Origin of the sequence: Streptococcus ovis DSM 16829, from assembly GCF_000380125.1 — a bacterium.
GTDB lineage: Bacteria > Bacillota > Bacilli > Lactobacillales > Streptococcaceae > Streptococcus > Streptococcus ovis.
On record NZ_KB904563.1, the window covers coordinates 232739 to 279592 of the forward strand.

The 46854-nt window shown below is 39.4% G+C and carries 37 protein-coding genes and 1 pseudogene (1 of these 38 running past the window's edge); 12 read left to right on the forward strand and 26 right to left on the reverse strand.

Going from position 1 to position 46854, the window contains the following annotated elements:
- Positions 1-411, reverse strand: partial view of an arginine repressor gene (gene argR / locus A3I9_RS0102750; protein WP_026217301.1) — the 5' portion only. It extends 33 nt beyond the left edge of the window; 411 of the gene's 444 nt are visible here — the first part of the coding sequence; the start codon lies at positions 409-411; its stop codon lies beyond the left edge, outside the window.
- Between the two features lie 113 nt (positions 412-524).
- On the opposite strand from argR, the gene argS reads away from it, so the two are divergent.
- Positions 525-2213 (forward strand): arginine--tRNA ligase, encoded by a 1689-nt coding sequence (argS, locus tag A3I9_RS0102755; protein WP_018377562.1) that lies wholly within the window; start codon positions 525-527, stop codon positions 2211-2213.
- A 73-nt stretch (positions 2214-2286) separates the two neighbouring features.
- On the opposite strand, the gene A3I9_RS0102760 is transcribed toward argS, so the two are convergent.
- The 4 genes from A3I9_RS0102760 to malQ all read right to left on the reverse strand — a co-directional run bounded on the left by A3I9_RS0102760 (position 2287) and on the right by malQ (position 7608).
- Positions 2287-2820 carry a hypothetical protein gene (locus A3I9_RS0102760; protein ID WP_018377563.1) on the reverse strand — a complete coding sequence of 178 codons (534 nt, stop codon included), beginning with the start codon at positions 2818-2820 and terminating at the stop codon, positions 2287-2289.
- 73 nt (positions 2821-2893) lie between these two features.
- The gene (locus tag A3I9_RS0102765; RefSeq protein ID WP_018377564.1) at positions 2894-3424 is read right to left on the reverse strand and encodes an ABC transporter permease; all 531 of its coding nucleotides are present in this window, start codon (positions 3422-3424) and stop codon (positions 2894-2896) included.
- A gap of 346 nt (positions 3425-3770) precedes the next feature.
- Entirely contained in the window at positions 3771-6026 is a 2256-nt protein-coding gene (locus A3I9_RS0102770; RefSeq protein ID WP_018377565.1) for a glycogen/starch/alpha-glucan phosphorylase, read from the reverse strand.
- A gap of 22 nt (positions 6027-6048) precedes the next feature.
- Positions 6049-7608, reverse strand: a complete 1560-nt coding sequence (gene malQ, locus A3I9_RS0102775; RefSeq protein WP_281158480.1) for a 4-alpha-glucanotransferase — start codon at positions 7606-7608, stop codon at positions 6049-6051.
- Between the two features lie 286 nt (positions 7609-7894).
- Here malQ and A3I9_RS0102780 point away from each other — a divergent pair, with 286 nt between their 5' ends.
- The 8 genes from A3I9_RS0102780 (at position 7895) to pulA (ending at position 19509) form a co-directional block, all read left to right on the forward strand.
- Complete coding sequence (locus A3I9_RS0102780) at positions 7895-9661, forward strand: glycoside hydrolase family 13 protein (RefSeq protein ID WP_018377567.1); 1767 nt, start codon at positions 7895-7897, stop codon at positions 9659-9661.
- A 5-nt stretch (positions 9662-9666) separates the two neighbouring features.
- A complete protein-coding gene (locus A3I9_RS0102785; RefSeq protein WP_018377568.1) occupies positions 9667-11937 on the forward strand; it encodes an alpha-amylase family glycosyl hydrolase in 2271 nt (756 codons plus the stop codon).
- 44 nt (positions 11938-11981) lie between these two features.
- Positions 11982-13241, forward strand: coding sequence for an extracellular solute-binding protein (locus A3I9_RS0102790; RefSeq protein ID WP_018377569.1), 1260 nt, complete (start codon positions 11982-11984; stop codon positions 13239-13241).
- Between the two features lie 79 nt (positions 13242-13320).
- A complete protein-coding gene (locus tag A3I9_RS0102795) occupies positions 13321-14625 on the forward strand; it encodes a carbohydrate ABC transporter permease (protein WP_018377570.1) in 1305 nt (434 codons plus the stop codon).
- Positions 14626-14652: 27 nt separating this feature from the next.
- On the forward strand, positions 14653-15483 hold the full coding sequence (locus A3I9_RS0102800) for a sugar ABC transporter permease (protein WP_425423176.1): 831 nt from the start codon (positions 14653-14655) through the stop codon (positions 15481-15483).
- Between the two features lie 169 nt (positions 15484-15652).
- Complete coding sequence (locus A3I9_RS0102805) at positions 15653-16429, forward strand: hypothetical protein (protein ID WP_018377572.1); 777 nt, start codon at positions 15653-15655, stop codon at positions 16427-16429.
- Between the two features lie 10 nt (positions 16430-16439).
- Entirely contained in the window at positions 16440-17423 is a 984-nt protein-coding gene (locus A3I9_RS0102810; protein ID WP_018377573.1) for a LacI family DNA-binding transcriptional regulator, read from the forward strand.
- A gap of 19 nt (positions 17424-17442) precedes the next feature.
- On the forward strand, positions 17443-19509 hold the full coding sequence (gene pulA / locus A3I9_RS0102815; RefSeq protein WP_018377574.1) for a type I pullulanase: 2067 nt from the start codon (positions 17443-17445) through the stop codon (positions 19507-19509).
- 16 nt (positions 19510-19525) lie between these two features.
- On the opposite strand, the gene nrdI is transcribed toward pulA, so the two are convergent.
- The 15 genes from nrdI to A3I9_RS0102890 all read right to left on the reverse strand — a co-directional run bounded on the left by nrdI (position 19526) and on the right by A3I9_RS0102890 (position 36209).
- Complete coding sequence (nrdI, locus tag A3I9_RS0102820) at positions 19526-19990, reverse strand: class Ib ribonucleoside-diphosphate reductase assembly flavoprotein NrdI (RefSeq protein WP_018377575.1); 465 nt, start codon at positions 19988-19990, stop codon at positions 19526-19528.
- Between the two features lie 9 nt (positions 19991-19999).
- On the reverse strand, positions 20000-20839 hold the full coding sequence (locus tag A3I9_RS0102825; RefSeq protein ID WP_042361596.1) for a YitT family protein: 840 nt from the start codon (positions 20837-20839) through the stop codon (positions 20000-20002).
- A 48-nt stretch (positions 20840-20887) separates the two neighbouring features.
- Positions 20888-21829 carry a YitT family protein gene (locus A3I9_RS0102830; RefSeq protein WP_018377577.1) on the reverse strand — a complete coding sequence of 314 codons (942 nt, stop codon included), beginning with the start codon at positions 21827-21829 and terminating at the stop codon, positions 20888-20890.
- Complete coding sequence (gene aspS / locus A3I9_RS0102835) at positions 21822-23573, reverse strand: aspartate--tRNA ligase (RefSeq protein ID WP_018377578.1); 1752 nt, start codon at positions 23571-23573, stop codon at positions 21822-21824. Before aspS ends, A3I9_RS0102830 begins: the two co-directional genes overlap by 8 nt.
- A gap of 122 nt (positions 23574-23695) precedes the next feature.
- Positions 23696-25276: a hypothetical protein gene (locus tag A3I9_RS13475; protein ID WP_018377579.1), complete on the reverse strand. Its 1581-nt coding sequence runs from the start codon at positions 25274-25276 to the stop codon at positions 23696-23698.
- Positions 25266-26951, reverse strand: a complete 1686-nt coding sequence (locus A3I9_RS0102845; protein WP_018377580.1) for a molecular chaperone HscC — start codon at positions 26949-26951, stop codon at positions 25266-25268. The genes A3I9_RS13475 and A3I9_RS0102845 overlap by 11 nt, the downstream gene beginning before the upstream one ends.
- Entirely contained in the window at positions 26948-27742 is a 795-nt protein-coding gene (locus A3I9_RS0102850; RefSeq protein ID WP_018377581.1) for a J domain-containing protein, read from the reverse strand. Before A3I9_RS0102850 ends, A3I9_RS0102845 begins: the two co-directional genes overlap by 4 nt.
- Before the next feature lie 155 nt (positions 27743-27897).
- Positions 27898-28260 (reverse strand): hypothetical protein, encoded by a 363-nt coding sequence (locus A3I9_RS12395; protein ID WP_018377582.1) that lies wholly within the window; start codon positions 28258-28260, stop codon positions 27898-27900.
- A complete protein-coding gene (locus A3I9_RS0102860) occupies positions 28257-29171 on the reverse strand; it encodes an aldo/keto reductase (protein WP_018377583.1) in 915 nt (304 codons plus the stop codon). Before A3I9_RS0102860 ends, A3I9_RS12395 begins: the two co-directional genes overlap by 4 nt.
- A gap of 67 nt (positions 29172-29238) precedes the next feature.
- A complete protein-coding gene (locus A3I9_RS0102865) occupies positions 29239-30252 on the reverse strand; it encodes a glycosyltransferase family 2 protein (RefSeq protein ID WP_018377584.1) in 1014 nt (337 codons plus the stop codon).
- Positions 30253-30327: 75 nt separating this feature from the next.
- On the reverse strand, positions 30328-32727 hold the full coding sequence (locus A3I9_RS0102870) for a glycoside hydrolase family 3 C-terminal domain-containing protein (RefSeq protein ID WP_018377585.1): 2400 nt from the start codon (positions 32725-32727) through the stop codon (positions 30328-30330).
- A 138-nt stretch (positions 32728-32865) separates the two neighbouring features.
- Positions 32866-33429 (reverse strand): MptD family putative ECF transporter S component, encoded by a 564-nt coding sequence (locus A3I9_RS0102875; RefSeq protein WP_018377586.1) that lies wholly within the window; start codon positions 33427-33429, stop codon positions 32866-32868.
- Positions 33430-33532: 103 nt separating this feature from the next.
- Entirely contained in the window at positions 33533-34324 is a 792-nt protein-coding gene (locus A3I9_RS0102880) for a formate/nitrite transporter family protein (RefSeq protein WP_018377587.1), read from the reverse strand.
- Between the two features lie 84 nt (positions 34325-34408).
- Complete coding sequence (locus tag A3I9_RS12400; RefSeq protein ID WP_018377588.1) at positions 34409-35590, reverse strand: NAD(P)H-dependent oxidoreductase; 1182 nt, start codon at positions 35588-35590, stop codon at positions 34409-34411.
- 13 nt (positions 35591-35603) lie between these two features.
- Positions 35604-36209 carry an NADPH-dependent FMN reductase gene (locus A3I9_RS0102890; RefSeq protein WP_018377589.1) on the reverse strand — a complete coding sequence of 202 codons (606 nt, stop codon included), beginning with the start codon at positions 36207-36209 and terminating at the stop codon, positions 35604-35606.
- A gap of 144 nt (positions 36210-36353) precedes the next feature.
- Here A3I9_RS0102890 and A3I9_RS0102895 point away from each other — a divergent pair, with 144 nt between their 5' ends.
- The gene (locus tag A3I9_RS0102895; protein ID WP_018377590.1) at positions 36354-36713 is read left to right on the forward strand and encodes a YbaN family protein; all 360 of its coding nucleotides are present in this window, start codon (positions 36354-36356) and stop codon (positions 36711-36713) included.
- A 306-nt stretch (positions 36714-37019) separates the two neighbouring features.
- On the opposite strand, the gene A3I9_RS0102905 is transcribed toward A3I9_RS0102895, so the two are convergent.
- On the reverse strand, positions 37020-37499 hold the full coding sequence (locus tag A3I9_RS0102905; protein ID WP_018377592.1) for a GtrA family protein: 480 nt from the start codon (positions 37497-37499) through the stop codon (positions 37020-37022).
- Positions 37500-37655: 156 nt separating this feature from the next.
- On the reverse strand, positions 37656-40562 hold the full coding sequence (locus A3I9_RS0102910; RefSeq protein WP_018377593.1) for a glycoside hydrolase family 3 protein: 2907 nt from the start codon (positions 40560-40562) through the stop codon (positions 37656-37658).
- Between the two features lie 185 nt (positions 40563-40747).
- Between A3I9_RS0102910 and A3I9_RS0102915 the strand changes: the two genes are divergently transcribed.
- Positions 40748-41461: a LytR/AlgR family response regulator transcription factor gene (locus A3I9_RS0102915; protein ID WP_018377595.1), complete on the forward strand. Its 714-nt coding sequence runs from the start codon at positions 40748-40750 to the stop codon at positions 41459-41461.
- Positions 41458-42771 carry a sensor histidine kinase gene (locus A3I9_RS0102920; RefSeq protein ID WP_018377596.1) on the forward strand — a complete coding sequence of 438 codons (1314 nt, stop codon included), beginning with the start codon at positions 41458-41460 and terminating at the stop codon, positions 42769-42771. Before A3I9_RS0102915 ends, A3I9_RS0102920 begins: the two co-directional genes overlap by 4 nt.
- A 59-nt stretch (positions 42772-42830) precedes the next feature.
- On the opposite strand, the gene A3I9_RS0102925 is transcribed toward A3I9_RS0102920, so the two are convergent.
- The 4 genes and pseudogenes from A3I9_RS0102925 to A3I9_RS13480 form a co-directional block, all read right to left on the reverse strand.
- Positions 42831-43127, reverse strand: coding sequence for a DUF4298 domain-containing protein (locus A3I9_RS0102925; protein ID WP_026217303.1), 297 nt, complete (start codon positions 43125-43127; stop codon positions 42831-42833).
- A gap of 189 nt (positions 43128-43316) precedes the next feature.
- Positions 43317-43928 (reverse strand): 30S ribosomal protein S4, encoded by a 612-nt coding sequence (rpsD, locus tag A3I9_RS0102930; protein ID WP_018377598.1) that lies wholly within the window; start codon positions 43926-43928, stop codon positions 43317-43319.
- A 472-nt stretch (positions 43929-44400) separates the two neighbouring features.
- Entirely contained in the window at positions 44401-45711 is a 1311-nt protein-coding gene (locus A3I9_RS0102935; RefSeq protein ID WP_018377599.1) for an ISLre2 family transposase, read from the reverse strand.
- Positions 45712-46158: 447 nt separating this feature from the next.
- Positions 46159-46854 (reverse strand): annotated as a pseudogene (locus A3I9_RS13480) (pLS20_p028 family conjugation system transmembrane protein); the annotation flags it as partial.

The following is a 46854-nucleotide window of genomic DNA, read 5'->3' on the forward strand; positions in this document are numbered from 1 at the left end:
TACCTGCTGAGCAGCCTCCTCATTACGACAAATGACCAAGAGCGTATCTGCACCAGCAATGGTTCCCAAAACAGTCGATGGTTTTTCTGCATCAATAATATTGGCCATCAAGGCTGCTTCTCCTAAATCCGAATGCAAGACTAAGATAAAACTAGCACGCTCCACCTTATAAGCATATTCTGCTAATAATTGGCTAAAAGCTTCCTCTCTTTCCTCAACAGTTAAAGAATAGTAAGAACGACCATTTTCATAAATCTTGACGAGCCCTAACTCACGTAAGTCCCTTGAAAGAGTTGTCTGGGTTACAAAAACACCATTCTTTTCTAGGCCTGCTTGAATATCCGCTTGTCTTCCAATCTTCTCTTGACGGATCATTGACTTAATCAATTCATGTCTGTCTCTTTTATTCACATTTGTACCTCAGAATATCATAATTATTAATAGTATAACAAATTTTAGGTTTTTTATCATTTTTTATAGCAAAAATGTGTTAAAATAGAATCAAGAAATCTGGAGGTCATTCTATGAATCATAAAACACTCGTTGCCGAAAAATTGGCTACCGTACTTCCTAATCTAGATGCGGACCAAATTTTCAACTTATTAGAGAAACCAAAATCATCTGAAATGGGCGATATCGCCTTCCCTGCATTTTCATTAGCTAAAGTAGAGCGCAAAGCGCCTCAAGCTATCGCAAGCGACATTGTTGAAAAATTAGACACAACTGGCTTTGAAAAAGTCGTGGCTACTGGCCCTTATGTAAACTTTTTCTTAGATAAAGCTGCTATTTCTCAAGATATTTTAAAAGCCGTTATCACAGAAAAAGAAAACTATGGTCAGCAAACATTGGGGCAAGGCCGCAATGTTACAGTCGATATGTCTAGTCCAAATATCGCTAAACCATTCTCAGTAGGACACTTACGTTCGACAGTCATCGGTGACGCCATCGCAAACCTTTATGCAAAAATTGGCTACACACCTATCCGTATCAACCACTTAGGTGACTGGGGTAAACAATTCGGTATGTTGATTGTTGCCTACAAACTCTGGGGAGATAAAGCTGCTGTCGAAGCAAACCCAATCGATGAACTCCTCAAACTTTATGTCCGCATCAATGCAGAAGCTGAAGAAAAACCTGAATTAGACGAAGAAGCACGTAAATGGTTCAAAAAATTGGAAGACGGAGATCCAGAAGCTCATGAATTGTGGCAATGGTTCCGTGACGAAAGTTTGGTCGAATTCAATCGTATCTACGATAAATTAAATGTATCATTCGATCACTACCACGGTGAAGCCTTCTACAATGACAAGATGGATGAAGGTATCGAAATTCTACAAGAAAAAAACTTGCTCAAAGAATCTAAGGGAGCTGAGATTGTTGATTTAGAAGCCTACAATCTCCCACCTGCCCTCATCATGAAATCAGATGGTGCAACACTCTATATCACACGTGACATGGCTACTGCTATGTTCCGTAAACGTACCTTTGACTTTGTGAAGAGCATCTACGTTGTTGGTCAAGAGCAATCTCACCACTTTAAGCAATTGAAAGCCGTTTTGAAGGAAATGGGATTTGCCTGGTCTGATGACATGACACACGTTTCATTTGGTCTTGTCACCAAGAACAAGAAGAAATTGTCTACTCGTAAAGGAAACATCATCCTTTTGGAACCAACCCTTGATGAAGCTGTCACTCGTGCTCTTACTCAGATTGAGGCGAAAAATCCAGACCTCGAAAACAAGGAAGCTGTTGCAAAAGCTGTAGGGATTGGTGCTGTTAAATTCTATGATTTGAAGACAGACCGCGATAATGGATATGACTTCGACCTTGAAGCAATGGTATCCTTTGAAGGAGAGACAGGTCCCTACGTTCAATACGCTTACGCTCGTATCCAATCTATCCTTCGTAAAGCGAACTTTGTAGCAGATGCTGACGCTGCATACTCTCTCAATGACCCAGAAAGTTGGGAGATTATTAAACTTCTCCAAGACTTTACGTCTATCGTTGAGAAAGCAGCTGATAAGTATGACCCATCCGTGGTTGCAAAATATGCTATCAGCCTTGCACAAGCCTTCAACAAGTTCTATGCCCACACTCGCATCTTGGATGAAAGTCCAGAACGCGATAGCCGCCTCGCTCTTGCTTACGCAACAGGAGTTGTCTTAAAAGAAGCGCTTCGCCTTCTTGGTGTTGATGCTCCTGAAAAAATGTAATCATCAAACCGTTACAAAACAAGCAATCCATTAAAAAAACCGGAAAATTCCGGTTTTTTTGCATTTCATAAGCTTACTTACTCTCTGATGTTGGTACTTCAATCATTTCTAAATAGGTTCCGTATGGCTTTCCTGACAAGACCGTTACTTTTTCCCCACTCGGTAGCTGATAATCCGTTTTGCTAATCGTTGTTCGAAGAATTAAAGCATATCTCTTCCCAACTTCCAACTCATAACTAATAGCACTGCCTTTTGTCATCGGATATTTCAAACCATCTACTTCAACGATTTCTCCCTTAAATGTGTACTCAAATCGACCAGCCTCTTCCGATTCAACTGTATAGGTAATTGGATCACTTTTCCCTGTATAGACAGAGGTAGCCAGTTTCTGAGCTCCGTCTAATTGACTACCTAAAAACGTAGCAGATAATTGATAGCGTAGTCGATCTTGAGAATTCTGAAAAATAAGGACTCGGTTTGTTCTCATTTCATAAAGCCTTGTTTGATCTATCGTCTCATAATCACGAACATGCCAAGCAGCTAATCCAGCTAAAACGAAAACAAAACTAATAAGCACCATGATAAGACCTATTTGCGATTTTTTCATAATGAATCTCCTATAAAAAAATACCTGTCAACTGACAGGTAAACAATCAGTCTAATCAAAGCGGACTGATACATTAAATATCCGTAGATGTTGTCTCCATACTTGGTGTTTCTTTCGGTTTACGAAGCATAAAGAAGACCGTCAAACCAAAATAAATGGCAAAGAGAACAATACTGAAAATGTAGCCTCCAAGCGCTCCTGCTTCAGTTGCTTGACGCATCGTTTCATCGGAATACAATTGAGCAACACCTTTTGTTCCAATGAAACTGTAGGTTGCAAGGATTAAGGTCCCAAAAAGATAGCCAATATAGGTATAGGAAGACAATTCATATTTTTTCTGAATCAGGAAGACAATCATCGCCACCATTGCAATCAATAAAAGTACAATCAGAGCCTTATTGATCAGGTTATTTTGAAATTCCATCGTCGCTTGAGATACTTTTGCCAACTCTTCAGAATTTGGAACGCCCAATTTTTCTAACTCTTTTGTTACATCTTGAGCAGAAGATTGATTCAAAGAATTTGTTACCATTCCCCATGTACGAATCAAGGTAGAAATCCCTGATAAGATTGCAAAAACAATTAAATGTGTCCACTTTTTCATCTTATATCCTCCAATTTTTTATCTTATTGTACCTTTTTCTCTTAGGTTTTGTCAATAGATAGAAAAACTATACTTTCCTAATAAAATCAGCCTGAAAAAATGGCAGACTATGAAAAATTAGGGGTGTTTGCAAAATGTAATCCAGACTTTCCGCCGTGATAAAAGTGCCTGAAACTATAACGTTTTAGGCACCCGGAAGTTTTGAGACATTAGGCTCAAAACTTAGGTATGGAATTCCATCGAAAGTCGCTACCGTCCGTTATCACTTAAGGAAAGTCTAAAAAAGACTTTGTCTACACTCTGAAAAAACTGGCTTGCGCCAGTTTTTTCTATTCGTTTTTCATGATTACAATTTCCAAATATCTTCGTTGTACTGAGCAATTGTACGGTCAGAAGAGAAGAATCCAGCCTTGGCAATATTGACAATCACCTTGTCAAGCCAAGCATTACGGTCTTCATAATCTGCCAACATTTGTTCTTTCACACGAATGTAATCTTCCAAATCAAGAAGAGTCATAAACCAATCTTTCACAATCAATTCATTGTGCAGACGTTCAAGGCGTTCTTTATTTCCAAGAGCAAGAACTTGGTCACTGACAATAAAGTCAACCAATGGTTGGATAGTCTCTTTCTCGTAGTAAGAACGAGCTTCATACCCATTTGTCGCATACAAGTCAATGACTGTCTGGCTATCTTCACCAAATACATAGATGTTGTCATCGCCAACCAATTCATGGATTTCCACATTGGCTCCATCTTCTGTTCCCAACGTAAGAGCACCATTAAGCATGAATTTCATGTTACCTGTACCTGACGCTTCTTTTGATGCAAGGGAAATTTGTTCAGAAATATCTGCTGCTGGGATGAGGAAGCTTGCTGCTGTGACATTGTAATTTTCTACCATCACCACTTGCAAGTGTGGAGAGACTTCTGGATCACCAGCGATCAACTCTGACAAGCAAAGAATCAAGTGAATAATATCTTGTGCGATCGTGTAGGCAGGTGCCGCTTTACCGCCAAAGAAAACTGTCAATGGACGAGCAGGGATATTACCTGCCTTGATATCCAAATACTTATGAATGACATAGAGTGCATTCATCTGTTGACGTTTGTATTCGTGCAATCGTTTGATTTGGATGTCAAAAATAGAGTCTGAATTGATTGAAACCCCTTGATGCTCCTTGAGGAAGCGTTGCAATTTACGTTTATTATGTGCCTTAATGGTTTCCAATTCAACTTTAACAGACAGATTCCGTTTGAAATCCAATAATTTTTCCAATTCGGCCGCATCATGGTGGTAGCCATGTCCAAGCAATTCATCTAAATAATGAGACAAGCTTGGGTTACAATGCATGAGCCATCGACGGAAGGTAATTCCGTTTGTTTTGTTATTAAATTTCTCTGGATAAAGGTCGTAGAATGGTTTCAATTCAGATGATTTCAAGATATCTGTATGAAGTGCTGCCACCCCGTTCACTGAATAACCGTAGTGGATATCCATGTGCGCCATGTGTACACGACCAGATTCGTCAATGATATAGGTAGCAGCATCTGCTACTTCTGCTTTCACACGACGATCCAATTCTTCAATAATTGGTACTAAGTGAGGCACCACTTCTTGTAAGAATTCCAAAGGCCATTTTTCTAAGGCTTCTGCTAAGATTGTATGGTTGGTATAAGCAGTCATTGATTTGACAATTGTCACTGCTTCATCAAATTCGATTCCACGTTCTGTCAAGAGACGAATGAGTTCTGGAATCACCATTGATGGGTGGGTGTCATTGATTTGAACAACTGCATAGTCTGCCAAATCATGCAAATTGCTGCCTTTTTCAATAGCTTCATCCATCAATAGCTGAGCAGCGTTCGATACCATGAAATATTGTTGGAAAATACGGAGCAATTCCCCTTGACGGTCTGAATCATCCGGATAGAGGAAAAGCGTCAAGTTTTTCAAGATATCTGTCTTATCAAATGAAATACCATCCCCAATCAAACTACTATCAACAGAATCTAAATCAAAGAGACGAAGGCGATTCTTAGTAGCTGTCTTATACCCTGGCACATCAATATCATACAATGTCGATGTCAAACTAAAGTTCGCAAATGGTACTGTGTAAGAAAGCGGTGATTTTGTTAACCAACTTTCCTCTGTGATCCACTCGTTTGGAACAGTTGATTGTTGGTTGTCTTTTAGGACTTGCTTGAAAAGCCCAAAGTGGTAGTTAAGACCGACACCGTCTCCATTGAGACCAAGCGTTGCAATTGAATCCAAGAAACAAGCTGCTAAACGACCCAAACCACCGTTTCCAAGAGAAGGCTCCATTTCGATACTTTCAATCGCAATCAAATCCTTCCCTGCTGCCGCTAACTGTGTCTTCACTTCATCATATAAACCAAGATTAATCAGGTTATTAGACAATAGTTTCCCAATCAAAAACTCAGCAGAAATATAGTAAACTTTTTTCTTGCCACTGTTTGTTGGTTTCGCCGCACTTGTTTCTTTACTAAGATTCAAGAGTGCATAATACAGTTCTTCATTGCTACATTCAGCAATTGATTTTTGATATTTTTTGGTTACAAATTCTTGTAAATTGATCATTGTTCCTCTTTTCCTTTACTGTCTAAGGATTTACCACCTTTGCACGATGATTGACCCTACGATAAGTTTCCGTCAAATCCAATAAATTGGCTTCAATTTCTGGAGTCAATTGACCCTCTGTCATCCGCCATACCCAGTTTCCACCAACCGTATTTGGCAGATTCATCCGAGCAGAGCCATCTAATTCGAGTAAGTCCTGCATAGTTACAATTGCCATAAAGGCTACAGACGAGAAGAGCATACGAAACATCGCTTGATTGATACTTTCACCCTCTCGACGATTACTGTATTTATCAAGGAAGTCGCGTCCTTCTGGCCCCATTTCTGCTTCATACCAACCTTTAATCGTATGGTTGTCATGAGTACCTGTATAGGCTACAACATTGTTTCGGTGATTGTGTGGAAGCTCAATGCTATCTCCATTTGGATCAAAAGCAAATTGCAAGACCTTCATCCCAGGGAAACCTGTCCGTTCACGTAGTTCAATGACTTTATCCGTGACTGAACCCAAGTCTTCTGCAATGATATTGAGATCCCCTAACTCGGCTTTAATAGCATCAAATAGTTCGAAGCCTGGTGCTTCCACCCGATAGCCATTCACCGCGGTTTCTTCACCAGCTGGAATTTCCCAGAAAGAAGCAAATCCGATAAAGTGGTCAATCCGAACCATATCATAGAGCTTAAAGCTCTCACGTAAACGAGCAATCCACCAAGTAAAACCGTCAGCTTTCATGGCTTCCCAATCATAAATCGGATTCCCCCAAAGCTGTCCAATTTCCGAAAAAGCATCTGGTGGACAACCAGCAACAACACGCGGTTTGCCCTCTTCGTCTGTTTTGAAGAAATGAGGGTTGGCCCACATATCCGCTGAATCTGCAGCGATATAAATTGGCATATCACCGACAAATTCAATTCCGTGCTCATTTGCATAAGCCTTCAGTTGATGCCATTGCATGAAGAAGAAATACTGGGTCACGCGATGATAATCCATCTCTCTAGTAAGACGTGAACGATACGCCTCTAGAACCTCAGGATCACGACGACGAATCCCTTCATCTTCCCATTCTGTCCACGATTGCAAACCAAAAGACTCTTTAATAGCCATATATTCTGCAAACGTATGAATCCAGAAACCATTTTCATTTAGAAAAGCAGCATACTCTTCTGAACATCCACTTTCCTGAAAACGTGCTACTGCCTTTTCTAAAATAGGACGACGTGCTAGAAAAATCTTTTCGTAGTCGACTTCCGCAGGATTAGCTCCAAAGTCAACTCCTTCAAGATCTTCAGACGTAAGCCAACCTTTCTCTATCAATAAATCAAGATCAATAAAATGAGTGTTCCCAGCAAAAGCTGAAAATGATTGATAAGGAGAGTCACCATAACTCGTTGTCCCGAGTGGTAAAATTTGCCAATAGCGTTGCTTGGTGCGGGCTAAGAAATCTACAAAAGCGTATGCTTCTCGACCAAGTGAACCAATCCCAAATCTTCCCGGAAGAGATGAGATGTGCATGAGAACTCCACTTTGACGTTCTTTCATGTTCCTGTACCTCTGTTGAATTATAGTTGTCCAAGAAAACAACTGCGAAAACGTTTGCTTGCAATTATTATATCTTGTTTGTAAAAACAAATCAAGAAAAATTTGTTTTTTTTAGTTTTTTTAAGAAAAATCCGAAAATTATTACTATTCAAGCGATATTTTACAAAATCTTTGTAAAAGTTTTTTAAAATTTTTTAAGATTTTCACTTGCAAACGCATTCATTTTGTGATAAAATGTCTTTGTACAAGAAAACGTTTGCGTCACATTCTTTCGGAAGATTAAATTTACTTAAGAAAGGAGACTCTAGCATAAGCCAGAAAATTTATTATGGAAATTACCGCTATTTATCACCGACCTGAATCCGAATATGCTTATCTCTATACAAAAGATTTAATGCATATTAGAATTCGTACGAAAAAATATGACATGCGACACGTTTCCCTACATTATGGAGATTCTGTTGTTTTTCACGAAGATTCTTATCAAAATCATATTTTGATGAAAAAAGTCGCAAGCGATGAATGGTTTGACTATTGGCAATCCGAAGTCAGTGTTCCCTACGCCCGTATTCAATATCTATTTGAATTAGAATCTACAACTGGAGAAAAAATCTTATACGGTGATAGGGGAGCGATTCCTTTCACCGACGAAAACTACAATTTTTTCATGAACGGTTTTAAATTACCTTACTTTCATGAGGTGGATCGTTGCAAAGTCCCTGAATGGGTTGCTAAAACGGTATGGTATCAAATTTTTCCAGAACGTTTTGCAAACGGGGATGCATCCTTATCTCCCGCAGGAAGTTTACCATGGGATTCTTCCATTGCACCACAGAATTATGATTTCTTTGGTGGAGACTTGAAAGGAGTTCTAGATCATCTTGATTATCTTCAGGATTTAGGAATCACAGGCCTTTACTTTTGTCCAATCTTCGAAGCACCAAGTAATCATAAATACGATACATTGGATTACTTCGAAATAGATAAGCATTTCGGAAGCAAAGAAACCTTCAAACAATTAGTGGATGAAGCCCATAAACGGGGTATGAAAGTCATGCTAGATGCTGTATTCAACCATATTGGTAGCCAATCTACTCAATGGCAAGATGTTATCCAACATGGTGACCAGTCTATCTATAAAGACTGGTTCCATATCCAAAGGTTTCCTGTTAATCTTGAACATTTAGAAAATAATAGAGAATTACCATATCATGCATTTGCCTTTCAAGGACATATGCCTAAATTAAATACAGCGAATCCCGAAGTCAAAGAATATCTCTTAAAGATTGCAACCTATTGGATTGAAAATTTTGACATTGATGCCTGGCGATTAGACGTCGCTAATGAAATTGATCATCAGTTTTGGAGGGACTTTCATAAAGCAGTTACAGCTGCAAAACCTGATTTATATATATTGGGTGAAATTTGGCATTCATCACAACCATGGCTCAACGGCGATGAGTTTCATGCCGTGATGAATTATCCTCTATCAGAAAGTATCAAGGATTATTTTTTACGAAAACGACAATCGTCTCAAAAATTTATCTCAGATATCCAAACTCAGTCTATGTATTATAGACGCCAGGTAGCTGAAGCGATGTTTAACTTACTCGACTCTCACGATACAGAACGTATCTTAACAACAGCAAACGGAAATACTAGCGCTGTCCAATCTGCTTTAACTTTTCTATTCTTACAGGTAGGTACTCCATGTATCTACTACGGAACTGAAGTAGGTCTATTCGGAGGTCATGATCCAGATTGTCGACGCGTCATGCCTTGGAATCATTCTGAATACGACCAAGAGTTATTCCACTTCACTAAGCAAATCATTGCATTGCATCAAGAAAAACAAGAACTTATTCAGTATGGTGATTATTGTATCGAAGTAATAGAAAATGGCATAATCCATCTTTCTTATACTCACGGAGAAGAATGTTTACATGCTTTCTTTAATCAAACTCCGAAACCGCTCTCTCTTCCTCTTGAGGAAAGTATTCTTTTAGGACATCGCTATACGGTTGAATCGCAGCAGGTAACAGTGAATGCTGATGGATTTATTGTAACTAACTCTTCCCTAAATGAAAAGGAGTAATAAATATGTCAAAAAGACTCTCAAAAATAGCTATTAATATTTCTGCCAGTGCAATATTGCTTTCTTCCTTTTTAACACCCTTATCTAATTCGCCCTCTATCATCCATGCTGCAGAAAATTCTTATTCATTAGGACCTGTGACTTCTAAAGATACCATCTACCAAATCATCACAGATCGTTTTTCAGATGGAGACCCTTCCAATAATGTTCCTAGCGGTTTTGATCCGGCTCTATTTGATGGTACAGGTTCTGATCTAAAATTGTACCAAGGCGGAGACTGGCAAGGAATTATTAAGAAAATCCCATATTTAAAAAACATGGGTATTACTGCTGTTTGGATTTCTGCTCCATATGAAAATCGTGATACAGAAATACTAGACCATCAATCAGATGGTAGCATAGACAAGTGGACTAGCTTTCATGGTTACCATGTAAGAAATTACTTTGCTACAAATAAACATTTTGGAACACTCAATGAATTTAAAGAATTAAGGGATGCTCTTCACAAAAATGATATAAAACTTGTTATCGATTTTGTCACAAATCATACAAGTCGGTACCAAAACCCAACAACTGGATTTTCCGCCGAAGACGGTAAACTATACGCTCCTGATAAAATGGAAAATGGTCAATATGCAATTGATGAGAATGGAAACCCTTATGATTTCAATAAAGATGGAATAGTGGAAAATCTTATAGCTGATCCGAATAATGATAAAAACGGTTGGTTCCATCACTATGGTGATCGAGCAGGAGATGATAGTCGCTGGGCTTTTCGGAATAAAGAATTAGGATCACTAGCAGATTTCTCTCAGGAAAATGAATCTGTTGTCAACTTTCTGGAAACAGCAACTAACTATTGGGTAGATTTAGGTATTGATGGCCTTCGACATGATGCTACTTTACATATGAACCCTGCTTTTGTAAAAGGTCTTAAAGATAGTGTAGCTGATAGAACAACTATTTCTCATTTCGGTGAATACTTCATAGGACGACCTGATTCTAAATACAACGACTATGTATATTTCCCTAAACAAACTGGAGTCAATAATTTAGACTTTGAAATGTATCGTTCACTCACCTCTACTTTTGGTGATTTCTCTAAATCAATGCGTGATTTTGGAGAAATGTTACAATATACACAAAATGACTATGAATACGAAAACCAAGCTGTTACATTCATCGATAATCACGATGTAACAAGGTTTGGACATATACAACATAACGAAAAAGTTTACAATGCAGGACTTGCTGCTCTTTTGACAAGCCGAGGTATACCTAATATTTATTACGGTACCGAACAATATGTACGACCTGGAGACTCAAGTGATGTAGCTGGTCGAGTCTTCATGGACAAAAATAGCTCATTTAATACCGATACAACTGCTTATAAACTTATTAAAGCAATGTCTGATATTCGTAAAGAGAGCGATGCGATTGCTTATGGTGAAACAAACATTATGTATAGCGATGATGATGTTATTGTTTTTGAAAGAAAATTTTATGACGATGTCGCTTTAATTGCTATCAATCGGCAGCCAGATAAAACCTCTACTATCCCTACTGTACATACAAACTTACCAAACGGACAGCATTTAGACTCATTAAAAGGACTTCTAAATGGCTCTGATGTTTCCGTAAATAATGGAACCATTTCCAATTTACAATTATCCGGTGGGGAGGTGAATGTATGGATTTCTAAGGATTCTGAAGTTTCTACACCTGAAATTGGGGATATTATTTCAACTATGGGTAGAGCAGGAAATACAGTTTATATACATGGTAAAGGATTTGAAAATGCCACAAGTGTCAAATTTGGAGATATTGAAACTCAAATATTGGCTAATGATGGAGGAAAAATCACTGTAAAAGTTCCCGAGGGTGCAAAACCAGGATATAATAAAGTTACTGTCTCGACCCCAACAGGTATTAGTAATGAAATTGATTACAACGTTCTATCAGGTGATCAAACTCAAATAATTTTCCACGTAAAAGCCGAAACTCGGCCTGGTGAAAATATTTATGTTGTTGGAAATATTCCTGAATTAGGTGACTGGGATGTTAACAAATCTTCTGAAGCTTTCCTAAATCCACAACATCCAGAATGGTATCTTCCTGTTAGTGTCCCTGCTAATAAGGAAATTAAGTTTAAATTCATCAAAAAAGATTCTACAGGGCAGGTTCTCTGGGAAGAAAACATATCTGAACGTACTATAAAATCATCCACTAAAACTTCTGGTGTTGTAGATACCCCGATTTATCAATGGAATCAATAACTCGTTATTTCATAATTAACAAAAAAATTAGGAGGATTATTATTATGAAATTTAATATTAAGAAAGCTGCTTTCTCAACTTTAATTGCAGCATCTGTACTTTCTTTAGCTGCATGTAGCGGTGGTAAAGACTCAAAATCTTCAGAATCATCTGGCTCTGACAAGTTAACAGTCGGAGTAGATAAACTGTATGTTGACTATATCGAAGGTATCAAAGCCGATTTTGAAAAAGAAAATGGTGTCAAAGTAGAAGTTAAGGAAGTTGACCAAAGTGATGTGTTGACGAACTTACCAATTGATGGTCCAACAGGAGCTTCTCCAGACGTAATGATGGCTCCTTACGACCGTGTAGGTGGTCTCGGATCAGAAGGACACATCGCAGAAGTTAAACTTGGAAACAAAGAACAATTTGACGATACTGTAAAAAAACTCGTTCAATTGGATGGGGTTACATATGGCGAGCCATCTGTTATCGAAACACTTGTTCTCTATTACAATAAGGACTTTGTTCCAGAAACACCAAAAAACTTTGCAGATCTTGAAAAATTACAATCCAACGAAGCATTCAAATTTGCATCAGAAGAAGGAAAAGCTACTGGTTTCTTAGCTAACTGGACTAACTTCTACTATTCATACGGTTTAACAGCTGGTTATGGTGGTTATGCATTTGGTAAAAATGGTACTGACGCAAGTGATGTTGGTATTGCATCTGGTGACGCTTTGAAAGCATTAGATTACGCTAAATCTTGGTATGCTCAGTGGCCTCAAGGTATGCAAGATATGACAAAAGCTGGTAGTTTCGCATCAGATCAATTTATTGAAGGAAAAGTTGGTGCCTTGATTGATGGCCCTTGGGTTGCTGCATCATTTAAAGATGCGGGAGTAAATTATGGAGCCGCTAAAATTCCTACACTTCCAAATGGTAAAGAATATAGCCCATTTGCTGGTGGTAAAGCATGGGTAATCTCAAATTACTCTAAAAACCAAAAAGTCGCTCAAAAATTCCTTGACTATGTTACAAACGAAGAAAATCAAAAAGCTTTCTACGATCAAACTCAAGAAATTCCTGCTAATACTGTAGCACGTGAGCATGCAGCTGAAAAAGGTAATGAACTCACTAAAGCCGTTATTGAACAATTTGAAAACTCTCAACCAATGCCAAATATCCCTCAAATGGCTGAAGTTTGGGAACCATCTGCAACTATGTACTTTGATGTTGTATCAGGTGGCAAGTCCGCTGAACAAGCTTCAAAGGATGCTCTAAAGACAATCAAAGATGCAATTGAACAAAAATATGGCGAATAATCTATTGTAGTGATTAACTGGGCATTATCTACTTAATGTCCAGTTTTTACTACCCATACTTCATAGAAAGAAGGAGAATATGTTAGATAAAGGGAAAAAGCAACATGAAAAATTAGCCATGCTCCTCTCCCTAATTCCTGGGTTGGGGCAGATATACAATCAACAGATAGTAAAAGGAATCTGTTTCCTACTAATTTTTATGGTAGAAATGATTGAGATTGTCGTCTTCGGAGTTTCAGCAATTACAGGTTTATTTACTTTAGGAACTACTCCTGTAGAAGACCACTCTCTCTTTATGTTAATTGAAGGTGCTATACAAATTATTGCCTTTCTACTCATCATCGCTTTTCATATTATAGCAATGATTGATGCAAGAAAGACTGCTCGTTTAATCAATCAAGGTGAACATGTCCCAAGGACACTAAAAGAAGTAGTTTCTGGAATTTACGATAAAGGCTTTGCCTATCTCCTCATCATTCCGGCCTATCTCTCAATGATATTTGCAATTGTCTTCCCGGTCATTGTCACACTCTTAATTGCTTTTACCAACTATGACTTTAGACATATTCCACCACATCGCTTACTTGACTGGGTTGGATTTAAAAACTTCTTAAATATTGTTCAGTTAAGTACCTTTAAAAGTGCATTTCTGTCTGTACTTTCGTGGACAGTTATATGGACATTGATATCTTCTAGCTTACAAATTGTCATTGGAGTTTTAGTAGCTATTATTTCTAACCAACCTGGTATCAAATTTAAACGTGTATTTGGAGTTATCTTCTTGCTTCCGTGGGCCATCCCAGGATTTGTTTCTATCATGAGCTTCAGTAATTTCTTTAATGATTCTATTGGAGCAATGAATCTACAAGTCATTCCATTTATTGAAAGTATTTTCCCGTTCCTAGATTTTGGATTGATTCCTTGGAAAACAGACCCTACATGGACAAAAGTCGCTGTTATCATGATTCAAGGCTGGCTAGGATTCCCGTATATCTACATATTAGTATCAGGTATCCTACAATCTATCCCTCAAGATTTGTACGAAGCCGCAACTGTTGATGGTGCGACTGCTTTACAAAAGTTTTGGAAGATTACTCTTCCAATGATTCTAGCTGTTGCAGCGCCAACATTTATTTCTCAATATACCTTCAACTTCAATAATTTTTCTATCATTTACCTCTTTAATAACGGTGGACCTGGTAGCGTTGGAGGAGGAGCTGGTTCTACAGATATCTTGATTTCTTGGATTTACAAATTAACAACACAAAACGCACCACAATTCTCAATTGCAGCAGCCGTAACGCTTGTTATTTCCGTGATTGTTATTTCTGTATCACTACTATCTTTCAAGAAATTTAATGCATTCAATATGGAGGATAATTAAATGAGTCATATAAAATTAAAAAGTAGTATGAGACAAAAGCGCTTGCTATCCTCATTTTTGACTTATGCATTTCTCATACTTGTTTCTATTATTATCTTATTTCCTGTCTTAGTAACAACTAGTTCTGCCTTCAAAGCTGGGAATAACATTGCATTTACATTGAATCTCAGTAGCAAGTGGACATTCGATAATTTTCGGTATTTATTTACTGAAACTTTATATGGCCGTTGGTATTTAAATACATTAATCGTCGCGACAATTACTATGCTCATTCAAGTGACGGTCATTACATTAACAGGATATGCATATAGCCGTTACAACTTTATTGGAAAGAAAAAAAGTTTAATTTTCTTTCTGATTGTTCAGATGGTTCCAACGACAGCATCTTTGACAGCATTCTTCGTTATGGCATGGCTTTTCAATGCTCTCAACCATTATTGGTTCCTTATTCTCATTTATGTCGGAGGAGGAATCCCAATGAATGCTTGGCTCATGAAAGGTTACTTTGATACCGTTCCTTATGATTTAGATGAATCTGCTAAGCTAGATGGTGCTGGACATTTACGGATATTTGGACAAATCGTCCTTCCTCTTGTTCGTCCTATGATTGCTGTACAGGCTCTTTGGGCATTTATGGGCCCATTTGGTGACTTCATGTTAGCAAAATTCCTTCTTCGTTCACCAGAATATTATACAGTAGCTGTTGGACTTCAAACCTTTATATCAGATGCGAAAAATCCTAAAGTCACTCTTTTTGCTGCTGGTGCCATTTTGATCGCTGTCCCAATCTCTATTCTCTTCTTCTTCTTACAAAAGAATTTTGTCTCTGGCTTAACAAATGGAGGAACCAAAGGGTAAATAAAATTCATTATTCCTCTTCATTTTTTAATATAGTAGAAAGGGTGGTCCAAGGAAACTTGCCACTTCTTTCATTTCAGTAGAAACTAGAGAGATTTCAAGCAACTTCAACCATTTTGTGGTATAGTGTTTGAGAGGATATTCACTTATCAACTAGAAAGGAGATTACATGTTGCCCTATCCTATTTCTTACTTCTCAAATATAATCATAGCAAGGCGAATCTTTTCGGGACGAACTCATCTACGTTTTTGGCAAAAATTATTGACTACAATTTTCTTAATCAGTCTATTATTGATTCCAAATGCTATTCATATTTCCCAATTGAAAACCTATCCATTAGAAACAATTGTTGATGGAATCTATACTCCATTTTCAAATACAGTAATGGAAAATCTAAAGACCGTGCAACTAGATAATCACACACTTTCTCAATCTGGAAAAAACAGTTCCCATGTTTACTTTGGAAATAAATCCAAACCTACTCGTGGCATTTCGTATCAATTTGGAGCGGATAAGGTAACAATTCGAAAGGATGAAACTGAATTAGCAAAACTGTCCTATCAAATTCTTTCAACAGAGGACTTTCAATCCAAAAATAAGTTGACATCAGCTATTTCTCAAACTTGGTTTTTGGAAAATAGAGTGTCAGCAAGCTTTTTATTACTAGGAATATCAGCCGTCCTTATTACCTTTAATACATTACTATTAATTATAGGTGTCAGTGCCATTCTCTATCTGGTTTCACGTACTAAATTCTTTGATTTCAAAAATTTTGGTGAATCTTACACCTTTACTCTTAATTGCTTAGGAATTCCTAGCCTATTAGCTTGCCTAAGTGGACTATTTTCCCCTTCATCACTTTCTGTCATCATGGTACAAAATGTATTGTTTGTTTTATTACTAACTTGGGTATTCTATAAGACCCACTTCCAAGAAGAAAGGTAAGGAAATTTCTATGCGCACTACTATCAAAGATGTTGCCAGATTAGCTGGTGTTTCCCCTTCAACTGTGACTCGTGTCGTACAAAATAGTCCTTCCATCAGCCAGAAGACAAAGGATGTGGTGCGTCAAGCAATGAAGGATTTAAATTATCACCCCAACCTCAATGCTAGAAGTCTCGTATCTAGTCAGACACACGTCATCGGACTTGTCTTACCAACAGATTCAGATGTCTTTTATCAAAATCCTTTCTTTCCTCAGGCTTTGCGTGGTATTTCTCATGCAGCAGCGGACCATAACTATGCGATTCAAATTAGTACTGGAAAAGATGATCAGCAGAGATTGGAAGCTATTTCTCAGATGGTTTACGGGAAGCGGGTAGATGGTCTTATTTTCCTATACTCTATGCCCGATGATCCATTGGTCAATTTAGCAATTGAGAACAACTTCCCTTTCTTGATTCTTGGAAAGGCGACTTCACCATTTATTTCTCTTGTGGATAATGACAATGTCAGAGCTAGTTATGAAGCCACCACCTATTTGATTGACAAAGGGTATAAGAATATTGGGTTTGTTGCAGGAAATAAGGAACTGATTGTTTCTCAAGACCGCTATGAGGGATACAAACAGGCCCTGAAGGCCCATCACCTGCCTCTAGATGAAAGTAGAGTGAAATTTACTTCCGGTTTCCTTTTAGAAGAAAGCAGCTATAAGATGACAAAGCGCTTCACCAAACAAGAATTAGATGCTATTGTCACTACTGATACAATGGTTGCTGAAGGGGCCCTTAGCTACTTACAAGAAACACACCAAAAACTCCCTATCATTTCATTTGATTCTGTTAAACCTAAAATTAACATTGATGCCTATGTCAATATCAATGCGATTCAGCTTGGAGAGGCTTCTTTTGACACCCTCTTACAAATCATTAGCGATCACAAGGAAGGAAAGCAAATTTGCTACCGTCATGTGATTCCACATTCTATTATTGAACTTTAAGAAAGGAGCCCTCTGTCCCATGGCCCTACGACAATTCCAGCCTTATCTTGATGATGTGGCCACCATTCGATTGGTAATGGAAAAACGCTTCGACACTAATCAGATGTCCTTTACTATTGAGTCCGAACAAGAAACATTCGAACTCTTTATCCAACGTCGAATTGAAGAGGAGGTACTGGTTACCTACCTGTTGACCAGTTTCCATCATTTCAATTTAGATACAACTTATACCGTTTATGACCAAGACCGCAACCATTCCGAACTGGCTTACGGTGCCATTGTACGTGGTGAAGTATTTGAAAAAGCCTTCACCTATGATGGAAATGATTTAGGAGCCAATTACCAGCCAAATCAGACCACCTTTAAATTATGGGCTCCCATTTCAAAACAAGTCTTGCTTCTCTTAGATGGGATAACCTACCCTCTCTCAAAATTCGAAAAGGGAGTTTGGTCAGCCACTATTTCAGGAGATTGGGATGGGCATTCTTACTACTATCTTCACCGAGTCAACGGAGAATGGGTCGAAGTGCACGACCCTTATGCCTTATCGTCTTTACCAAATTCAGGAGCAAGTGTGGTCATCAATCCAGAGAAGCTAGCCACACCAACACGTGCAACGACACAAATTCCTCTATCACAAGCCATTCTTTATGAGATGAGTGTTCGGGATTTTTCCCAACAGCAAGAAGCAGGCTTTAAACACAGAGGACAATTTAGCGGATTAACAGAATCTCCTCAACTAGATGGCTATTCTCTGGGGATGGATTATGTGAAGTCACTGGGAGTCACCCACATCCAGCTGATGCCTCTCTATGACTTTGGAAGTGTCGATGAACTTCACCCCGAAATTGTGTATAACTGGGGATACGACCCTGTGCAGTACAATGTTCCTGAAGGCTCTTTTTCTTCCAATCCAAACGATCCCTACGCCCGTATTGTAGAGTTACAGGCAGCTATTCAGGCCTACCATGATGCGGATCTTGGTGTGATTATGGATGTGGTCTACAACCATGTCTATCATGCAGAGACTTACGCCTTTGAAAGAATTGTACCAGGCTACTTCTATCGTTACGATCAGCAAGATCGTCGAACTGATGGGACTTTCTGTGGGAATGATGTGGCTAGCGAACGGAGCATGGTACGCAACTACATCAAACACTCCCTTAAGCAATGGGTCACTCTCTATGGTTTTGATGGTTTCCGCTTTGACTTAATGGGAATCTTAGATCGTCAAACCATGCAAGAAATTGCAAGTGAACTCCAAGAACTCCATCCGAACATTTATCTGTATGGAGAGGGCTGGCGAATGGGGACCGGTCTACCTTATGAAGAACTAGCTCATCAGTACAATGCATCCCAATTGCCTACCCTTGCCTTCTTCAACGATCACTATCGCGATACACTGAAGAAAATTTTACTTTATCCATCAGACTTGCATGAATACCATATTCGCGAAACAATCCAAAATGTATTAGCTGCTAGCCGATATAGTCATTTTATTAGCCCGCAACAATCACTTAATTATCTTGAATGCCATGATAATGCGACCTTATTTGACTACGTCCATATTCAGCAACCGCATTTGAGTCGGCATGCGCAAAAACGAGCAGCTAGTTTCGGGTTACAACTGGTATTGATTTCTCAAGGATTAACCTTTATCCACAGCGGTCAAGAATTTTTCCGTACTAAAGGGGAATTAGAAAACACCTATAATAGCCCAGATGCCATCAATCAAGTTGATTGGACGCGGGCTGTCCACTATCAAGAACACATTCAATTTATCCAAGAACTGATTGCCTTTCGCAAAGCCCATCCTAGCTTATCATTAACAAGCTATGAAGAGATTCAAAAAAATTGTGACTTTTACTGGTTAACTGATTTTGTTCTAAGATACCAAGTATCTTCAGAAACGGAAACCATCCAGTTTATTATCAACTTTTCAACAAGAGATTTCCTTTATACAAAAGAAGAAGAGCAAGTGATTCAGTTTACTTATCCACCGGTTGTGGATAACTCTCAAAAACAAATTCTGATTGCAGGTCAAAGTATCTGTACACTTATCCACAAAAAAACTTCCAAAAAATAATTGGAAGTTTTTCTTTTTATTCAGACAAATTTGTCATTACAGCAATCACTTTACGTCCCACACGTTCAACATCATTGTTTAGGCCACGTAACTCAAAATTATCTAAAACTGGAAAACCAAATCGTTGGCTGTATTGCTTAGCTGTCAAACAGTATTGATGGTTGAAATTTCGGTTTCCCGAACCCACAATACCTAAACAGCGAGAGACATTATCTGCATGGGCAATAAAATCCCCCAATGGATTGGTTAAAATTTCAACATCGCCAGAATCCACACCGTTACCACCTTCTAAATAGGTTGGTAAAAAGGCAACAAATGGCGCATCCAAAGCGTAAAACTCAACGCCCTCTTTCACCAAGTCTTTGACATGGACTTCTTCTATGTCCCAATCTGTCTGAAATTGTAAAAAGGTCTTTAAGCGACGGACAAAACTTTGCGTATTGCCACTCAAACTAATATAGACCAAATAAATTTTTCTCATGCATTCCTCCTAACGTATCCGCTTGCGGTACTTACTCCGGGCTGCGATAAATTCTGGGCTCTGCACCTCATCAATATTAAAAATAGATATAAAGGCTGATTCATCCAGCTGATGAATTAAGACCTTCGCCTCTCGCACATCCTGTGGACTTAAAGCAACATAAAGAACTTTCTTTTCCTTCCCAGAATAGGCGCCTTCACCTCGTAAATAGGTCACTCCTCGGCCGAGTTTTTCTATAATTTCCCGTGAAATGCTGTCTGCTTGGTCTGAAATCACCATCATTCCACGAACGGAGTAACCACCATTTTGCACTAATTTAACAACTTGACTATACATAAAACTGGCAATCAATGCATACATCATCTTCGGAAGTGAAATATAAGTGAGGGACAACACCATGACAAAAATATCAAAGGCTAGTAAGGCTTGGTTGAGCTGAATACCTAGTTTGTCTTCTATCACGCGAGCAACAATATCGGATCCTCCAATAGTCCCTCCATATCGAAAAACAATCCCTCCGCCCAATCCTCCAATAATGCCCGAGATTAAGGAGATTACCAAGTAATCCTGCCCCAAATCAACCGAAAAAGGAATCTTCTGAAAGAACCAGACAAAAAAGTAAAGGGAAGCAATACCTTCAACCGTATACACCATGGCCTTCCTGCCAAAGAGATAGGCCCCCAATAAAACCAATGGAAAATTAATGAAATAACCAGAGTAAGTCGGATTCACTCCGAAAAGATTGTGGAAAATCAGTGTCAAGCCAGCAATTCCACTACCTGCCACTTTATTTGCCATGTAAAAATACACAAAACCAAAGGCATAAATAGCCGCGCCTAAAGCAATCATGATAAAATTTTTCGCACGAAAATTGTATTCCACAGTCGCTATCCCCCTTTATTCCACATCATTAAATCGTCCCATGACATGAACATTCTCTGCAACAGACACAAAAGCTTTTGAATCTGCCTTCTGCATAAAATATTTAAAATCACTGTATTCTTCACAAGTGATAATGGTAATTAGGACAAATTTTTTCTCATGATTATAGGTACCTTCCGCATCATTGATACAAGTTACACCACGATGCAATTTTTTATGAATCATTTGAATAACCTTCTCTGGTTGACTCGTTACAATCATGGCTTGCATCTTTTTCTGTTTCGTAAAGAGAGCATCCGTTACACGGCTAGACACAAAGATGGTAATCATAGAATAGAGAGCGTATTGCCAGCCAAATAAGAGTCCAGCAAATATCATAATCACGCCGTTCACCATAAGAGAGATACTACCAACATTGCGCCCTGTCATCTTACGAATGGTCAAGCTGACAATGTCAGTCCCTCCACTTGAAATCCGTGATTTGAGGCTATATCCAACTCCTGTCCCCATCACTAATCCACCAAAAATCGCATTGATTAAGGGATCGGGCGTCAAGGTTACTTGAGGTATAATCTGAATGAAAAGAGAGCTCAAGGTAACCGTAATAAAGGTAAAGACGGTAAACTTATGTCCAATCTTATACCAAGCGAGTATGAGTAAGGGGATGTTAATAGCATAAAAAGCAACCGCTACAGGAACCGTATAGCCAAGGTACCGCATACTGACAGCAGACAAAACTTGTGCCAATCCTGTAACACCGCTAGAGTACACATGCCCTGGTTGAAAGAAGAAATTGACCGCAATAGCGGACATCAATCCATAAAAGAGAGAGGCTGAAATCTTCTCTGCATATTTTTCTCTTGAAATACTTTGAAGGGTGTGGAAGAGGCCAAATTTCTTGGCCAAACGACCGATAATGAATTTAACTCTTTTTTTGAAAGTTGTTTTCTTAACCATTGTCTTTGATTGATAATGCCAATTCCTCTAATTGTTTGTCAGCTACTACGCTTGGTGCTTGGGTCATTGGATCGGTTGCCTTGTTATTTTTAGGGAAGGCAATCACTTCACGGATGTTGTCTTTACCTGCTAAAAGCATGACAAAGCGATCCAATCCGATTGCCAAGCCACCATGTGGTGGGAAACCGTAGTCCATAGCTTCTAGTAAGAAACCAAACTGTTCATAGGCATCTTCTTGCGAGAAGCCAAGTGCTGTTAACATCCGTTCTTGCAGTTCTTTTTGGTTGATACGAAGACTACCACCGCCAAGCTCATATCCATTGAGGACGATGTCGTAGGCTACTGCACGTACCTTGGCCAAATCGCCTTCTAATTCATGAGCAGATTCAGCTGTTGGCAAGGTAAAGGGATGGTGGGCAGACATGTAACGGCCTTCTTCTTCAGACCATTCGAACATTGGCCAATCCACAACCCACAAGAAATTAAACTTCGCATTGTCAATCATGTCAAGTTCTTTGGCGATGCGACCACGAAGTGCACCGAGTGTATTGTTAGCCACTTCAAGAGTGTCTGCTACAAAGAGCACCAAGTCATTGTCTTCCAACTGTAAAGCTGTTGTCAACTCTGCTTCAATCTCTGTCAAGAACTTAGCTACTGGACCTGCAAGTGATCCATCCGTCATTTTGACCCAAGCAAGACCTTTTGCACCAAATTGCTTGGCAAACTCTGTCAATTTATCAATATCTTTACGAGAATACTTGTCCGCATTGCCTTTGACAACAATGGCTTTAACAGCAGGAGCTTCTGAGAACACCTTAAACTCCACATTCTTCACAAGCTCTGTCACGTCTTGCAAGAGCATCTCAAAGCGTGTATCTGGCTTGTCAGAACCATAGAGGTTCATCGCATCATCGTAAGCCATCCGTGGGAATGGTAGGGTTACATCGACCCCTTTCGTATCCTTCATCACTTTGGCAATCATACCTTCCACAATGTCTTGAATTTCCTGTTCAGACAAGAATGAAGTTTCCAAATCAACTTGAGTAAATTCTGGCTGACGGTCGCCACGCAAATCTTCATCACGGAAGCATTTTACGATTTGATAATAGCGATCAAAACCAGCATTCATCAAAAGTTGTTTGGTAATCTGTGGACTTTGTGGCAAGGCATAGAAATGTCCTTGGTTCACACGGCTCGGTACCAAGTAATCACGCGCACCTTCTGGCGTTGATTTGGTCAACATCGGTGTTTCCACATCAATAAATTCTAAGCCATCAAGATAGTTGCGAATTGAGTGTGTGACTTTAGCACGTAATTTAAAGTTTTCCAACATTTCTGGACGACGAAGATCCAAATAACGATAGCGCAAACGCGTATCATCTGCTACTTCTACACCATCTTTGATTTCAAATGGTGTTGTTTTAGCAGTATTCAATACTGTTAATTGTTTCACTTTTAGCTCGACCGCCCCTGTTGGAAGCTTCTCATTGGCTTGTTCACGTGCCTCAACAGTTCCTGTTACTTCGATAACATATTCACTGCGAAGACCTTCAGCAATCGCCATTACCGCTGCATCTACTTCTTCAGGATTGATGACTAACTGCATAATCCCTTCGCGATCACGCAAATCAATAAAAATTAAACCACCAAGGTCACGGCGACGACCTACCCATCCTTTCAAAGTAATGGTTTGGCCGATATGCTCATTACGGACACGGCCTGCATACATCGTACGTTCTGTCATGATTTTTCTCCATCTAAATATTCATTCCCTACTATTATAGCAGAAAGCATGAAAAACGCCTACCTTATTGGTAGACGTTTCAATAAAATCTTAACATAAAAAATTTTATAGATAGCCTACAGTTACAAAGAATCCAACATCGTCTTATCTTCTTGAAAATAACGATAGGTTTTCCAAGTTACCATCGGTAATAATTGAAGTAATTCAATTGATGTTTCTACCCAAAAACCATGAACACTGTCAGAAAGAGCTAATTGAGCAATACGATTTTTGTAATCCGAAAACTCTTTTCCAGCTGATGAGCTATTAAAATCTGGAAATTCTGAAGGGTATAAGGCTCTTGCTACGTCTAACCGTTGACGAACATGTCCACAATGTAATTCGTTTAGTATATCCTTCAGGTCGTCCCAATGTTCTACTAAATCCTTATTACTCAAAATCGTTGTTAAACCACCTTTTATATTATAAATCAGTATAATCATTAATGATAATCGCTTCACTCTAGGTGGTAAATCAACTAACTTCTTACGAATCACCAAATAAGATAAATCTTCCAATACTCTATTATAATTGTCTACTTCCATTACCAGCTTACTCTTGAAGACTGAAATACTCCTATTTCGCAAACTCATCACTCCGATAGTCAGTACTAGCAATAACAAAGTCAATATCAGATAACTTCCAGTAATGGATGACATTAATGTTGGAGAAAATATTACAGCAAGAGACATAATCGTCGCAAACCGAAACATGCAACTACTATAGAAATCAGATAAATACCATAAAGTGCGTCCTACCATTGTAGTGAATAATCGTACACTAGGATAAGAATGAGAACTAGAATTCTGAAACCAATAATTCCAAGTTATGATCAGCGATAATACCGAAATAATCAATAGGTTCCAGTCACCATACTGTATTGCTCGAAAAGTTGTTAGAACTGCACTAATGAGAATCAGAAGCACTGCTCCTAAAAAACGATATAACGGCCATTGTGAATTTGGATGATCCCAAAATTCCTCTATTCTAGCAATCATCAATACCTTGCTCATTAATACGATTAGGATGAGCGCTATGTAAATTCCATCGTGAAACTTAAATTCTATTCCCATTATAAGCATAATAAAACTAAGAAATGTTAAACATGATGCAATGAACCCTAAGATGACTAGAAGCTTAAGGATCTTATCCTTAAAATAAAAAGAATGATGGGGCATAGCTAGACGTTTTTGTAAATGGTAGAAATTAGAACCCCCTAGAACCCCTATCAAGGTTAATGCCATGTATTCTAATAAATAAGGTTGAAGATATTCCCAAGAATCAGACGAATCACTCAGTACAAAAAGCATCACGGTCAACGCCGATAACGTGAATAACACAGTTCTCGCCACCCAAAATAATATCACGAGGGGCTTCTGATACGTTATCCATCTTGCCTGTTCCCTAGCCAATTCTAGTAAGCGACGTTGGCATACCTTCTTGAGTTCATTTATCTGAGACAGATACTTATAATTTTTATGAGATAGAATCTCAGTAAGAAAAAATAGTATTCCTTCGTCAGTTATACTGGCAATCACTTTGGGTTTGAGTCTATTTAGTACTAAACTAATTTGCTGAGGAGTCCCTGACAAGGCCTGTTTCCAAACTTCTTTTGGCAAATAGGTTGCATCCTCTAGTTTGCTGAAAAACTGTCTAGAAATCATCAAATCCTCCCTGAGAATGATACTTCTCGAAAGCATCTAACTGCCACTCCAACTGGTCACTTGCCTGTGTGATCTCACGAGGATTTTGCTTTGCAACAACTTCCTCAAACGCTCGTATCCACATAGATAGGCGTTTGCGATCATCTCCTAACGCATCTTCATAAAAACGATTGGCACGTGATAGTAACAACTGATACCGCTCTGATTCTCTTGGATGATGTTTCAGACTTGCTAAATGCTGACGTTTCTCTGCAATTTCTTCTTCTGATAATTGCTGATGATCTCTAAGAAAAACTTTCTGATGCATTTCACCAGTTGAGTTCACACGTACATCAACCTCTAAAATACCATTGATATCATATGAAAAACGAACATCAACACTCTCATAATCTGCCATATTTTTGGGAATCATAACTTGCAAACCACCTAGATGGAGATTTTCCGCTGCTTTCATCCGTTCCCCTTGATAAATCTGAATATCAATAAATTCCTGACCGTACCGTGTTGCATAATAAGTTTCAACTCGTGAACTTGGCAAGACTGTATTTCGTTCGATAATCGGGGAAAATTCACCGTCAACGATTTCAATCCCAAGAGTAAACGGACAAATATCTGTTAGTACCATGTCCTTAATATCAGATTGTCTTTCTTTAATCCCTGCCATGACACCACACCCTAATGCAATGGCTTGATCCTGATTGATGGATACAGACACTTTACGTTTCAATAGATAAGATAAATACTGTCTCACCAGTGGCATCTTAGTATTCCCACCAACCAGAATCACATCTGAAATATCATCTAGGGTTAATTGGGCATCTCTCAATACGCGTTTTAAGGGCATTTCAATTCTTTTTAATAAGGGTTTGGTCAAAGCGAGATAACGTTTATTGGTAAGCTGGTAACTAAAGAATTCCTTATCCATCATGATCTTGAAACCAGCTGTATCGTGATGGTCTAACTGTTGTTTGACTTTATCTGCCTCCTGATACAATTGTGCTAGATTTGAGGAGGTCATTTTTTCTTTGATACCCGGCCATGCTCTAAAGAAATCATCCACAATCACTTGGGTAAAGTCCTCACCACCGAGATGATTATCACCCGCAACCGTTACAATTTCAATGACATTTAAAAACGCATCAACAACAGAAACATCCAGTGTGCCTCCACCAAAATCAATAATCAAATAAGTTGCATCTGTTTGCTTCGACTGATGTAAGGCCAAGGCAGCTGCAGAAGGTTCATTGATAATACGTTCTACCTTAATACCAGCTAATTGACCTGCTAATTTAGTGGCTGCACGTTGCTCATCATTAAAATAAGCTGGCACACTAATAATCACTTCTTCTACTTTTTCGCCCAAGTAAATCTCAGCATCTTCCACTAATTTCTTCAATACAAAGGCACTTAATTCTTCTGCAGAATATGTTTTATAGCCTAATGATAATTTTTGAGATGTTCCCATAAATCGCTTAAACTGAGACTGAGTCACATCTGGATGTGTCATCAGTCGTTCTTTTGCTAATTTACCAACGATAATCTCTTTTTCATCTGAAAAACCGACAACAGATGGTGTTAAGAAATCACCAAAATGATTCGGAATCAATTCCGCTTTTCCATCCCGCCAGACAGCTGCCAATGAATTAGTTGTTCCTAAATCAATCCCTAAAATCATATCTCTTTCCACCCTTCTAATACTGTTCTCCGTCCTTTTTGATGCTCAAATGAAGTGAAGCCAACCAATTTCACATATTCAGCTAATGTTGTCATCCCTAGTTGTTGGCACCGTGCTACTAAAGCAATACGATCTTCCCATTCTCCTACCATATAGGTATTTAAGAGATAATCTTCCATCTCTTGACGAATATGTTCAAAAGCAAAAAATGATTCTACATGCTGACCATGTAATTGTTTCAAGACTTTCTCAAATGTAAAAATCCACCCCATTTGGTCCTTAAAGTCTTTGACAAACAGCTCCCCTTCTTCTAACTCCTCAAAGGCAATACCGAACTCAAATACTTTCTCCTGTTCTAAATCCTCAGAATCTGTCGTCTCCTTAGTTTCAATTGGTTCAACCAGTGGTTCCTCATCGTGAAAGGTTTCAAATGGATTTGCTATGTCTTCAACTGAAATTTCTGGGTCTCTTTGGCTCAGCTCCTCATCACTCATGTCATCAAATTCATGTTCAAAGTCTGTAGCCTCGCTGATTGGATTGGTAAGCGATTCATTGTCTACCTTCTCGAACGGATTATCAACTATTTGTTCAAACGAACTGCTCTGATAACTTCTTTTGAGCTGTTTATTTTTACTGAGAGCAATAGCATCGCGATAAGCTGTCTGTAAGGCTTTAAATCCTTCTGGATTCTCCTCTGGATGGACTGTTTTTATCTTTTCAGCATACGCTTTCTTAATTCTCTTGAGGTCATCTGTCCACTCGATTCCCAAAATCTCCCAAATCGTCTGCATAACCTTCTCCACTAGCTTATTATTTCCCTATTATACCCAATTATTCTTGAAAATTCATCTACTAATGAACGAAAAATCATATATTTTTTAGTTCCCAATAATTTATAAAAAGGAGATAAACTATCCCCTCTCTATTCATTTTTCGATTATAGTGATCATTCCTCGACTTTTTCAAATGTGACCTGAGCCGTTGTTCCTGCGACTCCTTCGTCTCCCACTTTTTGATAAAGGATTTTCGTATCGCTCTGCTGCTCCATCACATAATGCGTTCCTTCCTTATCGGTCAATGTGAAGACCTTCCCTTCAACAGATAGCTCTGCATTTTCTACGACAATTCCTTCATCAAATACGATTGACCATGTCCCAGCTTTTTCATCGATATCATAGGTCATATCCCATTCTTTACTATACCACTTTCCTTCTAACCAATCTGTCGAGGTTGTCTGTTTTGACTGACAGGCAAAGAGCATAGCAGCACAAAGAACAAGGACTAAACTCGTTATTATTTTTTTCATCATGGCAAGATATTCCCAGCACTTCTATAAATGTCATACCATTCTGGACGAGTCAATTCCACTTGATACGCTTGTGCAATCTTCTCGATACGACCTGGATTCATGGAGCCAACAATGGTTTGAACCCTAGCTGGTAGGCGTAAAATCCAAGCAACAATAATGGCTTCACGTGAAACATGGTACTGATTCGCATAGCGATCAATCGTTTCATTTAGCAGCACATAATCTGGATGATCCACAAAGATTCCTTCTTGTAGGTTAATCAAAAATGGAGACCAAGCTTGAATTGTCACCTTCTTTAACTGACAATATTCCATGACACCACCGTCTCGCATGGTAGCTGCATCATCTTTCATGTTTACATGAAGACCCGCATCAATCATCGGAGTATGTGCTGGTGAAAGTTGCAATTGATTCACCACCAACGGTTCCTCCAGATAAGACTGCAACAATTCCATCTGGTAACGATTTTGATTGCTAACCCCAAAATGACGAACTTTTCCTGCTTTTTTCAACAAATAGAAAGCTTCAGTCACTTCTCCTGCTTCCATCAGTACATCTGGCCGATGTAGCGCCAATACATCCAAATAATCTGTGTTCAATCGTCTTAAAATTTGATCAACAGATTCTAAAATATGTTCTTTCGAAAAATCAAAGAAACCCTTGCGAATTCCACATTTAGACTGAAGCAGTAAGTCGTCTCGCTTGAGACCTAACTCTTTCACTGCAGCCGCAAAACGTTCTTCAGATTGACCACCACCATAAATGTCTGCATGGTCAAAAAAAGTAATTCCATTCACCAAAGCTGTCTCCACTACACGCGCAGCCTCTTTTGTTTCTAAGTCCGCCATCCGCATACAACCTAGAGCAATCCGTGAGACTTCTAGGCCTGTTTGTCCAAGTTCTTGTTTCATCTATCGTCCTCCTTTTTCTCTCAGTATAGCATAAAAGCGAGCGTTTACAAACTCTCGCCCTTATTTCTTAATTAAATCCGTAGATGCTCCTCGCAATTTTGTATACTGCATTGGAAATCTTGCGCCCTGGATAACCATACAAATTCGTCAATTGCCCTAATAAACCATTGCGAACAATTTTAAAAAGTGCTGGATTATGTTCTTGAATGTACTCCCACAATTCTTGCTTTTTCATCATGTGCTCTGCTGTCCCTGCACGATTGAGAAGAGCACAAGAAATAATGGTTGTAATCTCCACATGGTTCAGCAAATAGCTCCGTAAATCAGGATTTTCAATCTCATCTAGATGAAGATTATCCACAAGGATACGATTCACCTTGAGCTGCTGATCAATCCGCTTAATCATGACACTCTCATTAACAGACTGGTCATTGCGCCCAATGAAGTACCGATAAAAATCTACTGGAAGATAATACATGGTCTTAACAGCTTGCAACGGTGTGAAGACAAAGATATTATCGACATAGAAGGTATGTTCTGGCAGCTCTAATCCCACTTCACGCAACAAATCCGTCCGATAAATCAGCGAATGCATCATCATGTACTGACCCTTTGAAAAAGTACCAACGTCTTCCCAAGTAAAAATCTGATGGACAGGCAATACATCCCGGTAAGACATGCTCTTTTTACGGGACTGACTTTCTTTTTCGTAAACAAAATTAGTAATCAAGGCATCGACAGGCGTCCCATTTGTCTCTAATTGCTTGAAGGTTTCTAAAATTTTTAGATAGGCACGGGCATCTACCCAGTCATCGCTATCTACTACCTTAAAATATGTTCCTTTGGCTTCTCGAATGCCGGTGTTAACCGCGCCACCATGGCCTTTATTTTCCTGATAAATAGCACGAACATTCGGATGTTTCGCTGCTAATTGCTCTGCAACCTCCTGTGTACGGTCGCTTGAACCATCATTAATAATGAGAATTTCAACATCCTCTCCACCGACTACCAGCGAACCGACACAATAGTGTAGATACTCTTCTGAATTGTAGCTTGGGATGGCAATACTCAATAACGTCATAATTCACTCCATTTTTACAAGTAGAAAGCCAACTCATCCAAGTTGGCATTTCTTTTTATCTATTGTATCACATTTTTAAGAAAGTTGCTTTTGATACTTCTGTTTAGCACGAAAGGCTTTCCATAACTGACCAAATCCCTTGAAGAAATGACCGTTTACCATGGTCAAAATACCTGCAACCATGCTTTGGTCAATCATATCACCTGTCATTTTAGCCAAGGCTCTAAATGGCATATTATACATGAAGAGAAGATTGAGGTCTGGTTTTCCTTTTGCTTCTGCTTTTTTCAACAGACCATGAAGAATCTTGAAGACCAATCGCGCCAATCCACTCTTAGCATACTGCATTTTAGACAATGGATCATTGAGACGTAATTCTTGACCAACTGACCATGATTCGACAGGTACAGGACGACCAAGTAAGATTGCAAATTCTTCATCAGATACATCCATAACGTGTCCTGAGAAATAACTTGGTAGTGCCTCCTTATCAGACAAAATAGCAGTCGTTCCTTCCTTAGAAATTTCTCCTGTCAAGCGGATATCCTCGCTGCTTGCACCAATCGAAAGTTGATAAGAACCAGCCTCTACCTCAAATTGTTCAGTTGCTGTATTAAAATAGCGGAAGGTATAGTCATCAAATGGAAGTACCACTTGTTCAGACTGACCTGCTTCCAAGTAGACTTTCTTAAAACCTTTGAGTTCTTTACGCGGACGGTAGAAACCACTTTCTTCTTTTCCTACATAAAGCTGTACAATCTCAGCACCGGCTTTATCACCAGTATTGGTGACTGTTAAGCGAACTCCAGTTTCCTCCACAGCCAAATCACTGTATGCAAAGCTTGTATAAGATAAGCCATAACCAAATGGGTATTTGACTGCTTTTTGCACTTTATCAAAGTAACGATAGCCTACATAGAGACCCTCACGGTAGAGCGAATAATCTCCAGCCGCTGGAAAATCTTTTGAAGAAGGTACATCAGACAAAGCCAATGGATAGGTCTCGCTCAGTTTTCCACTTGGATTGACACGACCTGTCAAGGCATCTAAGATAGCTAAAGCTCCTGCCTGCCCTGTCAAATAGCCATGTAAAACAGCTTTTACGTCCTTGTCCCAAGCCATATCCACCACAGAACCAGCTGCCATGATTACCACGATTTTTGGATTGACGGCAACTAATTTTTTAAGGAGAGATAATTGATTTTTGGGTAGAGAAATATGGCTACGGTCTAAGCCCTCACTCTCACTGATTTCATCCAATCCCATGTAGAACAAAACAGTATCTGCTTTTTGAGCAAGAGCGACTGCTTCTTGAGCCAGGGCTTCATCTGCCTGGTCAATCCGCTGATAACCTTGCGCATAGCCGACCATATTTAGACCATAGTCTGCCACATGATCCACGAGATTTTCTAATTTCTTCGTATTGATCAAAGAAGAACCAGCACCTTGGTAACGAGGATTTTTCGCAAATTCACCGATGACGGCCAGTGTTTTTTCTGGTTGAAGCGGGAGAATATTTTCCTCATTTTTCAATAGTACCAAACTATCTGCAGCGGCCTTACGAGCTATATCGTGTTGCACATCGTAGTCCACCGATTTTTTCTCCTGTGCCGCTAGATCCATCACAACTGTTAATAGCTCATCTACACGTTCATTTAAGACTGCTTCTGATAGACGCCCCTCTTTAACCGCATCAATGATTTCCTTTTGACCAACCGTTGTTGTCCCTGGCATTTCTAAGTGGCTACCATTTTGAACACCAAGCACATGATCATTGGAGCCACCCCAGTCTGATACAACAAATCCTTCAAAACCCCATTCATCTCGTAAAATATCACGCAAGAGACGTTTGTCTTCATTGGCATAAATGCCGTTAATTTTATTATAGGCACTCATAATCGCTTTTGGATGACCTTCTTTGACTGCAATTTCAAAGCCAGTCAAATAGATTTCACGCAGAGTACGCTCATCTACAACTGAATCAGAAGCCATCCGGCGTAGTTCTTGGCTATTCACCGCAAAGTGTTTTGGAGTAGCAGCCACTCCTTGTGATTGCAATCCACGAATCATAGCAGCAGCTACTTTTCCCGCCTGATAAGGATCTTCTGAATAATATTCAAAATTTCGACCGCAAAGGGGATTCCGCTTGATATTGAGACCTGGTCCCAAGACCATATTGACCCCAATACTACTTGCTTCTGCACCAAGGGCTTGTCCTACTTCCTCCACCAATTCAGGATTCCAGCTATTTGCTAAGGTTGCTGCTGTTGGAAAACAGGTTGCAGGAATAGACGCATTCAGCCCCAAATGGTCTCCCTCTCCTTCCTGCTTTCGGATACCATGTGGACCATCTGACATAAAAATTGAAGGCACACCTTTTTCAGGATAATCCTTGGTTTCCCACACAGATTTCCCAGCCATCATAGCAGCCTTTTCTTCCAGTGTTAATTGTTGAATAATGGATTCGTACTTCATTATTGTTCTCCCTATCTACAATCTGATAAGCTTATCATAGCAGAATCAGCCTGTAATTAAAACGCTTTCTTCATAATTTGGCAGATTGTTGGCATAAATTGTTCTAATCAAAAAAGTTGGGCCCACCCAACTTCATTCTTATTTGCGTTTTTGTATGAAAAGATACACCATCCCACTTACGACTGCACAGACTACAATCCCCAACATATGACTGCCAACTTCTGCCACAGTCGCTGGAATCATCACGCTATCCACATAGGCTTGCGTTTTTCCTTCAGCTAAGAGTTGAGCTGCATAGGCTTTCGGAGCTATCCACATAGTCGCAATTGGTGCTAGATTACCAAGAGAAAAAATCACATAGGAAAGCACATTTACCTGATTATTTTCATACTGCTTTGACCTCGCTACAAATTCTGCTATTACAGCACAGATGATATTTGGTAAAAAGGCCCAGACAAAGTGACCAGATAAAAAGAAGAAGCTAGACATCATGAAACCCAGTGCAGTAATCGGACCAAATATTTTTGTCTTTTTTACCATCCTTAGATACATACCACCTGCAAATAAGGCAGATAAAGATGGAGTATGAGCCATATTGGTCACTCTAAAGATTCCCAAATCAATCACTACCGCAAAACAAACACAGAGAAAATAGAAAAGCGCCGATAACGCAGTTGTTTTTAACAATTGTTTTTGAAACATACATCTTCCTTTATTTACTTACAAACTAAAAGCAATGTAATGACAATCCTATCCAAGATTTGAACAGGTGTTTTACACTGCTCTTATTCAATTATTCCATTTTTTATTCTACATGCTTCGTTTTTATTTTATTTAACCAAGCATAGGCAATTCCGATGAACAATCCAGCACCCAGCCAATTTCCAAAGAAAACGACAATCCACTGGCGGAGTATATTAACCACGTTAAAATCAGGCACATCGCCGCGAACATGATTAAAGGCTAACAACATGAAAGAAGCAAAATTTGCAACCAAGTGCTCATTAATCAAGAAAACAAACATGAAAATCGCGGAAATGGCAATAAAGAACTTGGCAGATTCTTCCTTGAGAAGCATATATCCCAAAATCGCCATATTGACGAACATATTAGCCGTAATTCCTTCGATAAAATTCATCCAATCTGTCTTACCAAGCTTGATATTGACAGCCGTCACCACGAAACTCTTGTCCCCAAGATTCATAAATGAAAAGGACTGGTTGAAGAGATAGGCTAAAATCACTGCACCAACAAAATTAAAGAAGGTACAATATAGTAAGATTTGGACAGCCTTTTTCCAACTAATGTGTTTGTAGTAAGCACCCGTTGTCAAGTACATCATATTTGATGTCGCCAATTCTCCATTAAAGATAAGCACATAGACCAAACCGATGGCAAAAATAAAGGTAAAGACGAAGCGCGATAGGGCTGGAAATTGCGTCCCAATGACATCCGCTCCAATAATCCCAACGGCAGTTGACATGGTCAAATAAGCACCAGCAAACATGGAACGCAGCGCATATCTCCCTAAACTCTCATCAAACAAGGCTTCCTTTTTCCCGCAAGCCGCTTGAATTTTTTCTTCAAATACAGACATCTCTTTCTCCTAAATGATTTTTTTCACAAGCTAATATTAAAAAATGGCGGGAGCTAACTCCCGCCTGGGACAATCATCCACTTGTTAACTTTCAGAAGCACCTGAAGTAGCATCTGCGCCACCATGTCCATGAGCTGCTGGTGCACTACCACCTACTAAACGTTGGCCTGTTGCTTCTAAGTACCAGTCCAACCATGGTTTGAAATTAAAGATGATTTCATTGATTCCAGCATAAGAACCATCTGGATAGTACATTGCTTGATAGTTATGGGTATTAATAATACCCTCAGGTGAGCCAGGAACGATTGTACGCACATATTCTTGATTTCCATTACGAAGTGTACCAATCACCCACTCAACATTTTTCATACGAGCTGGTGGAAGCGTACCGTGTACAGTAGACATACGGTTTCCAACTTGTTCACGAACACGTTTTCCTAACATGGTTGCTGCCTCTTGGTGAGCATTGTTGTAGTAAAGGAATTGATTATTATCATCTGCGTAAGTCAACTCAAATGGCATAGCGTTCAAGAACATATTCAGCTGATTAACTGTCAACAAACCGCTGTCCAACTTGACATAGGTATCTCCTTCAACCGCATTGACAACTGCAGCTGCCTTATCCAACCATTCTGGATCGTCAGGGTCTACTTCAGTGATAGTAGTTGCAATTGGGCGACCGCAGTCTAAATCTTCTGGTTCAATTGGTTTTGGTTTTTTCAATTTCGAAACGACCTCCACGTATTTGATAAAGTTATCCAAGCATGTTTCTAGGAATTTAACTGTTCCTTCATTGGCAATGTTTCCATTCACATCAAAAGCTTCTTTGGCTTTTCCAAGTAAGAATTCATTTCCTGGTAGAGTATAGGCATTCACACCTGGAGCCTCCAAGATTTTACGCAAATGAACTTGAGCACGTGAAGTCCCTTGATCATAATAAGAAGCACCTACAATCATAACAGGTTTGTTTTCTAGTGGATGGAGCTTGAAACTCAACCATTCTAAAGTACTCTTAAGAGCTGGTGTGATCGTATGATTATGCTCAGGAGTCGCAATGATGACACCATCTGCACGAGTGATTTTGTTGTATAGATAACGAATCGCGAAACAATCTGATTGATCCTCGTCCTGATTGAACATCGGAACATCCTTGATTTCAAGAAGTTCAATTTCGCATTTTAATTTGAATTGACGTTGCATAAATTGTAAGAGCATGCGGTTATAGGACTGCTCTGCATTTGAACCGACGATTGCGACAAGTTTCATAATTTTCTCCCTCTTAACTTAATTTTTCCCAGTCAAAGTTTTCTGCTTCTTTTTTCAACAGTTCCTTCGCATTTGACATTTTCTCAACCATTTTCACAAAAATGCGGAAATCATCAAAAATAGCATCCAATTTTTGGCTTGTTTCAATGTCATTAAGGTTGCCATCTGCACCGAATGCTTGAAGAGAATGTGAAAGTAAAAATTCATCTGGCAACACAGTTGCTTTCAACTCAGGAGCATTCAAAATTTGACGCAACTGCAATTGAGCGCGAGAAGAACCCAATGTCCCATAGGAAGCACCCGTAATCATGACAGGCTTATTGAGCAGCGGATAAACACCATAAGATACCCAAGCCAAGGCATTCATCAAGACTGCTGGTACAGAGTGATCGTATTCAGGAGTTCCGATAATCACTCCATCAGCCTCTTCAAGTTTGGCAACCAATTCTGCTACATCTTCAGGTAATTCCCGATTTGCAGGCTTATTAAAGACTGGTAAATCCTTAATCTCTACTAGTTCAATATCCGCCTTATCTGCGAAATGTTTTTCCATGTATTGTAGTAATTGGCGATTTGTAGACTTAGCTGAGTTTGTTCCAACAATTCCAATAAGTTTCATAGGTAACTCCTTTTCTGTAAAACATTACAAACTAATGATAACGTTTTCGGATCAAAAAATCAATTTTTTCTAGATTCATCCATACATATTTTGAAATTTCATCCATTTTTGATAAAATATAGAAAAATAATAGATAGGATACTAATGGGTAAATTATTTTTTCTAGTTGCTGGATTTATTAGTTGTGGGATTGCTATTATCGGCATTGTCTTACCAGTTATCCCCACAACTCCATTGTTACTATTAGCAGGCTTCTGTTTCGCTAAAAGTTCTAACCGTTTTGAAGTTTGGTTAAAACAAACAAAAATCTATCAATTCTACGTTGCTGACTACGCAGAAACCAAGAGCATCAGCAAAGAGCGCAAGAAAAAAATCATCTGGCAAATCTACCTCCTTATGGGGATTTCCATCTGGCTTGCCCCCATCATTTGGGTCAAAATAGCCCTCATTGCCCTCACCATTTTCATTACCTACTACCTCTTCAACGTCATCCCGGATAAATAAAACAATCTGGGAGATTGTTTTATCCCGAGTTTTACGAGGTGAGGCCGGGGGACATTTTTATCCCGAGTTTTACGAGATATGTCCGGGCGACATTTTTATCCCGAGCATGGCGAGGTAATTTCAGATTGAAGACAGTCCATTCAAGGACCTTACCCGCTCTTTCATCTTCAAGCTCGTGAAAAAGAGGCCCACTGGACCTTACTCGCTTTTTCATTTTAAGGCTCGTGAAAAAACAGTCCATTCAAGGACTGTAACTCGCTCTTTCATCTTCAGGCTCGTGAAAAAACAGTCCACTGGACTGTTTTTTTACTTCATAATCACAAATTTCATCATTGGGTAGTTGACTGCTACTTGGACAAAGATATTGACCCAGTTTGCACAGGTTTGTGCCCAACCAAGACTCATTCCCCATCCTTGGAAAAGAGATGTCGTGTAAGGTGGCAATACAATAGAAAGAATCCCTGCTACAACCACTGTCAAAATATACCAGTGAATCGTTTTGGAAATGTCATTTTCTGCTCCAAAAACCAATTTACGTTGCACAATATAATTAACTACCTGAGCAGCTACATAGGCTAATAAGAAAGATAAGAAGCCATTTAAGCCACCATTTTTTACAGGGTAATGGAAGATAAACCAATCAAAAGCCTGCCCACTAAATGCCTTAAATAGGAAGGTGCTACCTAACCATAGCACGCAAAAATTCGTAATTGTTGCAATATTAGACAACACATTAAATTTAATAAATTCCCACAAATCTGGGTGTTTTTCAATCCATTCTTTCATATTCGCCTCCGAAAGATTTTTGATACCCCTATTTTACCAACTCTCATTTAAAAAGAAAGCGTTTTTACATAAATTGGCTTTTTGTCTGCATAATTTGCCACTTACATCAACAACATAAGAAAAAAGTTACCGAATTTGGTAACTTTTTTTCAATGATTAAGCCACTTCTGCCTCATCTTTTTTCTTGCCAGTCAGAGCATACAGACCCCATGCTGTCAAACCAATAAGTGCTACGTTTCCTGCAACAAGACCTACAATCCACCATTTTGTCTTAGGTTTGTAAATCTCGAAGGCTGCAGAATTTGCCACAGTGTAAAGAATATTCTTAGTAGCTTTACGCATCGCTTGTTGACCAACATTGGTCTTTGTTGATTTTTCTGTCAACATCAAGCCAGCAGGTGTCAACATCAAGTCATTTCCTGCACGGATAGCTTGGTCAGCGTACATGTGAGGAGCACCCGCAAAGTCAGTGATAACCATGCCTTTGAAGCCCCACTCGTCGCGAAGCACATTCGTCAACAAGGCTTTATTACCACCAGCCCATGTTGTACCAATACGGTTGAAGGATGACATAATCGCTGTTGCGCCACCCTCTTTAACAGGGATTTCGAATGCTTTCAAGTAAATTTCACGAATCGCTTGTTCATTTGACCATGTTGCAACCCCTTCACGGTTGTCTTCTTGGTCGTTCAAAGCAAAGTGTTTGGTAAAGGTGTACACACCATTTTCAAGAGCTTTCTTGGCCAAAGCTGACGCCATCTTACCTGAGATAAATGGATCTTCTGAGTAGTACTCAAAGTTACGACCAGAGAATGGTGTACGGTGAATATTAACCGCTGGAGCATAGAGACCTACGATACCATGTGCCAACGCTTCTTTGGCAAATGCATCACCCATTTCTTCAGCCAAATCAAGGTTCCAGGTAGAAGCTACGACAACTTCTGAGTTGAACTGTACCCCCTTGATACCTTGGAAGATACCATTGATACCGGCAGGACCATCCAAGTCAACAACTGCTGGTTTATCAACTGATTTCACTGCACCTGTTGCATAACCACCAAATTGGATTAATTGTGCCATTTCTTCAACAGAAACTTGTTCTACGATCTGATTCCATTTTTCATCATCGTAATCAAGACCAATCATGTCTACCAAACGAAGACCATGGTCTTTCACAGTAATTTTCTCTGCTTGTGGATCGTCCTCAGCTGGAACATTATCTGATTTCATTGCAGCTGCAATTTCTTCGCTTGCTTCTTTATCAGCTGTACGTTCTTTTGGAAGAGTAGCTTCCCAGTTTGCACGTGATACATAAGCCACATCACCTGCTGCATCATCAAACAAGTTACTTACTTCAATCTTATCAGAAATACGTTGCTTGATAACCTCTTTTTTCTCAACTTTATATTCTTCGGAATCAAGGACATCATGGGCATTGTTCATGAGTTTGATTTGGTAAGTACCTGCATCAAGAACATAAGATTTGTCGCCCTTGTAATCATAAGAAGCCATATCATCACGGTCATACGTGATGGTCAAGGTTTCGCTTGCGCCTGGTTCCAAGACTTCTGTCTTGTCAAAACCAGCTAAGACAACGTGAGATTTTTCAATACCACCAACAGTATATGGTGCAGTATAGTAAACTTGAGCAACGTCTTTACCAGCTACATCACCAGTATTGGTTACTTCAACTGTTACTTCAATCTTGCCATCTGCTTCTTTCACATCTTTGATTTCTTGTTTGAAATCAGTGTAGCTCATACCATAACCAAATGGATACTGTACCGCTGCATCGTAAGCTGCTTCATCAACTTGGCCAGTCGCATTGTCTACATAGCGAGTTTCATAATAACGGTAACCAACATAGATACCTTCTTGGTAATTCAAGAATTTATACTGATGAGTCTCTGGTTTAGATTGACCCCATGCTTGACGTTCGTAACTAATATTTGTGTAGTTAAAGTCACCTTGGTTATAGTAAGCTGGATTGCTTGTAATATCATACGCATACGTATCTACCAAGCGACCGGATGGGTTAACAGTACCTGCCAAGATATTAGCTACACCAGTAAGACCAGTTGAACCAGGTCCGCCAATCCAAAGAGCCGCATCAACACCTGATTCTTTCAAGAAACCTAGTTCCATCGCATTTGATGAGTTAACGAGTACAACAACCTTGTCAAAGTTTTCTGTGACAGTCTTGAGCATCGCTTTTTCAACATCTTGCAATTCAAGGTAATGTTTGCCTTTGTCCCCTTGTTGATATTCAGACATTTCATAAGGAAGGTCAGCCCCCTCCCCACCATTACGAGAAATGACAACAAGAGCTGTGTCTGAAAAGTCTTTCGCATTGGCAATCAATTCATCTGAATACTTGTCTTGAGTTGGCTCATAGATATTGTAGTCACCACCATTGAGTGAGAAGATATTTGTCCCTTCTTTTTCAGGAAGATTTTCTGTATAAAAATCTGTCAATTCTTTGTTCAGCTCAAATCCAGCACCTTCCAAACCTGCTTGCAAGTTCACATTTTTAGACTCATCTGCCGCACCAGAACCCGCACCACCGTATGTGATGGCCACAGAAGAAATACCAAAGACATTCAATTTCTTTGTATCTTTCAATGGAAGAGTGTTATCTTTGTTTTCAAGTAGCACAGAGCCTTCTTCTTGGATAGAAGTAGCAAGTGCTTTTGAGACCTTCTCTGCATCTGCAATTTTTGTGTCATCAGCATATGATGGGGCAAAATAAGTGTCAATGACATTTACAAACATATTTACAGCGTAGTTAGCGCCAATAATCACAACACCCAATAGAGCCAACAAGGCTGTTAAAATTTTACTTTTCTTGGTCCTAAATGCCTTGTTTTTTACCCCTTTATAGATGAAGTAAGCAAAGAGTGCCACTACAGCTAGGCTTGCACAAATGAGTGTTGTTTTGGCAATTCCAGTCGCGTCCCAGGATTGGTAAGAACTAGCATAATCTTCCGCCTGAACGGATATACCAGCAAAAGCCGTCGATAGTGCTAGGCCTGTCAAACTAAACTTTTTCCAAGTCTTTTTCATAAGACCCCTCCTAAATTTTTTTCAAGGCTTGTAAGCCTTTTCGTTGTTTTTAATGTACCAAAAGAAAAGAAACAGGAAAACCCTTTCTTCATAATCTGTTCATTTTTTCGCATAAATTGCATATTATTGCCTGTCTTACTTTTTTTCTTGAATTTTGATATACTAGGAAAAGAAAGAGGTGCTCCATGAAAATCGCTATTGTTGAAGATCAAAAAATCGAGCAAGAACGCTTAACCCATTATATTCAAGAATATTGCCAGACAGCCCAACTTCCTGTTGAAGTAGTCTGTTTTAATGATGGCCTCGATATTACCAGCGACTACCAGCCCCAATTTGATGTCATTTATCTAGATGTCGAAATGGAAATTATGGATGGTATGACAACGGCTCAAAAAATTCGACAAGTAGACAAAGAAGTCCTCATCGTCTTTGTCACTAACCATTCTCAGGTGGCTATTCAAGGCTACTCGGTTGAAGCAACTGACTTTTTATTGAAGCCCCTCAGTCAATTTGTCTTCGAAGAGCATTTCAAAAAGATTCTCCGTAAGCTTCCAACACCCGAGCAGGAGCAACAAGCCCTCTATATCAAAAACAAATCCACTACAACCAAGATTGTCATGGAAGATATCTACTATATTGAAAGTATTGGGCACACCCTCCATATCTACACCAAAAAGGGAACCATCACCACAAGCAACACGCTAAAAAATATGGAAAATTTACTAGATAAACAAAGCTTCTTCCGTTCGAATTCTGGCTACATTGTCAATCTGGCCTATGTGGAAAAAGTTGTAGGCAATATCGCCTATGTCAATGGACAAGCCTTACAAATTAGCCGACCACGCAAAAAAGACTTCATGACAGCTCTGACAAACTATGTAGGAGATACCCTCCTATGATGACTAGCTTCCCTGATATTCCTCGAATTTATACAGCTTTGGCAGAAATTCTAGCCTGCCTCCTTGTCTGCCTACCTCTATCAAAAGAAGAATTGTCAGACAAGCACGCGCGATTGACATTCCCTCTCATTGCTGTCGGGCAAATTGCTCTGCAATTTCTAGCTGGCATGCTTCCGATTTTCTTTTGGTCGCTAGGAATGGCTCTCAACGTCTGCTGGATGTTTGTGTCTATTTCTATTTTAGGGGGGAAAAAACTCCCAACCAGACTCTATTTGACAGCCAAGGCCTTTATCTCTGCCGAATTAGTCGCCTCTGTGTCTTGGCATATTTATTGCCTCACTATTTTTCATACAAATTTTGATACTCTGCTCAATCAATGGATTCTGATGGCTATTCTGTATGGTCTTGTCTTTGCTGCCTTGTACTCCCAAGAGAAGAAAATTCCCATCTCAGAGTTGGAAAAATTCATTGACAAACGTGATGTTGGAGTAGCGATTTTTACCTCACTTGCCATCTTTATTTTCAGTAACGTTGGCTTTATCCTTTCAGGTACTCCTCAATTTCAAGACTCAACTAGTATTTTCCTCCTGCGCACAACTGTCAATCTATCCGGGATTCTTCTTCTCGTTACACAGGAATCTCAGCAATATGATCGCTATTTGCGTGAAGAGCTATTTTCAATCAATCGCATGTTCCAGCTTCAGTACAAGCAGTACCAAGCCTATCGTGAAAATAGCGAGTTAATTAGTCGAAAAGTCCATGATTTAAAGCACCAGCTCTATATCATACGTCAAGAAGCAGACAAGCAAAAACAAAATCAATATCTGGATGAGATGACCATTGCTATTCAAGATTTCGAAACCAAAATCGAGACAGGTAACCCAGTCCTTGATACTATCCTTACCCAGAAAAATCACTATTGCCTACAAAATCAGATTAACTTCACCTGTATTGTGCAGGGAGAGCTATTGAATTTTATGGATGTGATGGACATCTCCGCCCTCTTTGGAAATGCCATGGATAACGCCATCGAAGCTGTGGAAAAAATTTCCCAAGTCGAAAAACGGCTTATTACCCTCAAAGTCTCCAGTCGAAATAATTTCGTCATGATTCGCCTTGATAACTACGATACCTCAAATATCGACTTATCCACAGATCAGCTACCTAGCACTTCTAAAGCCGACAAAGATTACCACGGTATCGGTCTAAAAAGTATGGAATACATTGCCCACAAATACAACGGTAATCTCACATTGACCAAGGAAGAAAACTGGGTCCGCCTCAAAATCTTACTCCCACAAAAAATATAGTAAAAAAAGGAATCCTTGCTTCAGCTAAGAATTCCTTTTATTTTTCTGACAATCCATCCTTAGATATGGCGGTACATTTCGGCTGATAAATCTAGAAAATCTGCCAACAAATCTCCATGATTTACGACAAAATCATAGAGTTGATCTTCACTCAAAATTCCACTCTTAAGATCATGATGAGGCTTTTCCCGCAAATCGAACCATTCTTGACTACCATAAAATTCCCGTAATTCAATATAGTCTTGATAACTTTCTTTGAACGCCTCTAAACTCTGACGCAATTGATCCAGTTTTGGCTTAAAAGCATCGTATTTCGCCTCCAATTCAGTCACGCGCGCACGTTCTTGATCATTCATGATAGATCCCTCACTTTCCATTTCTCATTCTATCATAGCGTGAAGCGTTTCATTTTGCAACCAAAAATCACCCTCGTCTTTAAAACAATCCTAAAAAATCTTTAGAGAGGAAATAAACTCAGAAATCAACAATTTAAGACCAAGCAAAAAGCCCACTGTAGTAGGCTTTTCGTAAGATTTTTTTTGAAATTAAAGCATTTTGTTGTAGAATTCAACCACAAGTGCTTCGTTGATTTCTGGATTGATTTCATCACGTTCTGGCAAGCGAGAAAGTGATCCTTCCAATTTTTCAGCATCGAATGATACGAAAGCTGGACGTCCAACGATTGCTTCAACTGCTTCAAGGATTGCTGGAACTTTCAATGATTTTTCACGAACAGAAATCACTTGACCTGGAGTTACGCGGTATGATGGGATATCAACACGTTTTCCATCAACAAGGATATGACCGTGGTTTACGAATTGACGCGCTTGACGACGAGTAGTTGCAAGACCTAAACGGTAAACAACGTTATCAAGACGACGCTCCAAAAGAAGCATGAAGTTGAAACCGACAGTTCCTTCTTTGATTTTAGTAGCTTGAACGAACAAGTTACGGAATTGTTTTTCACCCAAACCGTATGAGAAACGAAGTTTTTGTTTCTCAGCCAATTGCAAACCGTATTCAGAAAGTTTGCTACGGTTGTTTGGACCGTGTTGACCTGGTACGTAGTTACGACGTGCCAATTCTTTACCTGAGCCTGTAAGAGACAAGCCAAGACGACGTGATTGTTTCCATGATGGACCTGTATAACGTGACATATTTCATGTCCTCCTATAAAATAAATATTTTGTAGGAAATAACGTCTTTCCTAATCCTGATTCGTGCAGGTGCCCTTCGCCTAAACAGCCAAGGTTACTTGTATTGCAAGACATCTGTTGACGAGCTTCATATTAAGGTGCTGTTATTTCACACAAAGAGTATTATAGCATGAAAAAAAGGCTATGTAAAGCCTTTTTTCTTATTTGTAAGTGGTAAAATTTTTTAGAAGTCCTCAATCCCTACGAGAGAGCTCCCACCGATTAAGAAAAAAGACCAGGATTTCTCTTATCCCAGTCTTGACTTCCTACTCATTATGCTTTATCATAGGGTTAAGACTGAGTGAGTTGTCTGTTCCTTATAGTGATTCTCACTCGGTGCCGTACGGACTGCAATCCCTACGGCTTTTTTTATTCGCTTAATTTGGTATCATTATACCACGGTTTCGCTCCTCATGCAAACTTTTCTGACGTTTCATGGCTTAAATTGTTTCCAGGTAATTCTTCCAGTCGGCATGGGTTGACTAGATTTTTTTGATTCTAAGCGTTTAATCTCACCTCCAGACAAACCTTTTAGTGCTTGAATTTTATGATAGTCTTCTCGCCATGACCCTAACATGAGTTCTCTAAGCTCGTCTTTATCATCCAATAGTATCATCTGACTCATCGCTTCAGCCCCTCTGATCGTCCAATACTTCCCACCCTTTTTCATGCGATAGGTGATTTTTCGATGCTGACTTTCCATGATACCAATTCCTGAATGGCTAAACCCTCTCAATTTTGCTGGTTTGGTATATTGAAAATTTTGAAGAAGTTTACGCTTAAAGTTGTCAAACTGTTCCCATTCCTCCTCTGTCTCTATAAGGCCTTCTGTCGTGTCCAATACCGTACGCAGGAGGCTTTTATCATGTTCTTGGATGGCCTGAAAAGCCTTATCCAAGAGTTCATCTGGATAGGGTTTAAAAAAGGTCTGGAGCTTTTGATTCACATGGTATTCGTCCCAAAAATGCTCATGACGACCTATCCTAAGAGCTTTAGCCATTTCTTTAAAAACATAGGGAGTATAGCCATGCCCACCGTCTGAATTTGTGATAAGGAGGGCATCTTTAGTCATTTCGAAATGGTGGTAAAGATAATCTAATACCTGATCACGTGCTTGGCGGTTACTAAGAGAAACAAACTCTTTCTTGTCTTGGAGCTCAAATCGGTTATTTCCCACTTTCTGACTTCCTGTATGCACAACAAAATGGGAGAGATCAATACGACGATTCTCCAGATCTTCCTCACTAGTTTTGACCATCACTCCGTCCCCCTCAACATAAATAATATCTACTTTTTCTTTAGTGATATTATCTTCCTGATAGTTTTGATAATCTTTTTGTTCTTCCAGTAAGTCAGCACATAGCTTAACAGCTTTGACAACCGTTGGCTTTGTAATAACAATGTGATAGGTCATCTCAATCACACGGACAACCTTGTCATAAGACATCATGGTAGACAATTTAGCCACTTGATACATGAATTCTTTAGAATACCTGGTATTTTTCTCTAACCCCAATTTTTCGTCCACCGGTACAATCCAGGTATCCCCTTTCTTCCATCGACGTCTTCTGAAGGTAAATTCTCCAAATGTAAAAGCGACTGTCCGCTCCATAGAGTGGATACAAGTATAGCCTCTTTGTTGCATAGATGGGACTAATGATTCATCATAGGTCTTGACCCAACTTAGGAAGCCCTTGTTGGTGTTTTCGAGTAATTGTTCCTTAAGTTCTCTCTCGTCAATCATATCTGCTACCTCCAAAGCAATAAAGCTATTGTACAAAGCAGATAGAACAGAAGGCAAATTTATTTTAATTCTACAAAAAAAGCTCCTGGGCAATGCCAAGAGCTAAACATTTGGGGCGAACTATTGAATCGCAATTCCAGTTTTTTAGGAGACGAATCTCCAGGGACAGCACCGCAGCCCGTTGAGCAACAAGCTCAACCTGATTTTCCTGCCAATGTTTTCTTATATTCTAGCAAGAATACATTTTTATAGCAACAAAAAAAACGAGAGGACCAATGGTAGTCTGGGGTCTTTACAGCCCGAAGCTGAAGGCAGTCCCGCACCCGTACCATTAGAACGATCTGTTACCAGTCGTCCTACACTATCCTCTCATTTATTATATTTTACCATATTCAAGTCTTCAATGCCATGTTAACACTCTGCCTTTTTTGAGAAAAAACGTCAACACTAACTATCGTCTTCCTCGATTTCAGCACCTCTGATATGTGATTGCCCTTGCATACGTTGAGCCGATTGCTGTAATTGTTGGTTCATGTAGTGCATTTGATTCATAGATTGCTGGAAATTGTGTTTGGAAGAAGATTCTAGTGCAGGTTTTTGAGGAATATTATTCGTCACATTGAAAGGAGCAGTTTCTCCAGCTGGCGGAGTTGGTTCACTAATGCCTCCAAAAGCTTCTCCTGATGGTTCAGTAGGAGCTACGGTAGGATCTGAGATTCCTCCTCCAGATGGTCCAGCATCTTCATTCATATCGCTAGGACCATCAAATCCTGTTAAGGCATCGGGATCAAATGGAGAGACAGGTTTTGGTTCTTCAGGAAGACTATAATCCTTCAGACCTCGGTATACCGCATCATGAGCTGCTTGTTCTTTTTGCCCTAAGTGATCAGCTACTCCACCTGCAAAATCTTTGGTCTTACCGATAGCTTCTTTACCCATAACCTCTGCTAAATCAACCATGTTGCTTACTCCTCCTTTGGTGGCACCTGCGACACCTTGGTCTCTCACAGCATTGAAGGCTCCTCGAAGACCTCCACCTGTTACAGCTAGACTATCCCCAAATTTCTTAGTTCCTGCAGCAATGGCTCCTGGAGCTTTACTAGCGACATCCATCCCTAGTTGTCCAGCACCCATGGCTAGACT

Bases quoted from the DNA above. Each gene is read 5' to 3' on its own strand.
- argS (WP_018377562.1), top strand. From the start codon at position 525: ATGAATCATAAAACACTCGTTGCCGAAAAATTGGCTACCGTACTTCCT.
- A3I9_RS0102760 (WP_018377563.1), bottom strand. From the start codon at position 2,820: ATGAAAAAATCGCAAATAGGTCTTATCATGGTGCTTATTAGTTTTGTT.
- A3I9_RS0102765 (WP_018377564.1), bottom strand. From the start codon at position 3,424: ATGAAAAAGTGGACACATTTAATTGTTTTTGCAATCTTATCAGGGATT.
- A3I9_RS0102770 (WP_018377565.1), bottom strand. From the start codon at position 6,026: ATGATCAATTTACAAGAATTTGTAACCAAAAAATATCAAAAATCAATT.
- A3I9_RS0102780 (WP_018377567.1), top strand. From the start codon at position 7,895: ATGGAAATTACCGCTATTTATCACCGACCTGAATCCGAATATGCTTAT.
- A3I9_RS0102785 (WP_018377568.1), top strand. From the start codon at position 9,667: ATGTCAAAAAGACTCTCAAAAATAGCTATTAATATTTCTGCCAGTGCA.
- A3I9_RS0102790 (WP_018377569.1), top strand. From the start codon at position 11,982: ATGAAATTTAATATTAAGAAAGCTGCTTTCTCAACTTTAATTGCAGCA.
- A3I9_RS0102795 (WP_018377570.1), top strand. From the start codon at position 13,321: ATGTTAGATAAAGGGAAAAAGCAACATGAAAAATTAGCCATGCTCCTC.
- A3I9_RS0102800 (WP_425423176.1), top strand. From the start codon at position 14,653: ATGAGACAAAAGCGCTTGCTATCCTCATTTTTGACTTATGCATTTCTC.
- A3I9_RS0102805 (WP_018377572.1), top strand. From the start codon at position 15,653: ATGTTGCCCTATCCTATTTCTTACTTCTCAAATATAATCATAGCAAGG.
- A3I9_RS0102810 (WP_018377573.1), top strand. From the start codon at position 16,440: ATGCGCACTACTATCAAAGATGTTGCCAGATTAGCTGGTGTTTCCCCT.
- pulA (WP_018377574.1), top strand. From the start codon at position 17,443: ATGGCCCTACGACAATTCCAGCCTTATCTTGATGATGTGGCCACCATT.
- nrdI (WP_018377575.1), bottom strand. From the start codon at position 19,990: ATGAGAAAAATTTATTTGGTCTATATTAGTTTGAGTGGCAATACGCAA.
- A3I9_RS0102825 (WP_042361596.1), bottom strand. From the start codon at position 20,839: ATGATTGCTTTAGGCGCGGCTATTTATGCCTTTGGTTTTGTGTATTTT.
- A3I9_RS0102830 (WP_018377577.1), bottom strand. From the start codon at position 21,829: ATGGTTAAGAAAACAACTTTCAAAAAAAGAGTTAAATTCATTATCGGT.
- aspS (WP_018377578.1), bottom strand. From the start codon at position 23,573: ATGACAGAACGTACGATGTATGCAGGCCGTGTCCGTAATGAGCATATC.
- A3I9_RS13475 (WP_018377579.1), bottom strand. From the start codon at position 25,276: ATGATTTCTAGACAGTTTTTCAGCAAACTAGAGGATGCAACCTATTTG.
- A3I9_RS0102845 (WP_018377580.1), bottom strand. From the start codon at position 26,951: ATGATTTTAGGGATTGATTTAGGAACAACTAATTCATTGGCAGCTGTC.
- A3I9_RS0102850 (WP_018377581.1), bottom strand. From the start codon at position 27,742: ATGCAGACGATTTGGGAGATTTTGGGAATCGAGTGGACAGATGACCTC.
- A3I9_RS12395 (WP_018377582.1), bottom strand. From the start codon at position 28,260: ATGATGAAAAAAATAATAACGAGTTTAGTCCTTGTTCTTTGTGCTGCT.
- A3I9_RS0102860 (WP_018377583.1), bottom strand. From the start codon at position 29,171: ATGAAACAAGAACTTGGACAAACAGGCCTAGAAGTCTCACGGATTGCT.
- A3I9_RS0102865 (WP_018377584.1), bottom strand. From the start codon at position 30,252: ATGACGTTATTGAGTATTGCCATCCCAAGCTACAATTCAGAAGAGTAT.
- A3I9_RS0102870 (WP_018377585.1), bottom strand. From the start codon at position 32,727: ATGAAGTACGAATCCATTATTCAACAATTAACACTGGAAGAAAAGGCT.
- A3I9_RS0102875 (WP_018377586.1), bottom strand. From the start codon at position 33,429: ATGTTTCAAAAACAATTGTTAAAAACAACTGCGTTATCGGCGCTTTTC.
- A3I9_RS0102880 (WP_018377587.1), bottom strand. From the start codon at position 34,324: ATGTCTGTATTTGAAGAAAAAATTCAAGCGGCTTGCGGGAAAAAGGAA.
- A3I9_RS12400 (WP_018377588.1), bottom strand. From the start codon at position 35,590: ATGAAACTTGTCGCAATCGTCGGTTCAAATGCAGAGCAGTCCTATAAC.
- A3I9_RS0102890 (WP_018377589.1), bottom strand. From the start codon at position 36,209: ATGAAACTTATTGGAATTGTTGGAACAAACTCAGCTAAGTCTACAAAT.
- A3I9_RS0102895 (WP_018377590.1), top strand. From the start codon at position 36,354: ATGGGTAAATTATTTTTTCTAGTTGCTGGATTTATTAGTTGTGGGATT.
- A3I9_RS0102905 (WP_018377592.1), bottom strand. From the start codon at position 37,499: ATGAAAGAATGGATTGAAAAACACCCAGATTTGTGGGAATTTATTAAA.
- A3I9_RS0102910 (WP_018377593.1), bottom strand. From the start codon at position 40,562: ATGAAAAAGACTTGGAAAAAGTTTAGTTTGACAGGCCTAGCACTATCG.
- A3I9_RS0102915 (WP_018377595.1), top strand. From the start codon at position 40,748: ATGAAAATCGCTATTGTTGAAGATCAAAAAATCGAGCAAGAACGCTTA.
- A3I9_RS0102920 (WP_018377596.1), top strand. From the start codon at position 41,458: ATGATGACTAGCTTCCCTGATATTCCTCGAATTTATACAGCTTTGGCA.
- A3I9_RS0102925 (WP_026217303.1), bottom strand. From the start codon at position 43,127: ATGAATGATCAAGAACGTGCGCGCGTGACTGAATTGGAGGCGAAATAC.
- rpsD (WP_018377598.1), bottom strand. From the start codon at position 43,928: ATGTCACGTTATACAGGTCCATCATGGAAACAATCACGTCGTCTTGGC.
- A3I9_RS0102935 (WP_018377599.1), bottom strand. From the start codon at position 45,711: ATGATTGACGAGAGAGAACTTAAGGAACAATTACTCGAAAACACCAAC.